Raw genomic sequence first — 57,671 nt, 5'->3', positions numbered from 1 at the left:
TGGGCGCTGATCCCGTTTCTGGTCGTCTTCGGCGTTTTCATGACGATCATGACCGGCTTCGTCCAATTCACCTATTTCAAGCGGATGTTCCGGGTACTGACAGCGGGCAGCGAATCCGATGACCCCAACCAGATCAGCAGCCGCGAGGCCCTTCTGGTATCAGTGGGTGGGCGCGTCGGCGGCGGCAATATTGCCGGTGTCGCCGTGGCCATCACTCTTGGCGGGCCGGGTGCGGTATTCTGGATGTGGATCATTGCGCTGGTCGGGATGTGTACCAGTCTGGTCGAATGTTCGCTGGCCCAGCTTTATAAACGCACCGATCCCGATGGCGGCTACCGGGGCGGCCCGGCGCGGTCGATCATCCATGGTCTGGGCGAGAACTTTCGCTGGCTAGCGGTCCTCTATGCGATCAGCTTGATTGCCTCCTTCGCCATTGGGTTCAACGCATTTCAGGGCAACACCGTGGCGGGCGCCGCGCAAGACAGTCTCGGCATCGACCGGATCTGGACCGGGCTGGTGTTGGCTGGGGTGACGGGCGTCATCGTCTATGGCGGCATTCACCGCATTGCCAAAGTGGCCGATGTGATCATCCCGGTCATGGCAATCGGCTATATTCTGATGGCCCTTTTGGTCATCGTTCTGAACCTGTTTTCCGTGCCCGCCGTGCTGTGGAGCATCGTTTCCAACGGCTTGGGATGGGAGCAGGCCGTCAGCGGCGGCGTCGGCGCGGCGATTGCGCAAGGTTTGCGCCGGGGCTTGTTTTCGAACGAGGCCGGTCTGGGATCGGCCCCGAACGTCGCGGCAACCGCCGGGGTCAAGCACCCGATCAGCCAAGGCATCACCCAATCCCTGTCGGTCTTTATCGACACGATGGTGATCTGTTCCTGCACCGCATTTCTGATCTTGCTCAGCGATGTTTACGTTCCGGGCGCAGAAGGCATCGACGGCATCGCGCTGACACAGCAGTCGCTGGCGTCGGAAGTCGGGGAATGGTCGAAATACTATCTGACCACGGCGATCCTGTTGTTTTCGTTCAGTTCGATCATGTATAATTACTATCTTGGTGAAAATGCGCTGACCGTGATGACCAGCAACCCGGTCACCGTTCACGTGCTTCGGGTCGTGGTCATGGGCGTCGTTCTGTTGGGCGCCATTGCCCCCGGCGCCACCTCGGTCTTCTTCTTCTCGGATCCGATGATGGGCGTGCTGGCGCTGGTGAACCTCTTGGCCCTGATCATGCTGTTCCCGATCGTGCTGCGGTTGCTGAGTGACTTCCGCGCCCAGATTGCGGCCGGGATAGAAACGCCGGTTCTCGACCCGGACAACTACGCCGATCTCGACATCGACACGAAGTCCTGGCCAAAGAACGGCTAACCGCCCTCGCGGCATCCCGATCCCGAACAGGGGGGCGACTGGAAAGCGCCCCCCTGTTCCGATTGGGGCAGAACTGCCCGAGACATACGACCCTTTACGATGAGACTTTGATGAGCACGCCCCCCACTCTTGCGCACCGGATCGCGCTGGCCCTTGGCCCCGTTGTCCCGGCTTTCTCGATCCGTGATGCGTTGCGTTCGGGGCTTGGGGCCTTGATTGGCCTCGGCCTTGTCGGGGTATTCGTGCTGGCGCCAACGGTCGATCTGCGGACCGGGCTGTTTTTGATCGCGCCATTCGGGGCCAGTTCGGTTCTGCTGTTTGCGGTGCCGAACAGCCCGCTGGCTCAGCCGTGGTCGGCAGTCATCGGCAACAGCCTTGCCGCGGTGGTCGGGGTGGCGTGCTGCCTTATGATCCCCGACCCGGCTTTGCGCATCGCGCTGGCAGTGGGGCTGACCATCACCGCAACCAGCTTGCTGCGGGCGGTGCATCCCCCCGCCGGAGCCGTCGCCATGACCGCCGCGATGAGCCCCGATGCCGTTGCTGAGCTGGGTTTCTGGTTCGCCCTCGTCCCGGTCGCGGCGGGCACGGCTCTTCTGGTTCTGATCGCGGCCATCTATGCGCCGCTGACTGGGCGGCGTTATCCGTTTCGACAATTCGACGCCCCCAACGATCAAGGCACCGCAGATCCCCCCGCGATGGAGCGGCTGGGCCTGAGCGAGGCCGAACTAACCGACATTCTTAAACGCTATCGTCAGTCCCTGAACCTTGGGGTCGAGGATCTTGCCCGGCTGGTTGGCGCCGCCGAAATTCAGGCCGCCAGCCACCGCGTTGGGCCGCTGACGGCGGCTGACATTATGTCGACAAATCTGGTGACGGTCGCGCCCGATGCCCCCCTGACAAAGGTGGCCGATCTGTTCCGGCAGCATGACTTTACCGCGTTGCCCGTGATTCAGGCAGAAGACAAGTTTCTCGGGGTGATCTTTCAGATCCATCTGATCCGCCGGGGCCGCGAGGATGCCTTACGGCTGGAACGCAGTTTTGGCGCGGCCATGGCCCGGCTGCTGGATGGCGGGCGCGAAGCGCCAGTGCTGGCCGGTGAAATTATGACCGCCGCTCTGCCCCGCGCAACGCCTGACACCCCGGCTGGGGCCTTGTTGCCCATGCTGGCCGAGGGGGGGCATGACGCGGTGCCGGTGCTGGTCCGGGGCCGGATCGTTGGCATCGTGACGCGCACCGACCTGATCGCTGCGCTGGCGCGCCGAAGCCTCGCGCCAGACACCGGGGCTCTGCCAGCGCGGGACCATTCAGCTTAAACCAGCGAACAATCACGCCTCAGGACTGGGGCTGCGTCTCGTACGCCGATGTATCTGATCGGTCGGGTTTTGCCGGATCGCCCGCCTTGGCCACGGACCCGGGCGGCGCAATGGTGTCGGCCTCAGATGCTGTCACCGGCGGCGGATCAAAATAGTCTGGCGCAACGTCACTGGCAAAACACGGTGGCGACGAAAAACGGGCAGTGTCAGACATCGGCCCCTCCCTCAGTTTCAGGTCAAGCTCTCGCAGCAGCATAGCACATTTCGACCGGTTGGTGGTCGCCGGTTTCCAGCGCGACAATGAAAGGCCGCGCATAGCCGCACCGGCCGCTTGCCGTCAGACCAATCGGGGGGGCGCGCCGGGATCCGTCTGCGCCGACACCACAGCCACATGCAACGAATGGGCGATCCGCTCGGCACGTTCAATCACATGCGCCGCGCCTTCTGGCGTGCAGACCTCGGTCGCGGTGGCACGAAACAAGCCAAGCCAGCGGTCGAAATGGGCAGCATCAATCGGCAGGGGCGTATGCGCAGGCACCGGGCGACCATGATACTGTCCAGTCATCAGCGCGACCGAGGACCAGAACGCCACCATTCGGTCCAAATGTGGGCCCCAGTCCGCAATCCGGGCCGCAAAGATCGGCCCCAGAACGGGATCGGCACGGACCCGCGTGTAAAAGCGGTGCACCAGATCGCGCAACACGGCCTGATCCAGACCGGTTTTGGCCATCACCGCGGCGGTCACATCGGGACGGGCCGAGACGATTGGGGGTTTGGTCAAGGCTGCGTCCATGCTGCTCTCCATCTTGCACCTTTGCATAAAACTTATAATAGGTATTGTAAATACCCATTCAAGGATTCCGTCGCACATGCGCCTCACCGCTTTTACCGATTATGGCCTGCGCATTCTGATGCGGATGGCTGGCGACCCGTCCCGTGGGTTTTCAAGTGCGGACTTGGCCGATGAGTTGGGTCTGTCGCGCAACCATTTGGCTAAGATCATTCAACATCTGGCCCGCGCCGGGCTGGTCCAGACCCGGCGTGGCGCTGGCGGTGGCGCGATATTGGCGCGCCCTGCCGCCGACATCCGGCTGGGTCAAACCGTTGGCTTGCTTGAGGAAGGTCAACCATTGGTCGACTGCTTTTCCCCCGACGGCGGCACCTGTTCTCTCGGGGCTGACTGCCGTCTAAAAGGCCGCCTGCGGGCGGCAGAGGCCGCGTTTCTGGCCGAGCTGGACCGTACGACACTGGCCGATATCGCATTAAGCCCGCTCACCGCGGCAACAGACAATTGGATGGAACCCCAATGACCCAGATTGACCGGGATGGCGCAGGGTTTGTGGTGCCCGCACCGCTGCTTGCGAAAGCCTTCGGTTTGACCGAAGATCAGGTTCGCAGCGCCATGCGCGACCGCAGCATGACCTCACAGTGCGAGGCAGGCGTTGATGCCGACATCGGGCGTTGGCGGCTGACCTTCCGCCACTCTGGCCGCGCCTGTCGGTTTACCGTCGACGACGCCGGCACGATCTTGTCGCGGTCAAGCTTTCCGGTCCGGTCGCCCTCACCCTAAGTTCCAGACCACACCGGTCAGCGCGCCGCAAGGGAACGGTCCCCGGCAACGGGCGCTGCAACTGCGGGACCAGATCAGACAGTCCGGTCCCGACCGGGTGGTGCCCGCCACCCTGCGCAGCACCGTCGAAAACTGGCCATAGGGCCGGGCCGCGCGTCCGGCTTACCGAAGCAGTCCCGTTGCAGCGATCTCTTGTCCAAGTCGGGCAACGCTGCGGCTCATCGCGGCGGCGATATCGGCGTAGTCCGGCCCGGCAACGCCGTTCGGCGTGGCGCCAATCGGCTCGCGCAACAGGGTCCGGCCCATCTTCAGCACATCCTGCGTCCTGCCGCTGAGCACCGTCCAGCGGGCATCCAGCACGACGTTTCCATCTTCCCGGGCCTCAAATGCGTTGATCTGGACCAAAACCTGATAGGTCATCTGCCCCGAGGTCGACCAAGGGTACAGGAACAACCGATCTGTGTTCATCCCGTCCGACAGCACTTCGGCCAGAACGCTTTGGACATTCTCGGTCAGGTTGCCGCCCCATTGGTTCATTTCATGAACCTCCAGCGTCGTTTCGCTGTTGCGGGTGACAATCTCGCTCCGGTCCAGATATTCCGGCAGGGTAATTGGACCAATGCCAATCGAAGGGCCCGCCATGCGGGTTGTCTGCACCGCCTGTGCTGTCTCAGCCCCGGGGGCAGACAGGATGTAGAAATTCGACGGCTTGCTGGCACAGCCCGCCAACGTCCCACATATGAGAAGCAGCGCGGTGCCGAAAAAAGCTCGTGACATCATGGGTCTCCGTTTCTATCGTCTGCCCGTCAAGAGCGCGTTCGGGTTACGTTGAAGAAAGTCGGCAAACTCGCGGAGCGAGGTCGCCGCGCGCCGCACCTCGCGCAGCGCTGTGTCGACTTGCGCAATGGTCGGTGCATCGGGGCTGATCACCGTTCTAACGCCAGCAATCGCACTCCGGGCGTCCCGCATGGCCACATCGGCGTTGTCCAAGATCGCTTCTGCTTTGGTGATAATCGGCTGCACCCCGCCGTCCACATTCGCAATCAAGGTCCGAAGATCCGCAATCGCCCGGCCACCATCATCAAGCGCGGATCGGGCGGCGGCCATCGTCAGCTTCGCCTCGGATGACAGCGGTTCGACTTCCGTCGCAAAGACAGCGGCCAGATCCCCGACCTTCCCAATGGGTTCGCGGACGCTGTCCAGCACTTGGGTTGCAGTTGTCAAAGCCGTCTGCGCCTCGGCGATTAAAAGTCCGGACTTGGTATCGAGCGATTGCATGACCGTGCGCGCATCACCCATGGTCACTGTCGCGGTTGACAACACTTGCTTCAACTCAGCCGAAATCGGCGAAATTTCCTGCTCCAAACTGTCAAACAGCGTCTGCCCGTCCTTTGCCGTCAGTGCGAGCGCTTGCAGCGTCAAGACCGCCTGATCCGACAGCGGCTTGATCTGCGCCTGTATGCCAGTCGCGACGGCTTGCACATGTTCCAAGTTCTTCATCGCTGCGTATAACACTTCACCGGGCTGCATTTCCAGCCGGGCGCGTGCCTCAGTCACAGTCGACCGCACATCGGCAATGGTGGCCGTGACCTCGTCGGCCAATGGCCCGATCTTGCTGGCCACCGTATCGACGGCCTTACTGATTTCAACGATGCTGTGTGCTGCGGCGGAAACGGCTGACTCCACCTCTTTGGCGATGTCCTCCAGCGGCAGTTCTTGCAAAATATCGGCCAGTCGGGTCACACTGGCTTTCAGCTTTTCGGTGTCCGAGGGCAAGGTTGGAATTTCGACCGTGTCGGGTTCAAGTCCCAATAATCTGGCGCGGGTGGACGGCCTGAAATCAAGCTCGACGCTCAGTTGGCCGGTCACGAAGGATTGCATGCCAAGCTCGGCCCTTAGCCCATCATTGATCAGATCCTGAACAGTGACGGTGGTCCCTGATGTGGTGCCACGAATCCGGTCCGGTTCGATCTGAATATAAACGGGAATGACAAATTGCGACGAGACATCATCGGGGAAATAGCTCACGCTGATGTCAGTGACGAACCCCAACGGAACGCCGCGAAAGTTCACTGGTGCGCCCACCTGCAAGCCCGCCACCGAGCCTTGGAAAAACAGGACATAGCTGCGCTTGGCGCTGAAAAGGCTGCCGCTTCCGAAGGCCAATAGGCCTAAGATCGCCAGCGAAAACGCCCCGACCACGAATAGCCCGACCAGCTTTGGATTGGTTTTCTGGCTCACGTCGCGGCCTCCGGTTTATTGCATTGCCCAACCGGTGCTGGTTGGGGGGCGTCGTCATTGTGTGATTTGCCACGATTGAGAAATTCGCGCACGCCGGCATTCGGGCTGTGATCCCGCAATTGCCGTGGATTGCCCTGCGCGATCATCGTCTTGCTGACTGGGTCCAGAAACACCGAATTGTTGCCAATCGCAAAGATACTGGCCAATTCATGGGTTACAATCACAATGGTGGTGCCCAGACTGTCGCGCAATTCCAAGATCAGGTCATCCAGCAGTTTCGAACTGATCGGATCCAGCCCTGCCGAAGGTTCGTCGAAAAACAAGATGTCGGGATCGAGGGCCATCGCCCGGGCGATCCCGGCCCGTTTCTGCATCCCGCCGCTGATCTCGGAAGGATAATAGTCCTCGAACCCGGCAAGACCAACAAGGGCTAGCTTCATCGCGGCAAGTTCGCGGATGTCGGCCGCACTTAGGTCGGTGTATTCGCCCAGTGGCAGACCAACGTTTTCAGCCAGCGTCATCGAGCTCCATAAGGCGCCGCTTTGATACAGCACCCCGAAATTGCGCATCATCGCCTGCCGCTGATCTTCGGCCCCTCCCCAGAAGTCGGTCTCGCCGATCTGAACCCGCCCGGATGCCGGTGACTTGAGGCCGATCAAGCACTTCAACACGGTGCTTTTCCCGCAGCCAGAGCCGCCCATGATGATGAAAATATCGCCCCTGTTGACCGTGAAGGTCAGATCCTTCTGGATCAGGAAGTCGCCGTACTGCAACCGCAGTCCGGTGATGTCGATATGGGGGCGGGGCGGGGCTGTGGGTGTGATCATGTCGGCGCCTCAGATCCCAATTAAGCTGGTGACGACCGCGAACAGACCATCCAGAACGATGATCAAGACAATCGACATAACGACGGCGGCTGTGGCGGCATCGCCCACGGCAGACGCGCTGCGCCCCGATTGAATCCCTTTCAAGCAGCCCGACAGCGCGATGACGACGCCAAACACGACCCCTTTGAACACACCGATGCCAAAATCAACCAGCGTGACACTGTTGACCGTCTGGATGTAATACTCGGTCGGGGTCAGTCCGAGCATGCCAACGCCAACAATCGCGCCGCCAAGAATTCCAAGGATGTTCGCGTAGATGCACAGCAGCGGCATCATGAAAATCAGCGCCAGCATCCGCGGCAACACCAAAAATTCCATCGGCGGGAAGCCAAGCGTTCGAAAGGCGTCGATCTCTTCGTTGACTTGCATCGTGCCAAGTTGCGCAGCAAAGGCCGCGCCGGTGCGACCAGACATTATGATCCCGGTCATGATGGCGGCCATTTCGCGGGCCATGGCAATGGCGACAAGATCGGCCACATACAGTTGCGCCCCGAATTGACGCAACTGGATTGCCCCGACAAAGGCCAGAATAAGCCCAATCAACACGGAGATCAGCGTCACGATGGGCAGCGCTTTGGGGCCGCAGGCTTCCAGCGCAATCATCAAATCGACCCGGCGAAACTTTGCCCGGCCGACACAAAACCGCGCCAAGGCAATCGTGGCTTCCCCCAGAAACGTGACCGTATCCAGCACGCCTTTATAGGTCTGGATCGTCGCATTTCCGACGCGGACGAAAAACCCATCCTGTGACCGGCTACGCCGTGCGCCCTGCCGTTCGGGCACCGCAGTCGCAAGCGCGATAAGACGCTGCGCTCCGGCTGGAAGCCCGCTTTGATCAACCTCGATGTCCTGCGCCTTGCACTGCGCAATCACCTGCAGCGCCGCCGTGACAAAGGTGCTGTCCCAACCGGTCAGGCCGCTGGCCTCAAAGCCAATAGATCGCAGCGTGCCCGCAGCGCCCATCGCAGACAGGATGCCCGCCGCGCCCGGCGCATCTGCCCGCAGCGTCCACGCCCCCGACACGGTCACAATTCCGACCCCGTCTGCGCCCTTTTGAAAGGTGACGTCTGCGTTTGAGCGATTGTCAACATCGCTCATGGCGACACTCATCCTGCAACTCCTAACCGGGATACCGCCGGCTTCGATCGTGGTATTTCTCGTCCACTGTCTTAATTGACTGCGCGCAGCCCGTCACAAATTTCTCGCATGCTCATCGCACCGATTGCGCGGCTCGACCCCATTTGACGCATTTTGGCGAAGCGCAACTTTTTTGCCAAAACAAAGCTTGGGGCAAGTCCTTTTTCCAACGTTCATAACACGCTACCGATAGAAATCCACCCCATCCATCCGCGACAACCTTCTTAAAAGCGCCCCCCCAGCCCTAAGACCGACACAGCACACGGTCCACGTGCTGGCGACACTCGGCTGGTTTACAAGGATTAAGGATTGAGATATCAATTGCACCGTAAGGGATGCGAGTTGTCCAAGGCAGGCCGTTTTACCGCGGGGCGAGGAGTGAATTTTGGGGCACCGTGTGTCACAACCGCCCGATGGGCAAGCAGACGCAGTCACGATCTCCGACCTGCTAGCGACCGTTCAGCTGGACCCGGATGCCAACATGACCTTTCAGGTCTTCGATTTGCTCCGAGACCTGATCGTAGGGGTAAAATTGCAGCCGGGGCAACGGGTGTCCGAGAAAGAAATCGCGGCAGCGCTTTGTGCCAGCAAGACGCCAGTGCGCGAAGCCTTGATCCGCCTTGATGAAATCAACCTCGTCAAGATCGTGCCCCAAAGCGGCACTTATGTCACCGGTATTTCGGTCAGACGCTATACCACCGCCTGTTTTATCCGCCTCCAGCTTGAGATCGGTGCGGTCCGTGGCGCGGCTTCGGCCCCAGACCCTCGGCACCGCGTGGACGAGCTTGAGGCCGTCTTGGCCCGCCAGAGAGACGCGCTTGCGGCCGATGATGCCGCGGACTTTTTCGCGCTCGATGAAGATTTTCACCGGCACCTGTTTGTCCTGTCAGGCTATGGTGACGTCTGGACGACGGCACGGCGCACCCAGTTCGACCTCAATCGGGCGCGCCATATCAGACGGCTGCATCGCATCCTGCGCGGCCCAGAGGTCATTGAAGAACACAGTGCAATCGTTGCGGCGATCCGCGCCCGCGACCCGGATGGCGCCGAAGCGGCCCTGCGGGCACATATCGGTGATTTGGACCGTCAGGTCGGCGTGCTGTTCACCGACGAACGCTTGCACGGATTGATAGAACTGCCGACCGCCCCTCGATAGCGGCGACAGACAGAAAGCGTTGCGATCACTGGGAAGGGGATCGCGGACGAGTTGAACGAAACGATAGGGAGGACACTATGCGTAAACTATCACTGGCTTCAGCCATTCTGGGCAGCACATGCCTGGTCACAACGGCCATGGCCCAAGAAGATCTGCGGATCACGGACGAACCGCTGGAACTGACCATCCACATGCATTGGGACCGGGCGCAGGGATATGGCGTCGGCGGCAATGCCAGCGAAATTTACCCGGTCGAAGAAGCCGCGCGGGAATTGACCAACATCTACCTGATCGACCGGACCTCGGGCAAAAACTCGGTCGATCCCTATGAGGCAATGAACCTACTGTTGGCCAGCGGCAACTTGCCGGACATTGTGGGCAGCCAACTGATCAAACAACCCGTGAACGAATACGGTCCGCAAGGGGCCTTTCTGCCGCTGAACGATCTGATCGACGAGCACGCGCCGCACATCAAAGCCTTCTTCGACGAACGCCCAGAACTGCGGCAGGCGATCTCGGCCTATGACGGCAACATGTACTACATTCCGTATCTGCCCGACGGCAAATACGGGCGGGCCTATTTCATCCGGCAGGATTGGCTGGACAAACTGGGCCTCGAACAACCGCAGAACGTCGATGAATTATACGACGTGCTGGTGGCTTTCCGCGATCAGGATCCCAACGGCAACGGCGTGAAGGATGAAATCCCTTTGTTCGTGCGCGACTGGGAAGAAGTCATCCGGCTGGTGACCCTCTGGGATGGGCGGTCGTCCGGGTCGGACACACCACATGATTTTCTGGTCAGCGATGACGGCAAGGTGGTGCATCCCTACGCGCAGGACACCTATCGTGACGGCTTGGCCAATGTCGCAAAATGGTATGGCGAAGGCCTGATCGACCCCGAAGTCTTCACGCGGGGCACCTCGGCCCGGGATTATCTTCTGTCGGAAAACTTGGGCGGTATGACCCATGACTGGTTCGCCTCAACTTCGGGTTATAACGCCGCGCTTCAGGACAAGGTCGAAGGCTTCAACTTCATCCCCTTCCTGCCGCCGGAATCGGTCAGCGGCAAGCGGATCGAAGAGCACCGCCGCATCCCGATCAAACCGGATGGCTGGGCCATCAGTCACAGCAACGCCCACCCGGTCGAAACGATTAAGTATTTCGACTTCTGGTTCACCGAAACCGGCCGGTTGTTGTCGAACTTCGGCGTCGAAGGTCAAACCTGGGACATGATCGACGGCGAGCCGGTCTTCAAGGACGCGGTTCTGAACAGCGATCGGGCGGTGAACAGCCAGCTTTGGGATATGGGTGCGCAGATCAAGAAAGGCTTCTGGCAGGACTACCGCTATGAGTGGCAGTGGACCGCGCCAGCTGCCCGCGAAGGCATCGAACTCTACGATTCCGAAGACTTGCTGGTAGACCAGTTCCTCGGTGTTGCGTTCAACAAGGATGAACAGGCGGTCTATGACCGGTATTGGCCGTCGATCCAGTCCTATATGCTGGAACGTCAGCAGGCTTGGGTGCTTGGCACCGGCGACATCAATGCCGAGTGGGACGCCTACATCGCCACCTTGAACAAGATGGGATATACGGACGTTCTAGAGGTCATGAACGACGCCTACGCGCGTCAATACGACTGATCCCCTCATCTTAAACACAGATAGGGCGCGGCGGCGGGCTGCCCCGCCCTATTGCACAGGCAGCCATGGCTGACCCACGACAGATCACCGGCCTTCTCAGGCAGAAAATAGGATAGCGATGTTGAAAGTCTTGATTTCGGGAACCGGTTTTGCCGGGCAAGGCCATGCGGATGCGTTTCGGGGGGCCGGGGCCGAGGTAGTCGGCATCGTGGGCCGCACGCCGAAGGTTGTCACCGAGGTGGCCGCACAGATGGGCATCCCTTACGCAGGCACCGACTGGCAAGAGGCGCTGGACACTTGCAAGCCCGACATTGTCTCAATTGCGACCCCGGGCGGCGCCCATTACGTGCCGATCAAGCAAGCCATCGCCGCCGGGTGCCACGTCTTTTGCGACAAGCCGATGACCGAAAGCGCCGACACCGCGATCGAACTGTACCAACTGGCCGAAGCGAAGGGCGTCAAGACGGCCTATGCCGCCAGCTTCCGCTACGCCCCCAGCGTGCAGCACGCCAAGCGGCTGGTTGCCGAGGGCGCAATCGGTGAGCCGGTTGAGATCGAATGCATCTCGCATTTCAATCTCGAACGCGACATTCCCTTTGGCTGGTCGCACCGCAAGAAAGACGGCGGTGGCCGGTTGAACAACAACTTCACCCACACCCTGTCCATCGCGGCGGCTGTGGTCGGCGAGAAGATCCTGAAGATCATCGGCGAGGTTCGCGACGATCTGGGCCGTGCCCCGATTGTCGATGGGGTCCATAATTTCGCCACCCGGCGCAACTTCATCCCCAAGGACCTGAACGATCCAGCGCTGAAATGGGGAGAGAGCGACGTGGAATGGTCCTACACCGTTCTGGCCCAAATTGAGAGCCCGTTTGCCGAAAAGCCGGTCTCGGTGCTGTTCAAGCATGGCGGGCTGGTGCCGCGCTTCCACGACGATCATATCGTGATCTATGGCACCAAGGGCGCGATCTATATCAAGGGTCATTACGGCAGCGGTCAGTTGTCCTATTACGGCGCTGATAAAACCTGGCAGGATCTGCCCTTGCCCCAGGATATCGTTGCGGCGACGCCGGACGTGACCGGCGAGACGGAGCAATGCTGGCACTATCTGGCGCGGGAATTCGTCAAGGACATTTCCGGTGAACCGGTCGATCCTTACCCGACCTTCAAAGATGGCAGCCAGTATCAGCAGATCATCGAGGTGATCCGCAAGAACGACAACTGGACCGACGTCTCGGATCTGAACTGAACCGCGCCTGGGCGGGGAAAGACGCCTGACCTATGCAACAAAGGCCAAAATCCCCGCAGCCCATCGCACGGCAGGATGACCGCAATCGCGTTTAGGCGCGGTTTGTCGGGTCCTGTTTGCGCGCGGCCAGATCAACCACATTGCGCATCAGACAGGCGGTGGTCACCGGGCCGACACCATCCGGCACATGGGTCCGTGCCGCGGCTTTGCCCATGACCGAGGTGATATCCACATCGCCGCAAAGACCGGCATCCGTCCGGGTGAGGCCGACATCGACGATGATCGCCCCCGGACGGATATGCGCCGCAGTGATCAAGCCGGGCACTCCGGCTGCGCTGATCACGATATCGGCCGCGTGGGTCAAAGCGATTAGATCCCCGGTGGCGGCATGGGCGACACTGACCGTCGCTTCTGCCGCAAGCAACAGCAGCGTCAACGGACAGCCAACCACCGCAGAGGCGCCGACCACCGTGACGGTCTTGCCTTTCAACGTCCCGGCCAGTGCTTCAGCCAAATACAGCGCAGCTTGTGCCGTCGGCGGCACCAAAGTTGGCGACGCAAGCACCAGCTGACCCAGATGCGCCGGGTGCAGCCCTTCCACATCGCGGTCGGCCCCGATGGCCTCGGACAGCATGGCCCGGGTCAGTCCGTCTGGCAGCGGCAAAAGCGCCAGAACCGGTTCATCCCCCTGCGCCAGATCCACCAGTGTTCGGTCCGAATAGCCCAAAAGCGTCACCGCGATCCCAAGCCGGTCGCCCGCGCCGGTGATCCGCTGTGCATAGGCGGCGGCCGGGCCGCTGCCGTCGCTAAGGACCGTCAGTCGCGCAGGCTGCGGCAACTGGGCCAAGCGCCGCGCGGTTTGCATGTTGATCCGCGCGGCTAGGTCTGTGCCGGTGACAACCTTGGTCAAAACGACGCCCCCACATCTGCACTGCACTGTCGCAGCCGCGTCACGATGCGGCTACGGTCCTGATCATTGTGTTCACCCTGCGAAAAGATGACCGACACAGCCCCGACGACCGCGCCATCGGGGCGAAAGACCGGCACCGCCAACGAACTGACGCCTTCGACATATTCCGACTGAACATAGGCGTACCCTGCCGCGCGGGTTTCGGCCAACAGCGTGCGGATCACCGGAAGCCGGGTTTCTGTCTGTTCCGTATAAAGCGGGGGCGGAACCGCAGTTTGGATCCGGTCGGCTTCGTCTTCGGGCAAGAACGCCAAAATCGCCCGGCCAACCGCTGTCGGCAACAGCGGCACGCGCGATCCAACGGTGACCCGGTTCAGCGTGAACCGCGACGGCATGAAGGCATGCGCGACATAGACGGCTTCGGTCTCGTCCTGCATCGAGAATGAGACCGCGTCGCCGATGTCATGGGATGCAAGCCGCAGGATCGGTTGGATCACCTGTGCCAATCCGCGCCCACCGGTAAAGCCTTGCGTCAGCCGCAACACCCGCACCGTCATCGCATAGCGCCCCCGGTCTTCGGTCAGATACCCGGCCTGCACCAACGTCCGGATCAATCGACGGGCCACCGACCGGTTCAATCCTGTTCGGGTCGCGATTTCGGAGGACGACAGGGAAACCGATCCATCGAGATAGGCCTCAAGAACGCGCAACCCCTTTTGGAACGTCAATGAAATCTCTGCGCCAACCGTCGCGGTGTCTTCGCTCATCCTTGCCTCACTCTACTACGGCGGCGTGTCTGCCACGTGGTTTCGCAGCGAATGCCAAATTCGGCCGCAAAGACATCATCGTGGCGGCTTGTGCCAAACCGGAATCAGCCAATGCAAAATATTTGTGCGGCAGGTGGAATTCTCGCCTTTAATTGGGGCGAACCTGCGGTGCAGCACCGGCCTTGGTTGCGCCGATCTTGACCGGACCCGGCACGGATCGATCTATATACGAACATCAGTTCGATAATCGAGCAAATTCTGGATTTCTTATGTCTCATGCCTTCTGGTCCGATCTACGGACCACCGAATTCTCTGACTTGCCCCCCGACACGGTCGCCCTCGTCCCGGTCGGCGCGATGGAACAGCATGGGCCGCATTTGCCGGTGTCGACGGATTTGGTCTTGGCGGAAGGCATGGCGCGCAGCGCGGCAGAGGCCACCCAAGACGCCCATGTGCTGGTGCTTCCGGCGATTGCCTATGCCAAATCAGACGAACATTTGTCCTTCCCGGGCACGGTCACAATTGACGCGCAAACCCTGCTGGCGACGCTTTTGGCGGTTGGGCGCGGCGTGGCGCGGGCGGGTCTGCGCCGGGTGGTCTTTTTAAATGCCCATGGCGGCAACGTCCCCGTTCTGCAGATCGCATGTCGCCAGTTGCGGATTGAACTGGGGCTGTTTGCGGTGTCGGCAGGCTGGGTCACGATGGGATTTCCGACCGGGCTGGTCTCAGTGGCCGAGGCCCGGGATGGCGTGCATGGCGGGCTGGTCGAGACCGCCGCAATGCTGCATTTCCGGCCCGAGTTGGTCGAGATGAGCGCGGCGCGGAACTTTGTGCCCACGTCCCGCGAGGTTGCAGAACACAACGAGGTACTGCGTCTGCTCGGCCCTGTTTCGGCAGGATGGGTGGCGCAAGACTTGCATGCTGACGGTGTGGCAGGCGATGCGGCCGCGGCCTCGGCCGAAATTGGGTCGGCCATCGTCAACCATGCGGCGCGGCGCTATGCCCAACTGCTGGCAGAGGTCGCTCGCCACCCGATTGACACATTGCAGCCCCTGACATGACCTCCGCGCTGGATCATCTTCGCCAGAGCCTGCAGCGCCATCCGCAAGGGTGTGTGCTGCGCAACCTGCGGGTGCCGGTTGCCTTGACCGCCGGACTTCGGATGCGGGACGTGGCACAGGGGTTTGGGACGACCGATGTGGCGCTGAGCAACGGCACTCTTATGCCGGAGGCGGCAGATCTGCCTGTGGTCGATATGACAGGGCATGCCGCATTGCCGCCATTCATCGATGCCCATGTCCACTTAGATAAGGCCTATACGGTGCGCCGCACTGGTCTGGCCGATGGCACCTTGTTTGGCGCGATTGAAACGGTGCGCCGGGACCTGCCGAACTGGTCCGCCGACGATCTTCACACCCGGATGGAGCGCGGCCTGTCCCGCGCCGTGGCGCAAGGGACCGGGGCGCTCCGCACCCATCTGGACACCTATGGATTGCCCGACGACACCGTAGCTTGGGATGTGGTTGCCGACCTTGCGGCGCGTTATGCGGGCCAGATAGCGGTCCAACCCGTCGCGCTGTTTGCGCTGTCGCGGGTGGCGGACCCTGATTTTGAAGACCGTTGCGCCCAAGTGGCCCGGCGGGGCGGCGTCCTTGGCGCGTTTATTGCCCCCGGCATGGCGACCGCGTCCGAGCTGAGGGCGTTCCTGCGGGCCGCGGACCGGCATGGATTGGACACAGATTTCCACGTCGATGAAACCCTCGACCCAGGCGCAACTGGCATTGCCTCTTTGGCAGAGGCGGTTCTAGAAACAGGGTTCAGTGGCCGCGTTGTGGCTGGGCATTGCTGCGCCCTGTCGACGCAATCAACGGATGGCCTGTCGGCGCAATTGGATCAGATTGCCCAAGCGGGCATTCACGTGATCGCCCTGCCCCGCACCAACCTTTACTTGCAAGCGCGGCAACCGGGCGTATCCCCGCGACTACGCGGCATCGCGCCGATCACCGAAATGCGGGCAAGGGGAATTCCCGTCAGTTTGGCGTCTGACAACGTTCAGGATGCTTTTCTGCCATTTGGCGACTTCGACATGCTTGACCTGATGCGCACCGCCGCCCAGACCGCGCATCTTGACCAAGACCTTTCGGCCCTTGCCGATATGGTGATGGGTGTACCGGCGCAGGCCATAGGCTCGGACCTGACCGGGCGGTTGACGGCGGGGCACGCAGCGGATCTGACGATCTTCGCAGGCACCGACTGGGTGGACCTGTTGTCCGGCAGCGGGCAAACACGGCTTGTCCTGCGCCGGGGTCAGCCGCTTACCCCGCAACCGGGCCGCGCCCTAACAGCAAAGGCCATGCTATGACCACCACAGATATCGCAGGCTGCAAGGTTGCCCTCGCCCGGTTTGATCTGGAAGACAGCCCCGCCACCGTCCGGCAGAAAAGCCGGGATTTCTTTTGGTACAGTCCGATCTTGAAGCGGCAATTGGCGGATGTGACCGGAGATTTCGTAGTCTCCCCCCGCACCGAGGCCGAGGTCAGCCACATTCTGGCAACCTGCTGGCAGCACAATGTTCCGGTGACAGTGCGCGGCAGCGGCACTGGCAATTATGGGCAGGCGATGCCGCTGGCCGGGGGCTGCATCCTGCATCTGCGCCACCTGACTGCCGTGACCGACCTGAGCCACGGGCACATCACCGCGCAATCTGGCGCGATCATTGCCGATCTGGAAAAAGCGGCCCGGGCCACCGGACAGGAAATCCGCCTTTTCCCCTCAACAGTCCAGACCGCCACCATCGGCGGCTTCATCGCGGGAGGCTCCAGCGGTGTTGGCGCCATTCGCTGGGGCGGATTGCGCAACCCGGCCAATATCCGCCGCCTGCGTCTGACCACGATGGAAGAGACGCCGCGCCAAATCGACCTGACCGGCGCAGATATTCCTAAAGCCTCACATGCCTATGGCGTGAATGGCGTCATCACCGAGGTCGAGATCCCGTTGGATCCGGCGACAGACTGGGTGGACGTTCTGATCGGCGCTGAGCGGCTTGAGCCTCTGACGGAACTGGCCATGGCGATTGGCGACAGCCCCGCCATCGACAAACGCATGCTGTCGGTATTTGAGGCCGCGATCTGCCAGACCTATTTCTTGCGTCATCGCGATTTTGTTCCCGCCACCGAGGCGGTTCTGGCGGCGATGATCTCGGCCGATACCTTGCCCGCGCTAGAGGCTATGATCGCAGGAACCGGCGCCAGCATCCGCTTTCGTGCCGACCAAAATCCCAGCACACGCCGCCTGCCCCACGCCTATGAACTGGGCTGGAACCACACAACGCTGCGCGCCTTGCGGGTGGATCCGGCGATGACCTATCTTCAGATGATGTTCCCACGCGCCACCTGTTTGGACGATCTTGATCGCGTCAAAGCGCGTTTTGGCGACGAAGTGCTGATCCATTTGGAACTCACCCGCTTTGATGGGGTGGTCACTCCGGTCGGCATCCCGCTGATCCGCTTTACCAGCGAAGAGCGGCTGGAAGAGATCGTGACCATTTTGGAAGGCACGCTTGGCCTGCCCGTGTTTAACCCCCACCGCGTCACATTGGAGGAAGGCGGCATGAAGCGCCCAGATCTGACCCAGCTTGCCTTTAAACGAGAAACGGACCCGAAAGGCCTGATGAACCCGGGAAAAATGATCGCTTGGACCGATCCGGGCTGGACGCCAACACCCGGAAAAACATTCCTCTTCAATGAGTAACCTGCAAAGAAGCGCCCGATGAAAGTCCATGTGATCTATGCTCATCCGCTGGCCAACAGCCTTGCTGCGCGCCTGCACGAGGTGGTGGTCGACAGTCTGACCGAAGCTGGCCACGAGGTTGATGACCTTGACCTCTATGCCGACGGCTTTGATCCGGTGCTCAGCGCGCAGGGCCGGGAAGACTATCACGACACCGCCATCAATCAGGCGCCGGTCGCGTCTTACGTCGAACGATTGAAAGCGGCCGATGCGCTGGTTTTGTGCCATCCGGTATGGAATTTCGGTTGGCCTGCGATCTTGAAGGGCTATTTTGATCGGGTGTTCCTGCCTGATGTGTCGTTTCGATTCGAGGACAATAAAATCGGCCCGGGCCTGACCAATATTCGGAAGCTGGCCACCGTGACGACCTATGGCGCGAAACACTGGCGCGCCATGGTTCTGGGTGATCCGCCGCGCAAAAATGCAACGCGGTTCCTGCGCGTCATCTGTCATCCAAAGGTGCAAGTGCAGTACAATGCCCTCTACGCCATCGACACGGCCACGCCGCAGAAAATTGACCGCTATCTGGCGCAGGTACGCCGCAAAATGTTGGCTTTTTGAGGTGGACCACAGATGACTGATCACCCCCAAGACCAAATCGCGTTGGAATTCGATGATGTCTCGATGCGGTTTCCGGACGGCACGCAGGCGTTGGCAGACATTGCGCTGCGCATCCGCGCTGGCGAATTTGTGTCGATCGTCGGGCCATCAGGCTGCGGCAAGTCCACCTTGACCCGGATCGCATCCGGCTTGCTGCCCCATACTGGCGGCACCGTCCGGGTGGACCGCAATAATGTCGGCTTCACCTTTCAGGATGCCACCCTGCTGCCGTGGCGCAAAATTCAGGGCAATGTCGAATTGCTGATGGAATTGCGCGGGGTCCCTGCCAGCACGCGGGCGGCCATCGCCCGGGAACAGATCGAACTGGTCGGGTTGAAGGGCTTTGAGAACCATTATCCCAAACGACTGTCTGGCGGCATGCGGATGCGGGCGTCGCTGGCGCGGTCCTTGGCGCTGGACCCCAGCGTCTTCATGTTCGACGAACCCTTTGGCGCACTGGATGAAATCACCCGTGAGCGTCTGATTGACGAATTGGTCGATCTGTATATGCGCAAGGGCTTTACCGGCTTGTTTATCACCCACTCCATCCCCGAGGCGGTGTATCTTTCCACCCGTGTCGCCGTCATGTCGGCCCGGCCCGGTCGGATCACCGAAACCTTCGAGATCGACTTCCCCTATCCCCGCCGCCCAGAGTTGCGCTTTGATCCGCGTTTCGTTGAGACATGCAATACAATCTCAAGCGCCCTGCGCGCAACGCTTGAAACCGCAGGACCGGCCCAATGACACAGACCATCACAGCCTATCCCCCCACCCCGCCAAAACCGCCCATGCCCGTCGGAAAACGTTTGGCGCTGACCTTGCTGCCGCCCCTGCTTATGGGGCTGGCATTGGTGCTGCTGTATGCCGGGACCCGGGCGCAGTTGCCCGAGCATCGCCAGTTTCTGATGCCCGGCGCGAGCGATCTGTGGGTGCAGGCCTTCTCCCGGCCCGACGTTCTGGCCGAACTGGGCGCGCGTGCCGCCGTGACCCTATCCATCGCGGTGGTGGGCTTGGCCATTTCGATCCCACTTGGGATGGGCATCGGCATCTTGATGTTCCGCCTCAAGGTGATGGAGCGTGCGGCCTTTCCATATCTTGTCGCCCTGCAATCCATCCCGGTTCTGGCCATCATCCCCCTGATCCAAAGTGCGTTCGGGTTCGGCTTTTTGCCCAAGGTGTTGATCGTGGCGCTGTTCACCTTCTTTTCGATCCCGACCACGCTGTTGTTGGGTCTGAAAAGCGTTGATCGCGGCATCATCGATTTGTTCCGCCTGCAAGGCGCGGGCTGGCAGGTCATCTTGTGGAAAGCCGGCCTGCCCTCGGCGGCCCCGGCCTTGTTTGCCGGATTGCGGATCTCGGCCGGTCTTGCCGTGATCGGTGCCATCGTCTCCGAGCTGTTTTTTCTGGCAGGGCGCGGCGGCCTTGGCCAGATGCTGATCAATTCCAAAATCGACTTCAAATATGAGCAGATGTATGCGGCCTTGATCGCCTCATCGGCGCTATCAATCGGCGTCTATCTGTTCTTTGCGTGGCTCGGGAACCGGCTGTTCTCGGACTGGCATGAATCCGGTGGGAAATCTTCGTGATGCCCCGTTTACCCCTGCAGGAAATTGACCCATGACCGCTAAAACCTCTGCCCTTGCCCTTCTGTCTGCAGTCTTGATTGCGCCCTCGGCTCAGGCGGGCGCGTTTGCAGAACAGGCCTATACTACGCCGCTGGCCGATATTTGCCCGAACCCGCTGATCTTGCAAAAGGACTGGCTGGCGCAGGCGGAACATGGCGGCTTCGTCCAACTGATCGGCAGCGGCGGCGACATGTCCCCCGGTGTCTATCGCGGCCCGCTGGGGTCGACCGGCATCGACCTGATGATCCTTGAAGGCGGCAGTGGCATCGGCCTTGGCGACGGCGAGACCTCGTATTCGGCGCTGTTCATGGGCAATTCCAAAGCCGGGGTGCTGCCGCATCTGGGCTATCAGGAACTCGACAACTCGGTCATCTTTTCAAAACGCTTCCCCACCGTGGGCGTCTTTGCGCCGCTGGATATCTCGCCCAGTGCGCTGCTGTGGGACGCGGCAACCTATCCCGAGGGCTTCCACTCTATTGACGATCTCAAGGCCTTTGCTGCGTCCGATGCAGGGAAAATCTATGTCTCCACGATCAAACGCACCTTCGGCAAATTTCTGGTGGATCAAGGCATCGATGCCGATGTCTTTGTCGAAGGCTATCGCGGCGACGGCGAAAACTTCGTGGTGAACAACGGCACATGGCTGAACCAAGGGTTCGTCACCTCCGAGGTCTACAAATTCGAGAATGGCAATAATTGGGCCAAACCGATCGGCTTCGTCAAAATCAACGATTTGGGCTATGTGAACTATACGGGGATTGTGTCGGTCGCCGCGGATAAACTGGACGACCTCGCCCCCTGCCTCAGCGCCGTCGTACCGCTGATGCAACAGGCCGCAGTCGACTACGCCACGGACCCGGACGAGGCCAACGCCGTCATCACCGCGTTCAACGACGCCGGCAACGGCACATCGTGGTGGAAGACCGAAGCCGCGCTGATGGACTATGCCACAAAGACCATGGTCGACGAGGCCATCGTCGGCAACGGATCAAACGACACGATTGGCGATTTCGACATGGACCGGGTGCAGATCATCTTCGATTTCCTTGCCGGGTCCTTGGACGAGCGGGCCAATCCCGACGCGACGCCGGAGATGGTCATCACCAACCGGTTCATCGATCCCACAATCGGGCTGAAGTGACACCTGTGACCAAAGCACTCCTTCTGGACGGCGATGCGCTCGCCGTCCGTCTTCGCGCCGATCTGGCATCCCGGGTCACCGCGTTGCGGCAGCGCGGACACAGCCCCTGCCTTGCCACCCTTCTGATCGGCGATCATTCGGCCAGCGATGCCTATGTCGCCCGCAAACATGCGGATTGCGCAGAAATCGGCATCACATCAAAAGACATCCGCTTGCCGCATGACATTGACCCGCAGGCTGCGCTGGCTGAAATCGCCGCTTTGAACGCCGACCCTTCAGTGCACGGCTTTCTGGTCCAGCTTCCGCTGCCAGATCATTTGGACGCCCAGACCCTAATTGAAGCGGTGGATCCAGCCAAGGATATCGATGGGCTGCATCCGGTCAATCTTGGCCGGCTCGTTGCAGCCGCGCCGGGGCTGCGACCTTGCACCCCGCAAGCGATCCTTGCGCTCCTGCGGGCCTATAACATCCCGCTGGCAGGCCGTTCGGTCGTGATCGTAGGGCGCGGGGCGCTTGTTGGCCGCCCGCTGGCGATGTTGCTGTCTTTGCCGGGCACCGATGCAACAGTCACCCTATTGCACCGTCAGTCGGCAAATAGCGCCGCTGCCATTGCTGCCGCCGATGTGGTCATCTCGGCGGCGGGCGTTCCCGATCTGATCCGTGGCGCCATGATCAAACCGGGTGCGGCCGTGGTCGGGGTTGGCATCAGCTATGACGCGGCTGGCCAGATGGTGTCCGACATCGCCGCAGATGTCGGCCAGATTGCGAGATGGGTTACCCCCCGGCATGGGTCGGTCGGCGCGCTGACACGCGCTTTCCTGCTATCGAATTTGGTCACGGCCATGGAACAGCCGTGACCGGTCGCGCTTAGGTCGGCGGACAGGTGTTAATCGGCGCGGATTTGGCAATCGGGAAGCACGCCTCCCACGCCTCGGTGCGCGGCGGCCATGGTGTCAGGAACTCGGGGCTTTCTTCCAGTTGCAGCACGCCCTGCGCTTGCAGGTCTTTCACCCGACCATCCAAATATTCCTTGATCACAGTAATCTTGTCGTCTGCGATCGTCGCGACCCATACATCGTTGACCACTTGGCGATTGCCCCGTTGAAAGGTCCGAAACTGCAACTCAGCCGCGATCCGGCCACTATCGACATCGATGTAGAAGGCATCGGCAGGAAAGAAGATGCTGGTATCGGTGGCCTGACCGCAGAAGGTTTCAAGATCCTTCAGCATGGTCGCCTTCCCTTCATAGGCCGTGGTCGGATAGGAAAACTTGACCGTATCCGCGACAGCCGATGTCATGGCCTCGACGTTGCAATCGGCCCACGCCGTTGCCAGATCAAAGATCAGATCCTGCATGGCCGCCCGTTTGCTGCCAACGGGTTCCACCACTCCGGCGAAGTCCACATTGGGCCGGACAGCCTCGGCGCGTCCCAGCGCAGGCACCAGCGCCGCCACGAGGACGATTGCAGACAAGACGGGTTTGACCATGACAACACCTTTTCAATGCGTTCGATTACCGAACTTCTGATCGGTAATCGTGTCGCCACAGACTGGCCATGGTCAAGCCTGGCATGTGGGCGGGACGCGACATTCAGTAAAATCCCTCTGCACTGCGTCACAAACAGGCACTGGAACCTAAAAACATACCGAAAGGTGACCCGGCGCCCGCGCCGTTGCAAGATCACCGGACTGGGTTCAGACCCACGAAGGGCATCTGAAACCGCAGTCACGCATGGCCAACACTCCCCCCTGCGACGCTGCGCCGCCGGATCGTGCTGCGGGTTTGGACATTGGCGGTTTTCGCGGTATGCAGCAACTTACGAGGACGGTTCATCAGTCGCCACCAAAGATTTTACCTAACGGACAATTTCAAGACGAGTGTCCAAAGCCAGAACGACAAGGGACATTTTTTGAAAACCCAAACGTTTCTTTTTGTTGCAGTCCTGCAGGCCAGCCCGGGATTTGCAGAAAGCCCATTGCTTAGCCTACCCAGCTTTCCTGATTTCGTGATGGTCGGGGTCGGGGCAGGACCACAATATATTGGCTCGGATGATCAGGTCTGGGCGGCGGCCCCGGCGGGGCAATGGGGTTTTGGGCATCGGTATGTGAGCCTGCAGGCCAATTATCTCAACGTGAACCTGATCAATGATCCAAACTGGTCGGCGGGTCCCGCTGGGATTTTGCGGTTTGGTCGAACAGACGTTGAAGACGACGCGGTAGATGCGCTTCCAGAGATCCCCATGTCAATTGGGTTGGGCGCCTTTGTCGGGTATTCGTTCGCTGGCGGCGAGGACCCGCGGAACCGATGGCGGATTGGGGCCGGCGTCTTGCAAGACGCAACCAGCCCCGATCAGGGCTTCGTTGCCGACGTGAATGTTCGGCGGTGGTTGCCGGTGGGGGAACACGCCGCGATGGGGATCGGGCTGGCCTCAAGCTGGGCCTCCGAAGATTATATGGACACCTATTTCTCCATCGATTCCAGCGGGGCCGCCGCCAGCGGTTTGCCCGTCTACTCTGCGGGAGAGGGCTGGCGCGACGTACGGTTGACGGCGCTTTTTGTCCAACCGGTCAGCCGGAAATGGGCGATTGGCACCGGATTTATGTATTCGTATCTTCTGGATGACGCCGCAGGCAGCGGCGTGGTCCGGACACGGGACCAAGTTTATGCCGGAGTAGGATTGGCGCGGCTTTGGTAACAGCCCCGCCTCATTAGGGGCTGATCGACCGCAATGGGCATACCAATGTGGATCGCCACCGTCCAATGAATAGCTTAATCAACTCCCCCGTCATGACCTGCTCGGGCGCAACGGGCGCCCCCAGTCCTGTGCCTGAAGGCTCAGAAGCCGGAGACGCGCGGCAACCAGGTCGAGATCGCCGGAACGAAGCTCAGGATCATCAGCAGCACCATGTTGCCGACCAAAAAGATCGGCATCTGCTTCAGGATCTCAGGCACCGGGATCCGCCCGACCGAGGAAATCACAAATAACAAGCTGCCGACCGGGGGCGTGACCAACCCCATGGTCAGGTTGACGATCACCACAATGGCAAAATGGGTCGGATCGATCCCCATGGAAAAAGCAATCGGTGCCAAGATCGGCACGATAATCATGACGCCGGGCAGCGGGTCCATGAAACAGCCGAAGATCAGCAGCGCCACGTTCACGACCAGCAGGAACACCACCGGCGACAGATTCAAGTCGATGATATACTGCGCTGCGTCTTGGGGAATACGCTCAATGATCAAAACCCACGCAAAGGCCCGCGCCGCCGCAAGGATCATCAGGATTGCGCTTGATGTCAGGCCGGCGGTCAAAAGGATCCCCGGCAATGCCGACAGTTTAAGGGACCGGTAGACAAACATCCCGCAAAGCAAGGCATAGAACACCGCCACCACGGACGCTTCGGTTGGGGTGAAGATACCGCCCCGGATGCCGCCGATCACGAAGACGATCAGAAACAGCGCGGGCAAAGCCTGCCACGTGTTGCGCAGGATCACCCGCAATGGCGGCACCGGCGACTGCGAACGATAGCCGTGGCGCGAGCTTTGGATAAAGTTGATCCCGGCCATGACAAACGCAATTAGGATGCCCGGCAGAATGCCCGCCATGAACAGCCCGCCAACCGACACCCGTTCGTCCTGCATGGCATAGATGATCATGGTGATCGACGGCGGCACGATCGGCCCGACCACCGCGGCCGACGCGGTCAGGGCAGCCGCATAGGATCTGGGGTACCCCTCTTTCTCCATCATCTTCATCATCATCGCGCCGGGACCGGCAGCATCAGCCAACGCCGAGCCGGAAATGCCGGCGAACAAGGTCGACGACAGCACATTGGCATAACCAAGCCCGCCCCGGGCCCGTCCGAAGAACTGGGCGGCAAACCGCAATAGGACCGTGGTCATCGCCCCGCCCGTCATCAACTCAGCCGCCAAAACGAAGAACGGCACCGCCATCAGGGGAAAGCTGTCCAATCCGGTGAACATCTCTTTCACCACCACGATCACCGGATACCGACCTTCGATCAGTACGGCACCGAAGGCGGAAATCGCCAGTGCGAAGACGACGGGAAATCCGACGATCAGGAAGATCGTGAACAGCAGAACAAGGGTCAGGGTCATCGGGGTCTCGTTATCCGCTGGCGCCGCTAACGCCGCCATGGGCGTCGGGCAGGTTGGCGTCGAAGCGGCCTTCGGTCAGAAAGCGCCGCGCGATCAGCAAGGTGTGAATCAGCAGCAACCCAAAGCCAATCGGCATCGCCTGATAAATATAGGCAAAGGAAATGCGGGTGGCCGGGGTCAGTTGCCGCCCCATCCGCGTGACATAGGTTTCACCGGCAAGGATCATCCAGCCGAAAAAGACGATCAGCACCGTCAGAATTGTTAGACGCAGCATGAACCTCAGCTTGGGGGCGAAGCGGCTGTGCACCTGACTGATCGCCACCAGAAGCCCCTCACGCAAGGCAAGGCCCGCCCCCAGAAAGGTCATGTAGATCATCAAATAGCGCGACACTTCCTCGGCCCAGATGATCGAATTATTGGTCAGGTAGCGCAGCATCACATTGGCGAAGATGATACACGACATCGCCGCTAGCGTGCCAATGACGGCCCAGCGGTTCAGGGCAAGAAACAGTTTTTCGAGGATCATCATCTCTCTCCGGTGCGCGCGATCACGGCAAAGGGCGGCCCTGTGCGAGCCGCCCTAAGATCATCTATGGCGCCGATTTACTGAACGTCTGCGATCTGTTGCAGCAGCTCGGGGCCAAAGGTCACGGCGTAATCGGCATAGGCCGGAGCCAGCGCCGTCTTGATCGCGTCTTTTTGCTCGGCGGTCAGGGCATTGATCTGCATCCCGGCTGCGGTCATCGCTTCGACGCCGTTGGTTTCGGCAGCATCGACAAAGGCGCGCATGGCCAGACCGCCCTCGACGGCACCAGCGCGGAAAGCTTCCTTGTCGGCGTCATCGAGACCGTCCCAGAAGATCGACGAGACGAACAGAATGTTGGGCGCATAGACGTGCCCCGACAGCGTCAGATAGGTTTGCACTTCGTTCAGCTTTGCCGACACGATCACCGACAGCGGGTTTTCCTGCCCGTCGATGGTGCCCTGTTGCAGCGCCGAGATCACCTCGGGCCACGCCATCGGGGTCGGTGCGGCACCCAGCGTCTGGAACGCTTCGATATGCACCGGGTTTTCCATGGTGCGCAGTTTCAGGCCGGCAAGATCCTCGGGCGTGTTGATGGCTTGGCGGTTGTTGGTGATGTGGCGGAAGCCCTGTTCACCCCAAGCCAGTGCGACCAGACCCTGATCTTCGAACGTGGCCAGCATGTCTTGACCGATCGGGCCATCCAGAACGGCGCGGGCATGATCGAAATCACGGAACAGGAACGGAACGTCGAACACGCCGACTTCGGGAACGAAGTTCGACAGGACGCCAGAGGACACGATGGTGGCCTCGACAGTGCCCAGTTGCAATCCTTCCAGAACGTCCCGTTCGCCACCAAGTGCCGACGAGGGGAATTCGACGAATTCATAGCGCCCATCAGTTGCCGCCTCGGTGGCGTCTGCCCAAGCGTGCGCGCCGGCGCCATAATGTGAATTCTCAGCCAGAGCATAGCCGATTTTAACGTCGGTCACGTCAGCGCAGGCCGCACCTGCGATCAGAGAAAGTGTTGCGGCACAAGCAGGTAGGTTCATCACGATATTCAATCCGCTTCGTTTGGCCAAAAATAAGGCTGAGTTTATGTTAACTGGTGTCTTTTTCCCCATTGGCTGATGATTGTAAAGGCAAGCACGCGGGCGTCCGGGTCTTCCACAGCGGGCGGCCCTTGGTTTCTGCCCCAAGGGCGCTCGGCCGCCGAGACCTTTTAGTCCGCCACAAGATGATCCCCTGCCCCGCCCCACGTTCACCGCACTGCCCCAAAGCACACGGCCCCCGTCGTCGGTTATCCGTGCGTCGGTAGCTGCGATTGCGAAACTGAGGCGAGACGTCGTGCCAACCGCGATCCTCTCCGAGCGCAACGTTTTGCAGGGCGATTTCCATGTCGAACCAAGAATGGCCAGATCGGCCACGTCAGCCCCCCGCCGCCATACCATCCCACATGTCCGGCTGTGTGACCCCCACGCCCGGCGTGCGCTTTACCGGCAGACCAACGGCTCCGCCCCACGATCACGCTGCGATCTTTGAGAAAAATGATCCGGTAGTTACCAAGATGTCACCAAATTTTCGCCCTGCCGTTAACTACATCAGGCAGGAACACCTTCATCCAACCGCTCTGAGTTGTGACAAGTGATTAAAGGAATTCCACTGATGATGTCCAAATTGACGCTGGTGTCAGCGACGTTGATGGCCACTGCATTTTCCGCACCTATGGCCGGCGCTGCTTCACTGTATAATACGCTGTCTGGCGAAGCGCCGGTTGTTGTTGCCCACCGTGGTGCCAGCGGCTATCTGCCCGAAGAAACCTTGGGCGGTTATGAGCTCGCGATGCAAATGGGCGCGGACTACATTGAGCCTGACATCCAGATGACCGCCGATGGCGCGCTGGTCGCAATGCACGACAGCACCCTGAGCCGCACCACCAATGTGGCCGCCATCTTTGAGGCCCGCAACGGCGGCTACAAAGTGTCTGACTTCACACTGGCAGAGATTAAATCCCTGACCGTGGTTCCGACCGGCGCACTGTCCTCGCCCGATTCCACCTACCCGGGCTTCACCCCCAGCATGACCGATGCCTACAAGGTCCCGACGCTGGGCGAAGTGCTTGACCTGCTCACCGAATATAATACCACCAATGGCACCGAGATTGGGATCTACCCGGAATCCAAGACGCCCTATAATTCGGCACAGAACCAGGCGATCGTCGCCACGCTGAAAGACAAGGGCTATGATGAGCCCTCCGACAAGGTCATCCTGCAATCCTTCGTGTTCAACTCCATCATCGAGATGGCCGAAGCAAGTGACGAACAGGGCGTAAGCGCAAGCTTCGCACAACTGGGCTCTGTGTACACGGTCGACGGTGAGTATGGCGTCTATGGGTCGGACGGCTTCAACACCCTGACCGATATTGCGGGCGTCGCTGATGGCGTCGGTGTCAGCTCTGGCGGCATTACTGAAGCTTTCATCACCGCCGCCCATGATCTGGGTCTGATTGTACACGCCTATACGTTCCGCCCGCTGAGCGAAGCGGCCGCGTTCGATATGATCCAGCCGATGCTCGACTGGGGGCTGGACGGGTTCTTTACCGACTATACCGATTTTGGTCGCCTTGTTGTCGACGCAAATGCCCCTGCCCCCGTGCCGCTTCCGGCAGCTCTGCCGTTGCTGATGGCCGGTTTGGGTGGTCTCGTCATGGTGCGCCGCCGCAAAGCCGCCTGATCATCTGAGCAGGAACCGTTGGGAGCAACTGGATGGTGCCCCCAACACCCAATTTCACCGTCCCGCGTCTTGGCTTCCGCGCTTGACGCAATGTTAAAAGCGCAGAAGGCTCGCCGTAACGATCGCCGTTATCGGTGCATGCCGCTCCGCCCAGCGGAGCGGCATGCACCGCTGGGCGGCCTCGTCCGACAGACCTATGCCTCCGGGCCATAATGAGCCCTCCCCCACGATTATGGAGCATTTTTGATGAATCACGTCGTCTTTTCAACCATTTTGATTGCAGCGGCGGCCGCAACACCCCTTGCGGCCCAAAACAGAATTGACGGGCAGTCGGCTGATGCACCCGAGTTGGCGGCCTATGGTGGCATGCCGGTGGGGGTACGCACTTTCGAGTTCGTGAATAAAGATCAGATCGACATGCTGGCCATTGATCCGTCAGCGCCGAAACCGGACGACTATCCGACCTATGATCGGTCCTTAGCGGTGGAAATGTGGTATCCTGCGGCCGAAGGCGCGACAGGCGACACGTCGTTCAACGCGTACCTGCGCGATGGCATCACCGAGGTCACCCTAGAGGGCCGGGCGATGCGCGATGCCGCTGCCGCCGAGACCTCGGCGCCGCTGCCGCTTGTTCTGTTGAGCCACGGATATCCCGGCAACCGGTTCTTAATGTCCCACTTGGCAGAAAACCTTGCCTCTAAGGGTTATGTGGTTGCCTCAATCGACCATACCGATTCCACCTACCGGACCCAAGGCAACTTCGCCTCGACCTTGGTCAACCGGTCGCTGGATCAACTGTTTGTTCTGGATGAGATGGCCCGGCTCAACAGTGACCATACCTCCGGCGTTGCCGGGATGATCGACACCAACAACACCGGCCTGATCGGCTATTCCATGGGCGGCTATGGCACGATCGTGACCGCAGGTGGCGGCGTGACTGAGGCGTCCACCGCTTATGCGCCGCATGATACGCTGGCGATCCATCAGCAGGGAAGCGACACCCACAACGCCCTTCCCGACGAGCGCATCAAGACGGCCATCGCCATCGGACCTTGGGGCATGAACGCGGGGTTCTGGGACGCCGACGGCTTGGCCGGGATCGACATTCCCATGCTGTTCATGGCCGGCTCTGCCGACCGCACGTCCGGCTATGAGAATGGCGTGCGTGCGATCTGGGAAGGGGCCACAAGCGTCGACCGCGCCTTGCTGACCTTTGACGGCGGCGGCCACAACACTGTTGCGCCGATCCCTGCACCGCTGGAAAGCTATACGGCGGGCGTATCGGGTCATTACACCGACGCTGTGTGGGATACGGTATTCATGAACAACGTCGGGCAACATTTCGCGACGGCATGGTTGGACGCCGAGTTGAAGGGCGACAACAGCAAGCAAGCTTACCTTGATTTGCTGGGCATCGGCAGCGATGGTGTCTGGTCGAAGAACCCAGACGGGTCGTTCAACGACGACCACACCTATTGGACCGGGTTCCAGCAAGGAACGGCGAATGGCCTGCGTTACGAGGTCCTGTCGGCCGCGCCAGCACCGGTTCCCCTGCCCGCCTCACTTTGGCTGCTGGGCATGGCTGTGGGAGGTCTGGGCGTCATGCGCCGCCGCCGCGCCTAACGCACCTATCCGCCGCCGCACTCTTGCGGGGCGATCCGCCCGACAACGCCTCTAGGATGTCGCGCGGATCGCCGAATGTAAACGACCCGCCCCGCTGCTCTGGCCGTCCAGTTTCGGACATCTGGCCATTTGTTGCCAAGGGGCGGGTCGTTTTTTGCTACATAATTCGGTGTCTATTGGTAACATTCCCTTGCCGGAAAACCGTGCAATGATCAAGAATGCACGCGGGCGTCCCACCGGGTAGCCCGCAATTCTGGGAGGAAGAAGATGATCAATATGAAAACCGCGTTGCGCGGGTGTGTCGTGGCATCGACGCTGATTGCGGCACCCTTTACCGCGTCAGCGCAGGAATTCATCAACGTGCTGACGGGTGGCACGTCCGGCGTGTATTACCCGCTGGGTGCAGGTCTTGCCAATATTTATGGCGAACAGATCGACGGCGTTCGGACCCAGGTGCAGTCGACCAAGGCCAGTGTTGAAAACCTGAACTTACTGCAAGACGGTCGCGGCGAGTTGGGCTTTGCCCTTGGGGATTCGGTGGCGGCGGCTTGGGCTGGTGATGCCGATGCGGGCTTTCCACAAAAGCTGGACAAGTTGCGCGGCATCGCGGCGATTTATCCCAACTATATTCAGATCGTTGCCAGTGGCGAAAGCGGCATCACGGACTTTGCCGGTCTCGCAGACAAAAGCCTGTCTGTCGGCGCTCCGGCCTCGGGCACAGAGTTGAACGCCCGCGCCATTTTCGGTGCGCTCGACATGAGCTATGACGATCTGGGCAAAGTGGAATACCTGCCCTTCGCTGAATCGGTCGAGTTGATCAAAAACCGTCAGCTGGATGCCACCTTGCAATCCTCGGGCCTTGGGGTCGCATCGATCCGCGATCTGGCGTCTTCGCTGCCGATCACCGTCGTCGCCGTGCCCGCATCGGTCGCTGAAACACTGGGCGCACCTTACGTCGCGGCCACGATTCCAGCCGGAACCTATGACGGTCAAACCGAAGATGTGGCGACGGTTTCGATTTCAAACTTCTTGGTCACCAACGAAGATGTCAGTGACGACATCGCCTATGCAATGACCAAGCAACTGTTTGAGAACCTCGACACGCTGGCCGCATCCCATCAGGCTGCCAAGCAGATCGACATCGCCAATGCGATTGCCGGCATGCCGATCCCGCTGCACCCCGGTGCCGAGCGTTATTACCGCGAACAAGGTCTGATCAAGTAGGCCTAGGCCCACTTGTCGATAACGGCGCGCCCCGGTGGTGCGCCGTTCATTTCTATCAGCCCTCTTAAAGGTAAGTCCGATGTCCAATACCGTTTCGCCCCCAGATCCGCTGGAGGGGCATGAGGTGTCCTTTGGCCTCGACGCGATGGGTCGCCTGCTCTTCTGGATCGCCATCGTTTTCTCGATTTTTCAGATCGTCACAGCAGCCCATATCGTCGATCTACCCAGCCAAATCACCCGCGCCTTTCACGTCGGCTTTCTGACATTGCTGGCATTTCCGCTGATCGCTTATGGGCGCGGAGTGTCGTTGCCGCTGCGGACATTGGCTTGGGGGTTTGCCGCCGCAGGTGTGGCGGTGGCGTTCTATCAATGGTGGGAATACCAGCCGCTGATCTTGCGGGCCGGTCGGCCGCTGACCCAAGACATCATCATGGGCGTGATTGCACTGATCGTCGTGTTCTCGGCCGCGTGGACGATGATGGGCTTTGCCTTGCCGCTGATTGCGGGGCTGTTTTTGGGTTATTGCCTGTTTGGCGAGTACCTGCCGTCGCCGCTGAACCATCGCGGCTACAGCTTTAGCCAAGTCATCGACCACATGGCCTATGGCACCGAGGGCATCTACGGCATTCCGACTTACGTCTCATCGACTTACATCTTCCTGTTCATCCTGTTCGGGTCGTTCTTGGAACGCGCCGGCATGATCCGCCTGTTCACCGATGTCGCCATGGGCATGTTCGGCCATAAACAAGGCGGGGCGGCCAAGGTCGCGGTGGTCTCTTCAGGCTTGATGGGCACCATTTCTGGGTCTGGCGTGGCCAATGTTGTCACCACCGGTCAATTCACCATCCCGCTGATGAAGAAATTCGGCTACCGGCCCGCCTTTGCTGGCGGCGTCGAGGCGACGGCATCCATGGGCGGGCAGATCATGCCGCCGGTGATGGGCGCTGTGGCCTTCATCATGGCCGAGACATTGGACGTTCCTTACGTTGAAGTTGTCAAAGCCGCACTGATCCCGGCGATCTTGTATTTCGCATCCGCCTTCTGGATGGTCCATCTTGAGGCCGGGCGCTATGGCCTGCGCGGCCTGAACAAGGCGGATTTGCCGTCAGCGCGCGACGCGATCAAAAAGAACTGGATGTTGCTGGTGCCACTTGGGGTGCTGGTCTACCTGCTGTTCGGTGGCTACACGCCGCTGTTTGCTGGCACCATCGGTCTTGGACTGACGGTCCTGCTGATCCTTGGCGGATCGGTGGTCCTGAACCTGCCTGCGGGGACAATGCGCGTCATCTTCTGGATGTGTCTTGGTCTTGTGGCGGCCGGATTCTTGCAATTTGGCATCAACGTGCTGATTGCGGCGCTGGCGGCACTGATCCTGTGGTGCGCCATCTCGAAAGGGGGCCGGGAGACCCTACTCCTGTGCCGGGATTCGCTAGCAGAAGGCGCGAAAACGGCGCTGCCGGTGGGTGTTGCCTGTGCGCTGGTCGGCATCATTATCGGCACTATGACCCTCACTGGTGCGGCCAACACGTTCGGCCAGTTCATCGTTGCGGTCGGTCAGAATAGCCTGCTGCTTAGCCTGATCCTGACGATGTTCACCTGTATCCTGCTGGGCATGGGGATCCCGACGATTCCGAACTACATCATCACGTCGTCGATCGCCGGTCCGGCGCTGCTGGCGCTTGGGGTGCCGTTGATCGTCAGCCACATGTTCGTGTTCTATTTTGGGATCCTCGCGGATCTCACGCCCCCGGTCGCGCTGGCCTGCTTTGCCGCCGCGCCCATTGCCAAGGAAAGCGGGCTGAAGATCAGTCTCGAGGCCATCAAAGTCGCCGCAGCGGGGTTCGTTATTCCGTTCATGGCGGTGTATACCCCGGCGTTGATGCTGCAAGCGGGCGGTCCCTTGGCCGAGGCGATCGGCTATTGGCCTGCGGTCGCCTATATCGTGTTCAAGACCTTGGTCTGTATCGGCATGTGGGGCGCGGCCGTGATCGGCTGGTTGGGTCACCCGCTGGGCTGGCCGTTGCGGGTCCTTGGGGTCATTGCTGCAATCACCTTGATCGCCGCCCTGCCATGGACCGATGAGATCGGCTTCGCACTGGCCGCGGTGTTTGTTGGGGCAGTGTTCTTGACCCGGCCCCGCGTCACGGCATGAGTGCCTGCCTCGCGGTCGGTGCAGTGGTACTGCAACTGGCCGCGGGCGGGTTCACTTTACACTGGACCCACTCGGTCGAACGGGTCGTGTGGGAAGAAGACTGGCGCGTCACACCCACCGCGTTGACACTGCTTCGATCCCGGATCAAAGGCTCTGGCGCCGGAATGGAGCCGGGGCCAGACGCCATCTGGCAAGACGGCTGGTGGGTGTCGCCAGGGCACCTCAGCGTGCCCGCACTGACCCTTGCGGCCTCAGGGGCGACCGGCCAGGGCTGGACGCTCTGCGCCGATGGGGTTTGCCGGGATATCGGCACGGACGCGGGAAAGCCGATCACATTGGCCCCTGCCCCCTGTGACATGGCGCCTGTCCACCGGGACGAGATCATGCAAAACTGACCGCCATGATCCGTGCCCTTCAGACCCGCACCTCCCCTGTCGTGTTGTGCTTCGCAGTGTTGGTTGCTGCGGGCGCGGGCTTCGGGGCGTATGGCGTTGCAATCGGCCGCATTGCCGACCGTTTAGACCAATCCCTGACCCTGACGCGTCGGTCCATCGAGACCGAAATCGACCGCTTTCGCTATCTGCCGGAAGTGGCCGAACAGGACATCCGGATCCGGCAGGCAATCATGGACCCGCAAAGCGCCCCATTGATCGCCGCAGCCAATCGCTATCTTGAAGGGGTCGCCGGAGCATCAGCCGCAGATCAACTCTATCTTCTGGATCAGTCCGGCATCGCCATTGCCGCAAGCAACTGGAACACCCCGGACAGTTTTGTCGGCAGCGACTATAGTTTCAGGCCCTATTTCACAGATGCGGTGGCCACAGGAATGGGTCGGTTTTATGCGATCGGCGTCACCACCGGCAGGCCGGGGTATTTTCTGTCGAGCCGCGTGGATTTCGCCGACGGCACCATGGCGGTGCTTGTCGTCAAAATCGATCTGGCACCGTTGCAGGCCGCATGGCGTCAGGCCGCTGTCGATACGGCCATCGCCGACGCAGATGGGATCGTGTTCCTGTCTGGCCAGCCGGACTGGCTCTATCAGCCGCTATTTAAGCTTGGGCCTGCAGCACGCGCACGGATCGCCGAGACCCGCCGCTACGATGGCGCCGATCTTGACGCCGCAATGCCGTTGGTAACGGTCGATCCGGCAAAACTGGACGACGGCCGTCCGGTGGACGTCATGGGTCGCCCGCTTCTGGTCCGGCGCGTCGCAATGGCCCCGGAAGATTGGCAAGTGATTTTGGCCAGCCCGGTAGCGGGGGCGTGGCGCACAGCGCTGGCCGTGGCGGCGATCTTCGGGCTGACGACCATTGTTTCTGCGCTGTTCATGCAGACGCTGTTTCAGCGGCGACGGCTGGTCGACATGCGATTGCGGCAAGGCCAGTTGCTAGAGCAGCGGGTCGCACAGCGCACGCGCGAGCTTGCCGCCGAGATTGAAACCCGGATCGCCGCCGAGACCGAGTTGAAAGGCGCACAGGACGCGCTGATCCATGCCGAGAAAATGGCCGCCCTTGGCCGCATGTCCGCCGCCATTGTCCACGAGATCAGCCAACCCTTAGCGGCAATGGAGGCAACATTGGCCGCGGCCACCATTGGCGCCACCAAGCCCGACCCTGCCACCTTGAAACGCATCGACGCGGCACGCGGTCATATCCGGCGGATGTTGCGGACCATCAAGCACCTGAAAAGCTTTAGCCGTAAAGACACCGGCACGCTCTCCCCCGTTGACATGGATCGGGCAATCGAAAACGCCGTTGACCTTGTCCGCCACCGCGCCGAGGCCATTGGGGTTGCGTTGACCCAGCAATCTGACGGCACCGCGCCCCCGGTGATGGGCGGTCTGGTGCGTCTCGAACAGGTTCTGGTCAACCTGTTGCTCAACGCGCTTGATGCCGTCGTGGCCAAACCCGATGGCCGGGTCACAATTTCCCGCAAAGTGACGCCTGACGCTGTGATCGTCTGCGTCACCGATAATGGTGTCGGGCTCGATCCTGTGGCGCTCGCCAAAATCGGCGAACCCTTCTTCAGCCACAAGCAACAAGGCGAGGGCCTAGGTCTCGGCGTGTCGATCAGCCAGTCCATCGTCGAGGATTTTCACGGCAGCCTGACCTATGCATCGACACCCGGCGCAGGGACATGCGCAATCCTGTCGATGCCCCATGCCAGCCACAGCAACAGGGCCACCGCAGCATGACCTCCGCCAACATCTGGATCGTCGATGATGACGCCGATCATCGCGACAGCCTGTGCGATCTCATTTCCGCCGCCGGGCACACGGCCACCGGTCTGCCCGGCGGCATCGCGGCCCGGGATGCCATCGCCACAGATGTTCCGGACTTGATCCTGTCAGACCTGCGGATGCCCGGTCTTGACGGAATGGGCTTACTTGAAGCGGTCCGCGCCGCAGGCATCGATGTGCCTGTTGTCCTGCTAACCGGTCATGGCGACGTTGGTCAGGCGGTTCGGGCCATCCAGCAAGGCGCGCAGGATTTCCTCGAAAAGCCCTATGATGCCGATCACCTGTTGACCGTCGTAGATCGCACCCTTGCCGCCGGGCGCCTGCATGCCGAGAATAAGAGGCTGCGGCAGCGCCTGAAGGACAAAGAGGCGCAACTGGTCGGTGACACGAAGGTAATGGCGGCCATTCGCCTGCAACTTTCCGAGATCGCAGCGCTTCCGGTTGATGTGATCCTGCTGGGCGAAACCGGAACTGGCAAAGATCTGGCCGCGCGCAGTTTGCATGCACTGTCAGGCCGCGCCGGGCCGATTAGCACGATCAATTGCGCCGCACTTCCCGACAGCGGGTTCGGTGCCGACCTGTTTGGGCGTGTCGATGGGTCGGGTCAGTTGCACCAAGGGCGTGTCGGTATGGCCGAGGGTGGCACCTTGTTCCTTGATCAGATCGACGAGATGCCTTTGGATCTGCAACCCTTGTTGTTGCGGCTCCTGCAGTCCCGGCAGATCGAACCGCTTGGCGCGCAGCACCCACTGGAGGTCGATTTACGGATCGTCGCCTCTGCCAGCGAAGACCTGCGCGGCTTGATCGCGAAAGGCACGTTTCGGCAGGATCTATATTATCGTCTGGCCGGGGTCGAGATTTCGCTGCCTCCACTGCGCCAGATCGCCCCGGACATTCCGGTATTATATGCGCATTTCCTGACCGAAGCGGCCGCCCGCCATGGCGTGCCTGTGCCGCGTGTGGACTTTGCCGATCGCAAGGCGCTGCAAAATCATCACTGGCCCGGCAATGCCCACGAATTGCGGCAAACCGCATGGCGGAAGGTTCTCGGTCTGGCTGGTGCACTCACCGAAACGAATGCGCCGCAGGGCAATTTGAAGGACAGAGTCGCGCGGTTCGAGGCTATGGAAATTGAACGGGTCCTCGAACAATGCCGCGGGAACACCGCCCGGGCCGCCGCGCAGCTTGGCATCCCGCGCCGGACGCTCAGCGCAAAGATCAACCGGCAAGGCATCAAGTCGTAATTTCGGACTCGCGTCCGCTTGGATCAAGGCAGCGAGCGACGAATGTCCTGCAATGCCCGGATGGGAAAGCCGAGCGCACACCTTGAGTGTCTAAGGTTATCCCTCAGCGCCAGATGGTGACAGCACAACAACGCGCTGAACTTTTGGCGACACTTTTGACACGGCTCGGGACAACCGGTCCAACGCGTGGATCGTTAGATATTGGGCGTGAAAAGCGGTCGGTGCCTGCAACAGTAAAACATCCATCCGCAACTCACGTCGGCGCAGCGCTGTTAGCCAACTGGCGTGAAAAGCCGGATCTTCGCGCGCCAGTATGCCTTGCGCCTGGTCCCATTCCGTCTCGCCGTCAATTGACAGGGTCGGCCCCGGAAAAGCAATCACTGTAGGGCGTGGCTCTGGCAGAACCTGACCGGTCAGACGCTGTGTGAAATCCGGTCCGACATTGTCCCAGCTTTCCCGGGTGTCACGCAGTATTATGGCCCAGTCGATGCTATAGGTTGTTACCCTGCCCCGTGCGGCTGGCCGCTTGACGGTGACCCAGTCCAGGTCCTTCAGCTTCGCCAGTTCACGCTTGACGGTCCGTTCGTTGACTTGCCACAGCCGCGCGATTTCTGTTCTGCCAATCGACAGTTCATCGCGTTGCCAGTTATAACGGGCGGTGACGAGGGTAATAAACCGCAGAACCAGTTTATGTTGGAACTTGCTACCAGCACAGGCATAGGCACCCAGAGCGGTGAGCATATCATACTTCTTAGAGGCAGCCCCCTGCCCTAAGGGTCGTGTAGCTAACATCGGCCCGCTCCTGTGACTGCCTGTGGGCTTTTGCCCTTATTCGTCCGACTCAGTTGCAGGACGCTTTTGGTAGTGTGCTTGGATTTAACGTCCGTTCCCCTGATCTGTCAACTGCGTTGGCATCGCGTTCGGATCTATCGCCCTAATTCGTAATTGATTTTGGTATCTAAGGTAATGGGGGCCTGCTTGGCTGTCCCCCTATTTGACGTTTTTGTCCCCCTATTCAGGGAGGAAGACTGGATCCCGCCCCCCCTTTTGGCACGGTACTGCTTCGTATGGCGTCGCGACCGGCGCTGCCTACGATTCGCGTAAAGGTCCTTGTTTACGATTGAAAATGGCACCGAGACGATTTTCGCTTGTTCCAGCATATTCCCTTTTGATTAATTTTTCTAATAGGCGTATTTCATGAACAGAGCAGAAATAGCGTCTTGTGAGGCCCCATGTATACCTATGAAGATCTCCACGTTCTTCAGTCGCAATCCCTGAAGATGCAGGGCTGGATTCGGAAGCAGACATTTTCTCCCGAGTTAGAGAAGACCCTGCGCCGCTTTTCGTCTTGGGAAGTGTCCGAGCTGATCTTTCAAGTGAACCAGTCGACGTTCCGCGGCAGGCTTGCCGCGGATCCGTCTCTGCCAGCCGGTGAGGTCGAAGAGGATGGGCGGCAGCGTTGGTTCTCTCTCGAAGAGATCAATGAGTTGCGCCGGCGGATGAAAATCAACCGGAAGACCCTTCTGCCCCGGCGTCCAGCGGGCAAGCGCGCAATCCGGGCGGCGATTGCGAATTTCAAAGGCGGAGCGGGCAAGTCTACGGTGGCGTTGCACTTTGCCCATGCGGCGGCGTTGGACGGGTATCGGGTACTGTGTGTCGACTTCGATCCGCAAGCCACTCTCAGTCACTCTATGGGATTGTCGGACGTGTCCGAGGACCACACGGTTTGGGGCATCATGGCGAGAGACCTGATCCGTGAGACTGATAGAATGAACGCCATGCCCAGCGGAGCGGCGTCCGGCGCATCGGTGCCGCAACGCCGCCTGCCCGCTTCGGTGCGCGATATGGGCCTCGAAGAGTTGCGGGTGTCGGACTTCATTCAAAATACCTCGTGGCCGACCATCGATCTGATCCCGTCCTGTGCAAACGCTGCCTTCGTTGAGTTTGCCTCGGCGCAGTACCGCCACCTCAATCCAGACTGGTCGTTCTTCGCGGCGGTCGCCCGCTATCTCGATGCCATTCCCGATGACAGCTACGACATGATCATTTTCGATTGTCCACCGGCCATTGGCTATCAGTCCATGAACGCCGTGTTCGCGGCCGATGTCCTCTATATCCCGTCCGGGCCTGGCTACTGGGAGTATGACAGCACCACCAGCTTCATCGGCCAGTTGAGCGAAGCCTTAGAGGATCTCAATGCTGGGTTCCGGGATGTGGCGTTCCCCGCGGGGAACCACGGGCGGCCGAAGGCGTTTCTTGACGTGCGGTTTCTGCTGACGCGATTTGAGCCGGGCAATGACCTTCATCGGGCGATGTATGATGCCTTTGGTAAGGTCTTCGGCGAGCGGCTTGCCGAGCATCCGATTGAACTGACCCGGGCGGTTGAGCAGTCTGGCCGCTTCCTGAGTTCGGTCTATGAAATTGATTACCGTAATATGACCCGGGAAACATGGCGGCGTGCTCGGGCCACCTTTGACAGGGCTTACGGTGAATTTCGCGACAACCTGATCGCCGCATGGGATGATATGGAGGACAAGGCATGAGCCGTAAGCGCAGAATGTTCGACATCGACATGCCAGAAGAAACGCCGGTGTCCGGCGATGACGCGCCGCGCATTTCCAGTGTTGGGGATCGGCGGGGGCCGATGGCCAGCGCGGTGCGCGAGAATGTCGACTCCTTGCGGGATCGGGCAGAGCGCGAGCAGGCCATACGGGCCGAGAACGACGCCCTCGCCCATGAATTTGTCGCGCTTAAAGCGCAGGGCTTGGTTCTTCAGCGCCTGCCGTTGGCAGAGGTGCATGCTGCAAAGTTGACCCGTGACCGCCGTGAGGTTGATATTGATGACCTGCAAGAGCTGAAAGACAGCATCAACGAAATCGGCTTGTCCAATCCAATTCAAGTAGAGGTGGCAGGCGATGGGTATGAATTGGTGCAAGGTGCGCGGCGTTTGTCGGCGTTCCGGGCCTTGTTTCAAGAGACCGGTGATGAGCGCTTTGCCTCTATTCCCGCAGTGGTTTTGGAAGCTGGAGAAACTCTTGATGCCCTCTACCGGCGGATGGTGGACGAGAACCTGATCCGGACGGATATTTCCTTTGCTGAAATGGCCGCGCTGGCCAGATCATATGCGGACGATCCAGCGACCACGGTGGCGACGGTGGATGAGGCGGTTCAGGTCTTGTATCGTTCTGCTGCAAAACAGAAACGCAGTTATATCCGGGCTTTCGCGCAGTTGTTGCAAGTCCTCGAGCCGCATCTGAGTTTTCCCCAAGCGATTCCACGCGCGTTGGGGTTGGCCGTCCGCAAGCGAATTGAAGATGAGCCGGACAGCGTCGCACTGTTGTTGCGCCGGCTTCGTTCCGCCACGATTCGAACCGCAGAGGATGAGCTGGTTCTGCTGCGTGCATTTACGGGTGAGGGGCCAGCGGCGTCGGCGGGGTCGAAAAATAGCGTGCCGGTCGGTTCCGCTAAGCCAGCACGAAGGGCACGGACAACCTTTCAAATCCGCAGTGCGCAGGGTGACGTGCGGTGTACCGCGTCGCAGGGGCGGATCGAGTTGAAGCTCGACACGGATTTCACCGCAATGGATCGCCGGAAACTGGAAGAAGCAGTGCGTCAGTTCTTGGGATCTTTGGAAGGGCAGGGGGGCGGGTGAGCCGTGCGTTCCCCGCGGGGAACGCACGCGCAGAGAGTTCAAATTTTTGTCGTTACGTCCGGTGAGCGGTTCAAATTGTATCGTGGTTGGCCTCGTGAGGCGGCCGCCATCCGGTTGCTTAAAAGGCGGGTTACGTGACCTGCAGTATCGCGCGGCCAGATGAACGGGATGAAGGCAGCCGCAGGCGGTCTGGAAGCCAAAGGTATGGTGTCGTCATGCTTGTCCGAAATGGTCAGGCATACTCAACTGAGGCCGTAAGTGCCTCTGTTCTTCCGTCAACTCCGGCGGCTCTACTGGTGACAAGTGCGGCTGACCCTGCACTCTCGAATTTGCCGTTGAGCTGGTCGGCGCCTGAAAGTTTCTGAAGCACGGTTGGAGGTTTGGCAATCCGGCCGACTGAATTTTGAAGGTAATCGGGCCCTTAAGCGCCAATTGGCGCTACCGTGTACGTGGGGTTCGATTCAATAAAGTTGGGGACATGGGCGGACTAGCTAAGTGATGGTCATAAGTGGGATGAAATGATTATTGAGATGATTTTATGTTGTACTATAATGGTTAATGTTTCAGTTTGCCTAGGCTACACACGGGACTCGGTTGCAACGTATTCGCAGTACTTGTTGCATTTCCTAAGGACTTCACAGAAGTGCCTCGGGCTCTAGATACGCTTTGACTGGTTGACCGAGACGCCTTGGAAGCCCCTCTGTCGGTCTTTGTCAGGCACACAGGCGTCTCTCACTTATTCACTCAGAGGCCACGGCCCTTTCGAGGAGATCCCGATCTCTGACCAACGGTGCAGATTGACCGATTGCGGGCTCTGTGTGTCCTTGACGGCAATCAGCGTTCTGTCCAAGTCATGCAGCGACGACTTCCCGAATGTCTGCTTTATCCGACGCAAGGGGACACCAAGTGAAAAGTTTGCAACACAACGACCCCTGAATTTCCTATGCGTTGTTAAACATAGGAACATCGAAACCTGCCTTAGGGCGATCTGAGGGACACACTCCAATGGCGAAGATTGCGACATCCCGCGTCGATAAACTGTTGTCGTCCATGGGCTATGGCTCACGCAACGACGTGGCGCGATTGGCCAGGGCTGGCGGTATCACTCTGGACGATGTCGATCTTCTGGATGTGACCAAACGCATTTCTGTAACGCCGGATTTGCCGACCCGAATGGAGATCGACGGCGAGGCGCTTGATCCCGTCGCGGGAATGGTTGTTCTTTTGAACAAGCCTTTGGGGATGACCTGTTCACATAAAGAGCATGGCGCGGTGGTGTATGATATTCTGCCCGCACGTTGGAAGCGGCGCAACCCGGCGCTGTCGACCATTGGTCGATTGGACAAGCAGACGTCCGGATTGCTGTTACTGACCGATGATGGCGACCTGCTGCATCGGGTCATCAGCCCCAAGCGCCATGTCAAAAAGGTCTATCGCGCCAAGCTGGCCCGCCCGCTTCAGGGCACCGAAGGCGACTTGTTTGCCTCGGGCCATTTGATGCTGGAGGGCGAAGATAAGCCGCTGGCGCCTGCCGAGTTGCAGGTCATCTCGGGAACCGAAGCTCGGCTGAGTGTCACCGAGGGCCGATACCATCAGGTGCGGCGCATGTTTGCGGCCATTGGCAACCACGTCTTGGAACTGCACCGGGAACGTCTGGGCGGACTGTGCCTGCCTGATGCCATGGCACCCGGCGCGTGGAAGCTGTTGGGTGAAAAGGAGATCGCGTCTATTTTTCAATAGTTTGGGGTCGCGATCTTAACAGATGCGAAAGTTTGAGGGCCACTTGCCTTGGCCGATTTCCTCGGGCGGACCGCCCCCGGCGTGACCTAATTGTTGCGGACTTTCAGGCATTGCGGCACAACAAAATGTCCATGCTTGGAATAGGGCAGGGCCGCATCGACCCCTTTATCCAAACCGTCAGCGCCCCAAAAGGCTGGCGTCCGCGACAGGATAGACTGAATCGGTCGGTTCCCGAATAAACGGTTCTGGGTGGATGGGCATGCTTGGTGTGACGATGTCGTCGACATGGGGCGCGCGCGTTCGCAGCCTTGGTTTCGCTTGGCCCGATGTGGTCTGACACGCTCGATCCGGGCTATGCATTCCATTCGGCTGAAGTCTTCCGCCGCCGAGTGTCGGCATCCCTCAAAGCGACCGTCGTGGTGGTTGTCGAGATGGCGGTTTCAGGTGTTTAAGGCTGGCCATGTCGACCTGACTGTGAACTGCTGGAAAGACGGCTCGCTTTAAAACTGGTAGAGCCTTGGCAGACAAGATGACCAGCACGAGGTGTCCCAAGTGACCACAACATTCGGCAATACAGATCTGAAGACCAGCCCGCTCGTCTATGGCTGCATGGGCGGCGCTGGTGCGTTCGGTAAGCAGGAAGAACAGGATTCCATCGAGGCCCTGCGAGAGGCCTTCAATTGTGGCATCAACTTCTTCGATACCGCCGAAGCGTATGGCAGCGGCTATTCAGAGCAACTGTTGAAGCGCGCCTTGGGGAACAAACGGTCCGAGATGGTCATTTCGTCGAAAGTGGCCAGAGACAATCTTGCGCCGGCAGACATCATCACGGCCTGCGACCGTAGCCTTCGGAATCTAGGCACTGATGTCATCGACATCTACATGCTGCATTGGCCGAACCGCGATGTGCCCTTGGCCGAAAGCATCGGCGCACTAAAGACGCTGAAGGACGCGGGCAAGATCCGGTGGTACGGCGTGTCGAACTTTGGCCGTCATGACATCGACGAAGCGACCGACCTTGGCGAAATATCGGTCAACCAGCTTCCCTACCATCTGTTCTTCCGCGCCATCGAATTCGAGGTGCTGCCGAAATGCGAAGCGGCGGGCGTGCCGATCATGTGCTACTCGTCGTTGATGCAGGGGCTGCTGGCCGGGAAATACAAATCTCTTGCCGAGTTTCCGGTCAACCGCGCCCGGACGAGGATGTTCGACCACCGAAAATGGGCCGAGGCGACCCATACCGAAGAAGGGGCCGAAGCAGCGGGTCAAACCCTGCTGGATGAGTTGTGGGCGCTGGTTGATCAAACCGGACTGAGCATGGAAGACTTGGCAATCGGCTGGTTGAAGTCGCGCCCGGCGGTTGGGGGCGTAATCGTCGGCACCCGTAATGGTGCGCAAAGCCGGGCCCTGAAAAAGCTAATGGATGTGTCGCTTGACCCCTCGGTGCTTGAGGCGCTGACGGCGGCGTCGGAACTGCTTAAAGTGGAACTTGGCTGTGATATCGATATGTGGGGTAAGAACAGAACCCGCTAATCGATCAGGCTAAGGGGCAGGTCGTCGGCAGACCCACGCAAGGTCAGGGAACGCCAACGGCCCCTCTGCATCGGTCAGGCCGAAGGAAAGCAGGAACTGTGAAACCTTGGCGATTCCGCCGCCATTGGCCAGACACTTAGCCAGTGGCGGCATGAGCAGCGCTTAAGACGGCGCACCCGTCCTTGCCGATCAACTTTCCCGCCTGTGGCCGGTTCAGCCACGGGCGGGGATGGCTGCGCCTTATGTGTCGGATCGCGCGCGGATCGCGGTCAGCCAGCCGAGGGTCGCGTCGGTATCGCCTCCGGGCTTGTATTCGGCCCCAAGCGGTGTGGGCCAACCCATGTCCCGGACGATGTCGAAGATGTGGGTATAGTTGACCTCACCATGGTCAGGGGCGGCGCGATCGGGGACACTTGCGAACTGGATGTGGCCGATGATCGGTTGCAAGTCCAACAGACGGTGGGTGAGGTCGCCCTCCATCAGTTGCACATGGTAGCAGTCGAACATCAGCTTCAGGTTCTGCGTGCCCACTTCGGCAATGATTTGGCGGGCTTGCGCCGTGGTGGTCAAGAAGTAGCCCGGCGCGTCGTAACGGTTGAGAGGTTCGATCAGGATGGTGATGCCGTGCGGTGCCGCCGCTGCGCAGGCATAGGCGAGGTTCGACAGGAAGGTGGCGTGCGCGTCGTCACCAGTGGCGAAACCGGCCATGACATGGATATTTGGCGCCCCGATGGCCACGGCATAGGCGATCGACTGGTCGATGGCTGCACGGGCGTCGGCGTCGCGGCCCGGCAGCGCCGAGAGGCCGTTCTCACCCGCCCGAAGGATGCCGCGACTGGTGTTGAGGCCCAGCATGGTCAAACCGGTCTCTGCCAGCGCGGCCTGGACGTCGGCGGCAGGGACATCATAGGGCCAATGGCATTCGACCGCGTCAAATCCCGCAGCCTTTGCCGCGCGGATCGCGTCGGGTAGCGGCCGGTCGGCCCAAAGAAAGCCGAGGTTGGCTGAGAATTTCATGCGCTCCACTCCACGTTGAATTTGGTGACCAGCGCCTGCACCTGCGTGTCGCTCAGACCGCGCGGATGGCGGCCTTGGGTGAGCAGGGTCAGCCGCGCCGTATCTTCTAACTCTTCGATGGCATTACAGGCAGCTTCGATATCCTTGCCCGCCACGACGGGCCCGTGATTGGCCAGCATGACCGCGCTGCGCTTGCCAGCCAGACCGCGTACCGCCTCCCCCATGGCCGGATCCCCGGGCATGAAATAGGGCAGCAGCTTGACGCGCCCCAGCTTCATGATGCCGTAAGGGGTCAGCGGCGGCAGGAAATTGTCTGGGTCGATGTCCGGCAGCATCGACAGTGCCACCGAATGGCACGAATGCAAGTGAACCACCGCCCCAGCCGTCGACCGCGTGTCGTAGAAGGCGGAATGCAGCGGCATCTCTTTGGTCGGTTTATCGCCGCTGATCAGGATGCCAGCGGAGTCAAACCGGCTTAACCGGCCGGGGTCGAGGCGGCCGAAACTGGTGCCAGTGGGGCTGACCAGTAATCCGCCATCGGCGGTCCGGGCCGAGATGTTGCCAGTCGACCCGCCGGTCAGGCCGCGGTCGAACATGGATTTGGCCAGCAGACAGATCTGCTCGCGCAGGGCGCTGTCAGTCATGCGGTCTCCAGTGCCGCCAAGGCCCCGGCAAAGAAGTTTTTCGCGCCGAAATTGCCGGATTTCAGTGTGATCGCGATGCGTTGGCCTGCGCTGTCCGCAAAGCACCACGGCACGCCGGGGGCGATTTCCTTGCCGACGTCGAGGCGGGTCACGGCCAGCGCTTGGGTAACGGAACCAGAGGTTTCGCCCCCGGCCACAACAAAGCGGCGGGCGCCTTGGTCGCGGGCGGCGACGGCCAGTTTGGCAAGGGCCTGCTCGACGATCTCGCCAGCGCGCGCTGTGCCCAACTGGTCCTGCGCCGCCCGCACTGCTGCGGGTTCGGCTGTGGCATAGAGCAGGGGCGCGTTGGCCAGATCTTGGGCCGCCAGCCAGTCGAGCGCGGCCTGAACGCCGCCACGATCCAACGTGAGCGGGTCAAGCTGGTAGGCTGGCTTGCCGCGGTCCGTGTAATCGGCCACTTGCGCCCGCGTCATCGCCGAGCAACTGCCGGACAGCACGACCGCCGTCGCATCAAGCGTCGGGATTTCCGTGCCGGTGGCTTCTGGGCTGAGGGTGCCATCGGCCAGCCACAATGCCGGAAGCGGCGCAGCGACGGCACTGCCGCCGGTCATCAGCGTCATGTCGCGGCACGCTTGCGCGATTGTCGTCAGATCCTCGTCGGCCACTGCGTCAACGATGACATGGACGATGCCCTCAGCTGCCAGCCGGTCCAACTCGGTTTTCAGCGCGTCCGGGCCCTTGGCCACGGTCAACCGGTCGGCAAGGCCCACCGGATGGGTCACCTGCGGTTCCAGCAGCCGCATGAGGTTCGAGTCGCGCATCGGGGTCAGCGGATGGTCCTGCATCGGGCTTTCCGCCAATGGCTGACGTCCGACAAAGAGATTGCCCATAAAGATGGCGCGGCCATTTTCGGGGAAGGCTGGGCAGTAGATCGTCTGGGTCGTGCCAAGTGCGGCCATCAGCGCTTCTGAGACCGGGCCAATATTGCCGTCGGCCGTCGAATCGAAGGTCGAGCAATACTTCCAGAAGAACCGCTGTGCGCCGGCAGCCTGCAACCATGCAAGCGCCGCTTGGGTTTCCGCAACCGCGTCCACCACCGGGGCTGTCCGGCATTTAAGGGCGATGACCTCGACCGCCGCGGTGTCTGAGGGGGGGCTGTCCGGCACCCCCATTCGCAGGCTCACTTTCACGCCCGATCGTGCCAGCATTCCAGCAAGATCGGTGGCGCCGGTGAAATCATCCGCAATGCAACCCAGTACTGTCGTCATGTCTCTTCCCTCGTCCCTTGTCCGTGTCGTCAAAGCCACATCTGAAGCCGCTCGGTTCATCGCCAGCGGCGTGCCCCGTGATAGGGCCGCGCCCAATCTCCGCCTCCGCCTGTCTGGCGGTAGCGGCGATGGGCGCGGCTGGCAATCAATCTTCCCCCGGCAACGCAAGCCCGGCATTGCGGGCATAGACCTTGGCAACTGCCGCGTCATCCTCGCCACCCAGCCCCATGCCCGCAGCGGCCAGAAACTGTTGCATCGCTGCGGCAGTGATCGGCGCCGAAAACTTTGCATCGCGGGCAATGTCCAGCACGATGCCCAGATCTTTGGGCCAGATGTTCACCTGGCTCAGCGGCGTGTAGTCACCGGCGACGATGTGCGGCGCGCGGTTTTCAAGCATCCAGCTGGTGCCGGCGCATTTCGAGATCACCTCGACGAATTTGTCCGGCGCGACGCCTTGGGTCATGCCGAAGGTCAACGCCTCGGCCATAGCGGCGATGTGGACCCCTGCGAGTAACTGGTTCACCGCTTTCATCGCGCTGCCCGCCCCGGCGGCGTCGCCCAGTTCGAACACTGTCGCTGCGGTGGCATCCAGCACCGGCTGCGCTGCGGCAAACGCCTCTGCCGTGCCAGAGGCCATGATGGACAGCTCGCCCGAGGCGGCCTTTGCGGCCCCGCCGGAAATCGGTGCGTCAAGGTAATGCACGCCCACAGCAGCGCAACGCGCCGCCATATCCCGCGCGAACGCCGGTGGCACCGTTGCATGGCCCAGCACCACCGCGCCGGGCGTCAGTTTGGCGACCACACCATCGTCGCCAAACAGCACCGCTTCAGTCTGAGGCGCGTTCAGCACCACGACCGAAACCGCGTGCAGATCGCCGGGCAGGGCCGCCGATTGGCCGCCCGCGCTGACGAACCGGTCCACCGCTGCGGTGTTCAGGTCGACACCCCACACTTGGTGCCCAGCCCGAAGGCAGGACGATGCCATCCCGTACCCCATCGAGCCAAGCCCGATCACTGCGATATTGGTCATGATCTTTTCCTTCTTACTGATCTGTCGGCGCGGCAATCCCGAGGCGGGTGAAGGCTTCGGGCGGTGTTTCGTTTGCGGCCCTTACCGCGCTCGTGCTCTGGACAAGTCTTGCAATGACGGCACGGTCCTCAATCGGGTTGTTCTGCGCCGGGTCGCTTTCAAGATCGAACAGGCGCCGGGTGGTGTCGGCATAGGGTCCTTGGCTGGCATGGCCGCAGGGTTGACCGGCCGCGTTCTTAAGCGCCGGAATTTTAAGAACCGGGTATCCTGCCGTGTGCGTGAAGTCACGGATCAACTCGGCCCCGTCGAACTCTTCGCGGGTGAATAGTTTTTCCCGCCGCATCGGCATCAGCGTGTATTCATAAAGACCCACTGCACGCATGTCTTCGGGAGAGTTGAAGTAAACGTACCGGCCATCAGTCACGTTGGCAGGGGATCCGAACATGCCGAAGATGGCGACCTCGCGCTGATGCGTGTCGCTTTGCAGTACCGGGATCAGATTTTTTCCGTCAAGCCGACAATGTTGCGTAGATCGGCGAGAGGGATTCACCTAGCGAAGCCTGACGGTTAGGTCGGGCGCATGAGTAAGCCCTCTCCGACCCGCTATCGCCCGAAGAACTGGTCATCCTACAACGCCGCACTGCGCAAGCGGGGCTCTGTGTTGGTATGGCATGATCCGGGCATGGTCTGGCACGCTTAGAAGGCGGGGACGGCCGGAGACCTTTGCCGATGCCGCGATCCAGACCCCGTATCGCGCCTCCGGGTAGCCGCTGACCCCGCTCATTGACAGCACCGGCACCAAGTTTCGCGGCAACGGCGAATGGGTGGCCTGCAAGCATGGCGTGTCGCGTCGCAGGTATTGGAGAAAGGTCCATACCTGTCCCCCTCGCACATTCCATAGCGATTTCTTCTCGCTCAGGGAAAGTCCGTTTTCGGCTCGTCAGGGAAATCGCCGAAGGTGCAAGGTGTGTGGGAGGCATTCCGCCAGAACGCCGAAACCACCGGAGTCCGACAGGTCCGGAAACACCCGCTTTGATGGCGGACAGCTCACTGGAATGACCTGCGGCCACACCCCGCCAGAACCGGCACAGATTCTCACGTTGCCAGACTTCCCGGAGAATTTAATTTGCCCCGTGTCGAACGTTTCGACTTTCGTCAGCCTGATTGTGTCATCTACACCTCCTAAAAAGGGGGGGCGACGACCGGTTGAATCCGCCTTGGGCGCCGCGATCTGAATGGTGCGCCAGCTCGGATTCGGGTCGCGTGAAATGAAGTCAAAGATCCCGATTGAAACCGGGGCGATTCATTCGTCCCCACGCTTCTGTCCCATAGACAGACGCGGTTGTCACAGTAAGTGTCGTTAAAGGAGCGGCATCACACCGCGACATGCCCGTTCGGAACAGCCCCCACAGCGTCGTCGGCTTACTTCTCTCTCAGCCAACTCAAGTAGTTGTCGAGCGTGCTTTCAGCCTCTGCTGAAAACAGGTCTTTCTGCTCAGAAACCAGCGTCCGAATAGATTCAAAGACGCGGTCGAGGTGACCCTCCATCGCAACGCCTGCGCGATCGGGATCATGCAGTTTCAATCCGGTTAGGATAGCGTCGTGTTCGGATAGGATAATGTCCAAGTGACTTGGCATCGGAAAGGCCAACCGCCGCACCCGATCAAGTTGCGCTTTTGCTGAATGTACGATCCGCCAAACCCGGGGAGAAGAGCCCACTTCAGCAATCAGGGCATGGAACGCTTCGTCCAACTCATAAAACTGCTCATAGTCGCAATCCTGCGCGAGCCGCCTTTGTTGATACATGTTAAAGTCAAACTGCCGTTCGGCATCGGCAGTCATTCGGATGGCGGCAAGCCGGACCAGCTTCATCTCAAGCGCATGCCGTACGAGTTGGCCTTCGAACACGGTCTCGAGCACGATCCGCGACACGAAAGTGCCGCTGTTCGGCACGATTTTGACCAGCGCTTCATCGTTTAGTTTGATCAGAGCTTCCCGAAGCGGGGTGCGGGACACACCTAACTCTTCGCAGATGGCCCTCTCGTTAATGATGCTGCCGGGGGGCAAGATCATTTCGATGATCGCGCGCCGCATGATCGTATACACCTGAGAGGCGCGGGGAGCCGAGGCATCAACTGCGGTCATGAATGACGCTGGAAATACCGATGCACTGGTATTTTTTAGGGCAGTTTCTTTTGCCTCCTTCCTTGGTCTTGCCATGCTGTCCGCTGCTCCAGTTGATCTATATTCGCCGATAAAAAGCAATTTTCACTCGGTATTATGACAGTGTTTGGCCATTTGGGAAAGGTGCATTCCCGCCTTGCATTAACCGATATATCGGTATATCGGTTGCGGAATACAAGGAGGGGCACCGCGATGTTGTCGCGCAGCCCCGTCCGCATTGGAGGATGCGCGCCGCATGACAATTACCGAACGAACGATTGAGGCCGACCAGACCGCACTGGTATCGCGCTTGGTCTCAAGCAGACAATTTTGGTTGATACTCATCAATTTGGCAGTGATCTGTACGTTGGGGGCGCTGCGCCCGGACAGCTTCCTGAGCTGGATCAATTTCAAAGCCGTCTTGTCGCTGATGTCGTATGACGTCCTTTTGGCGGTCGCGATGACGACGGTCCTGATTGTTCGCGGCCTTGATTTGTCGGTCGGATCGGTGCTGGCGCTGAGTTCGGTGGTCATGGCGATGCTGCTCCGCGACGGTTATCCGGTGTTTCCGTCGCTCTTGGCGGGGCTTGCCATTGCGCTGCTCTGTGGGTTCATCAACGGGCTTTTGGTCGTCAAGGCGGGAATTCTGCCCTTCCTCGTAACTTTGGGGATGATGTCAGCAGCGCGCGGCTTTGCGACGGTGCTGACGACCGGGCAATATGTCTCGTTCCCGCAAGCGCCGCGTTGGTTCTCCCGCTTTGCCCGTCAAGAGTTCGGATTTCACATTGGTGATATGTTCTACGGCATCCCGGCCCTGTTGCTGATCACGTTAGGGGTGACGCTCGTCTACGGGCTGTTATTGGCCAACTGGGTTCCCTTGCGCCGGATGTTCTATTTGGGCGAAAGCCCCGAGGCGGCGAAGCTGTCTGGCATGCGGACCGCGCGGCTGGGCATCTCGGCCTACCTGATTTCCGCCATCTTCGTCTGGATCGCGGCGGTTTTGATGACCTCCGCCAACAAGATCGGCTACGCCAACTACGGCATCAGCGCAGAGCTTCGCGCATTGGCAGCGGCCGTCATTGGCGGGGCAAGCTTGGCCGGTGGCAGCGGCAGCATCTTAGGCACGTTCTTGGGCGTCCTACTGCTCGCATTGATCGGCAACGGGTTCGTGCTGCTGAACGGGAACCCGAATTGGCAACAGGCCACCATTGGTGCGGTCTTGATCATCGCCGTCGGTGTTGATGCGCTGCGTACATTCCGGGCAAGGAGCTGACCGATGCTAAAAGCGACCGGAATTACCAAATCATTTCACACCAACATGGTCCTTCACGGCGTTGATTTCGACGTCCTGCCCGGTGAGGTGCACGCCCTGATCGGTGAAAATGGCGCCGGAAAATCAACACTGGTGAACATTCTATCCGGCAACTTGTCACGCGACACAGGCACGGTGCTGTTTGACGGCCAAGAGGTCGACTTTGCGCACCCGCTCGATGCGATGCGTGCGGGGGTAAGTGTGGTTCACCAAGAGTTAAGTTTGGTTCCCAATGCATCGGTTGCCGAGAACATCTATCTGCGGCGCGAAAAGACCAACGCGTTCGGCCTGAACGACTGGCCCGCAATGTTCAAAGCGGCGACCGAAATCTTCCAGCGGATGGGTGTGGATATCGATCCGCGTGCTCTGGCCGGAAGCCTGAGCGTCGGGATGCAGCAATTGGTTGAGGTGGCCAAAGCCATCGCCTTGAACGCCAAGCTGATCTTCATGGATGAACCGACTTCGTCTTTGTCGGAGAAGGAAATCCAAGAACTCTACGGCGTGGTAAATGATCTGAAGGCGCAAGGCCTGTCGATTGTCTTCATTTCCCACAAGTTGACGGAGCTGTTCGCGATCTCGGATCGCATCACCGTTTTGCGCGATGGCAAATTGGTTGGAACGCGCCCCACGAAACAGGCCAGTCCTGAGGAAATCATTTCGATGATGGTTGGCCGTCACCTGAATGATCTTTATCCGCCTCGGGCCAAGTCCATTGGCGAGGTGATTTTCAAGTGCCGCGACCTATCACTGTTTGGCGCAGTTAAGGATGTGTCCTTTGATTTGCGGCGCGGTGAGATCCTTGGGATTGCCGGTCTGATCGGATCGGGCCGCACGGAAGCAATGCGCGCGCTCATCAACGCCGACCGGCGTTTGTCCGGGACTTTCGAATTGAACGGTCAAGCGGTCACGCTGGACGATCCGGCTGATGCGATGGAAAAGGGCGTGATCTACGTCTCGGAAGATCGCAAAAGCCAAGGTGTCTTCCTAGACTATGACATGGTGCGCAACATTGGTGCGTCGACCCTTGACCGGCAATCTCGGGCTGGAATGGAAAACCGCAAATCCATGCGCCAGTCTGCGCTGAAGTTCATTCGCGAGATGGATATCCGTCCGGCACGACCCGGCACCCGCGTCGTTGATTTGTCTGGGGGTAACCAACAAAAGGTTTTGTTGGCCAAAGCGCTGAATGCCCGCCCGAAGGTCCTGATCGTGGACGAGCCGACACGCGGCGTCGATGTCGGCGCAAAATCACTGATTCACAAGCAGTTACGACGTCTGGCAGACGAGGGGATCGGGGTGATCGTGGTGTCGTCTGAGCTTCCCGAGGTGCTTGGGATGAGCGACCGCCTTTTGGTCTTCCGAAATGGCACCGTGGCTTCGCAACTTGACAATAATGATGGCAGCCTGACGCCCGAAAGCGTCATGGCCTCGGCCGTGGACTGAAGGATGGCACAGATGAAAACCGGCTTTCGCAAGGCGCGTCTTAATATCAATACCATCCAATATGTCGGCCTAGCCTTGGTGATCCTGGCGATTGCCTTTGGATTTCAGGCGGCCTTCGGCAATGTGATGACCACGGCGAACCTGCGCGTCATGGCGATGAACATGGTGTTCGAGGGCATCATGGCCCTTGGGATGACCTTCGTCATCATTATGGGCGGGATTGACCTGTCGGTCGCGTCGGTCTTTGCATTCGGCGAAATTCTGGTCGCAAAGCTGATGGTGCAAGCGGGTCTTCCGGTTCCGGTGGCAGTGGTCCTGACGCTGATCACCTGTGCGGGCATTGGCGCGCTCAACGGCGTGATGATCGTAATGCTTCGCGTGCATCCGCTGATCATTACCCTTGGCACCCTTCTGACGTTGCGGGGAATTAACCTTGCCATCACCGACGGGAAATCGATCTCTGGATTTTCCGAAGGATTTCTATGGTTGGGACAAGGCCGGATATTCGGGGTCGATTTTCCGATCATCTTCTTTTCGGTCACGGCGCTGATCCTCGGGTTGTTGCTGGCACATCACCGGTACTTTCGGCAGCTCTATTTCATCGGCGGTTCGGAACGGGCGGCACGGTTTTCAGGTGTCAACGTCTCGCGGGTCAAGATCAGCATCTATGTCCTGTCATCGACGCTTGCGGGCTGCGCCGGGATCATGGCCGCCGCCAAATACGGCGCGGCCCATTGGGGCCACGGCAATGCGTCCGAACTGAAGGCGATCGCCTCGGTTGCCATTGGCGGCGCGGATATCATGGGCGGCAGCGGCACCATCTTCGGCACTGTTCTGGGCGTGATCTTTTTGGCGGTGGTTCACAACGCGTTCGTGACATCCGCAGTCAACACATTTTGGTACGACGTGGTGAACGGCGTGATGTTGCTTTTGGCGGTTCTGATCAGCCGGTTCATCGCACGCCAAAACACCCAAAAGCTCAAGGCCTTGCGCCAGAGCAAGCTCGACCAATCACAGCACTATCAAACATCAAAGGGAGGTAAACCATGATGAAACTAGGAACTCGTTTGGCGGCCGTTACCGTTGCCGTAAGCACGCTACTCGGCAGCGCAAGCTATGCGCAGGATACTCAGGAACATTACGGCATGGTCGTATTCCTGAAAGGGTCAGAATTCTTCAACTGGTCCTATGCCGGTTTCCAAGACGCCGCCGCGACTGTGGGCGCCACCACCGAACTTCAAGGCCCCGCTGATTGGGATGCCTCTGCCGAAGCGCGTGCGGTTGACCAATTGGTTGCCAAAGGCGTGAAGGGGATCGCGGTCACCGCCGGTGATGCGGACACACTGGCCGGTTCGATCAACGCCGCCATGGCTGCCGGTGTGCCGACGCTGACGTTTGACAGTGACTCACCCAATTCCGACCGTTTGCTGTTCGTTGGCACCAACAACTACAACGCCGGCTTCGCAGCGGGCAAAGCCATCGGCGAAGAGCACGGCGACGAAGCGCGCGTCGGGGTTTCCTTGATCCCGGGCCTCGACTCGATCACGAGCCGTCTTGAAGGGTTCAAAGCAGGTCTGGCGTCGGTCGCACCGGGGGCCCAAATCGTTGCCACGGTCAACGATGAAGGGGATCTGCAAAAGGCAGAAACGGTGAATACCGCGATGCTGCAAGCCAACCCTGAAATCAACGTGATCTTCTGCGCTCACGGTAACCCTGCCACCGGCGCGCTGTCGGCAACCCGCAATGTCGGACGTATGGAGGGTGCCAACAAGATCAGCGTCTTGGCTTGGTCCTTGGATGTGCCGATCCTGCAGGGCATCGAAGACGGTGAATACGGCGCAACCGTCGCGCAAAACCCCTACATGATGGGCGTGATGTCGTTCTGGATGCTGTGGTCCGCCGCGCATCCGACCCAGTTCGATAGCCTGACATCCCCCGGCATGGGCCAAGTCCCAACCGCCGACCTTGATACCGGCGTCAAAATTCTGCGTCAGGGCGATCCTGCCGTGCAGGCTTTGATGAGCCCGCCGAAGATCTAATCGATCCGAGGGCGGGGCCATGCTCCGCCCTCATCTTCCCCCTTTAAGTATTTTAACTGAGGTTTCGAATGACCCAATCCGGAAAAATAGCTGTCGTCACCGGAGCAGCTGGCGCGATCGGCAAGTCGATTGTTTCGGCCTTAGTGTCGTCCGGCGCGCATGTCGTGATGATGGATCTCGATGCCGCAAAACTTGAACAATTATCCGCCAAATACGGCGACGCCGTGTCGGGCGTCCAAGTCGACCTTGCGAATACCGACCAATTGCTAGGCGCCATGGCATCGATCCTTGAGAAATTTAACCGCGTGGATATCCTCGTCAACAATGCGGGGATCCTGTCCAATAATAAGATGGCGGAAACGACGCTTGAAGAGTGGCGCAAGGTGCATGCAATCAACCTTGATGCTGCCTTTCTGCTGTCGAAAGCAGTCCTGCCTGGCATGGCGGTGGTCAAATGGGGCCGGATTGTGAATGTCGCATCCTATGCGGCGAAGTCCGGCGGATTGACTGCTGGCACAGCTTATTCGGTGTCTAAAAGCGGGATGATCGGCCTGACGTTTTCGACCGCCCGCGAGACGACAGCGAAAGGCATCACAGTCAATGCAATCGCCCCCGCCTATGTCATGTCTCCGATGGTGTCGGAACAGTTGACGGATGCGCAACGTGCCAAACAACTGTCAGAAATTCCCGTCGGTCGCTTCTGCGAGCCCGAAGAAGTCGCCCATGCCGTGACATTCTTGGCCTCGCCCTTGGCCGGATTCATCACCGGCGAAGTCATCGACATGAACGGCGGATTGTATTTCGACTGATGCGCTATGGTATGATCATCGGCCTGCACGCCGACAAAATTGACGAATACAAAGCCTTGCATGCAAAGGTCTGGCCAGACGTGCTGGCGGCGATCAGCCGGAACGGGGTGCGCAACTTCACCATATTCCTGCGCGAACCCGAGAACCTGTTGTTCGGGGTGTTTGACTATGACGGTGACGATTATGCAGAAGCCGCACGTCGGATCGATGCCGACCCCGTCACGCAGCAATGGTACAAGGTCACCGAACCGTGCCAGAAACCTTTGCCAAGCCGGTCTGACGGCGAATGGTGGAGCTTTATGGAAAACGTCTTTCATTTGGATTGAGCCATGATTGAAGCACTCGACGCCCACCACCACTTTTGGGACCCGTCCAAGGGGGATTACTCTTGGATGACTGACCATCACCAGCCGATCCGAAAAGTCTTTGCACCGCAGGATCTGGAACCCGCGTTGGCAGCGAACGGCGTGAACGGGACCATCCTTGTTCAAACATGGTCAAGTCTGGATGAAACGGTTGCGTTCCTTGAGCTTGCCACCCAAACGGCGTTCGTGCTTGGGGTCGTGGGGTGGGTCGACCTGACGTCGCCCGATGTTGGTGCACAGTTGGACCAACTGTTGGCCGGTGTTGGCGGCAAGTACCTCGTCAGCATTCGCCATCAGGTCCATGACGAACCCGACGCTAACTGGCTTTGCCGCACCGATGTCCGGCATGGCTTGGCACAAGTCGTAAAGCGCGGGCTGAGCTATGATCTTTTGCTGCGCCCCCGCGAAATCCCTGCCGCACTAGAGACGGTGGCGGCATTTCCAGATCTGCGGTTTGTCATTGACCATATCGCCAAGCCTGAGATTGCACAGAATGGGTTTGTCCCATGGGCAAACGCGATGGCGGGCTTCGCAGCCCACCGCGACCATGTCTGGTGCAAGCTATCCGGAATGACCACTGAAGCCGCGTGGGAGTCGTCCGACGACACGCAATTTACGCCGTATATCGATGAGGTTCTGAACATATTTGGGCCAGAGCGCTGTATGTACGGCTCTGATTGGCCGGTTTGTAATTTAGCAGGCGGGTATCGGCGCAGCCTATCGATTGTGCGTGATGCACTCCGCAATTTGCCTCTGGATCAACAGACTGCCATTTTGCGCGGAAATGCGGCGCAAGCCTATCAGCTGCGGCACAGTGCGCCTTAGGGGCCTGCCCCATCACGGCGGAACCGTTCACCAATAGCGGCAGGGCGCACGACCCGCAGCCTTGCACAGAAATTGACACTATCGTCGGTCATCCCGGCGTCCCCCTTTCGGGGCTGGAACAGGCAGAGACATGACCATGAAAACACGGCGACTTGGCAAAACAGACGTGGCGCTGTCCGAAATTGGCTTCGGGTGCGGCGCAATTGGAAACCTGTATCGACCGGTCTCTACCGCCGACGCCAATGACGTCATGCAATGCGCGTGGGACAATGGGTTTCGCTATTTTGATACAGCCCCGTTTTACGGACATGGATTGTCTGAACGGCGGGTTGGCGATTTCTTGCGGGACAAGCCCGAGCAAAGCTATGTTTTGTCGACAAAGGTTGGCAAGTTGCTTGATCCATGTCCCAGCGATGCAGTTCCGGATCATGGTTTCGTCAATCCTTTGCCGTTTGATGTTCGCTTCGATTATAGCGGCGATGCGATCCGCCGATCGCATGAGTTCAGCCTTGCGCGCCTTGGCCTGAACCGAACAGACATTCTGTGGGTCCATGATCTGGAACCCAAAAGT

At 60.0% G+C, this 57,671-nt stretch carries 54 protein-coding genes and 1 pseudogene (2 of these 55 running past the window's edge); 36 read left to right on the top strand and 19 right to left on the bottom strand.

Annotated features, from left to right (window positions below; translation table 11 throughout):
* A protein-coding gene (locus BV911_RS05645) for a sodium:alanine symporter family protein (RefSeq protein WP_086052612.1) crosses the window boundary here: on the top strand, window positions 1–1,374 show its 3' portion. 51 nt of this gene lie to the left of the window's left edge; only the last 1,374 of its 1,425 coding nucleotides appear in the window; its start codon lies beyond the left edge, outside the window; it ends in the stop codon at window positions 1,372–1,374.
* Window positions 1,375–1,484: 110 nt separating this feature from the next.
* Window positions 1,485–2,687 (top strand): HPP family protein, encoded by a 1,203-nt coding sequence (locus BV911_RS05640; RefSeq protein WP_086052611.1) that lies wholly within the window; start codon window positions 1,485–1,487, stop codon window positions 2,685–2,687.
* Window positions 2,688–2,706: 19 nt separating this feature from the next.
* Here BV911_RS05640 and BV911_RS05635 read toward each other — a convergent pair whose 3' ends face one another.
* Entirely contained in the window at window positions 2,707–3,003 is a 297-nt protein-coding gene (locus BV911_RS05635) for a hypothetical protein (RefSeq protein ID WP_086052610.1), read from the bottom strand.
* A gap of 21 nt (window positions 3,004–3,024) precedes the next feature.
* On the bottom strand, window positions 3,025–3,480 hold the full coding sequence (locus BV911_RS05630; protein ID WP_086052609.1) for a group III truncated hemoglobin: 456 nt from the start codon (window positions 3,478–3,480) through the stop codon (window positions 3,025–3,027).
* A 76-nt stretch (window positions 3,481–3,556) separates the two neighbouring features.
* Between BV911_RS05630 and BV911_RS05625 the strand changes: the two genes are divergently transcribed.
* Together BV911_RS05625 and BV911_RS05620 are read left to right on the top strand one after the other, a co-directional pair.
* Window positions 3,557–3,997 carry an Rrf2 family transcriptional regulator gene (locus tag BV911_RS05625; RefSeq protein ID WP_086052608.1) on the top strand — a complete coding sequence of 147 codons (441 nt, stop codon included), beginning with the start codon at window positions 3,557–3,559 and terminating at the stop codon, window positions 3,995–3,997.
* Window positions 3,994–4,257 (top strand): DUF6522 family protein, encoded by a 264-nt coding sequence (locus tag BV911_RS05620; protein ID WP_086052607.1) that lies wholly within the window; start codon window positions 3,994–3,996, stop codon window positions 4,255–4,257. The genes BV911_RS05625 and BV911_RS05620 overlap by 4 nt, the downstream gene beginning before the upstream one ends.
* Before the next feature lie 162 nt (window positions 4,258–4,419).
* Here BV911_RS05620 and BV911_RS05615 read toward each other — a convergent pair whose 3' ends face one another.
* Genes BV911_RS05615 through BV911_RS05600 form a run of 4 tightly spaced genes read right to left on the bottom strand, consistent with a single transcriptional unit; the run spans window position 4,420 to window position 8,483 of the window.
* A complete protein-coding gene (locus BV911_RS05615; RefSeq protein WP_168183990.1) occupies window positions 4,420–5,034 on the bottom strand; it encodes a membrane integrity-associated transporter subunit PqiC in 615 nt (204 codons plus the stop codon).
* Window positions 5,035–5,049: 15 nt separating this feature from the next.
* Window positions 5,050–6,498, bottom strand: coding sequence for an MlaD family protein (locus BV911_RS05610; RefSeq protein ID WP_086052605.1), 1,449 nt, complete (start codon window positions 6,496–6,498; stop codon window positions 5,050–5,052).
* Window positions 6,495–7,325 (bottom strand): ABC transporter ATP-binding protein, encoded by an 831-nt coding sequence (locus BV911_RS05605; protein WP_086052604.1) that lies wholly within the window; start codon window positions 7,323–7,325, stop codon window positions 6,495–6,497. The genes BV911_RS05610 and BV911_RS05605 overlap by 4 nt, the downstream gene beginning before the upstream one ends.
* 9 nt (window positions 7,326–7,334) lie before the next feature.
* Window positions 7,335–8,483, bottom strand: coding sequence for an ABC transporter permease (locus tag BV911_RS05600; RefSeq protein WP_086052603.1), 1,149 nt, complete (start codon window positions 8,481–8,483; stop codon window positions 7,335–7,337).
* A 436-nt stretch (window positions 8,484–8,919) separates the two neighbouring features.
* Between BV911_RS05600 and BV911_RS05595 the strand changes: the two genes are divergently transcribed.
* From BV911_RS05595 to BV911_RS05585, 3 genes are all read left to right on the top strand, one after another.
* Window positions 8,920–9,678: a GntR family transcriptional regulator gene (locus BV911_RS05595; protein ID WP_139840038.1), complete on the top strand. Its 759-nt coding sequence runs from the start codon at window positions 8,920–8,922 to the stop codon at window positions 9,676–9,678.
* Between the two features lie 77 nt (window positions 9,679–9,755).
* On the top strand, window positions 9,756–11,321 hold the full coding sequence (locus tag BV911_RS05590; RefSeq protein WP_139840037.1) for an extracellular solute-binding protein: 1,566 nt from the start codon (window positions 9,756–9,758) through the stop codon (window positions 11,319–11,321).
* Window positions 11,322–11,439: 118 nt separating this feature from the next.
* Window positions 11,440–12,570, top strand: a complete 1,131-nt coding sequence (locus BV911_RS05585) for a Gfo/Idh/MocA family protein (protein ID WP_086052601.1) — start codon at window positions 11,440–11,442, stop codon at window positions 12,568–12,570.
* Between the two features lie 91 nt (window positions 12,571–12,661).
* Here BV911_RS05585 and BV911_RS05580 read toward each other — a convergent pair whose 3' ends face one another.
* Together BV911_RS05580 and BV911_RS05575 are read right to left on the bottom strand one after the other, a co-directional pair.
* Window positions 12,662–13,480, bottom strand: a complete 819-nt coding sequence (locus BV911_RS05580; RefSeq protein WP_086052600.1) for a hypothetical protein — start codon at window positions 13,478–13,480, stop codon at window positions 12,662–12,664.
* A complete protein-coding gene (locus BV911_RS05575) occupies window positions 13,477–14,247 on the bottom strand; it encodes an IclR family transcriptional regulator (protein WP_086052599.1) in 771 nt (256 codons plus the stop codon). Before BV911_RS05575 ends, BV911_RS05580 begins: the two co-directional genes overlap by 4 nt.
* A gap of 269 nt (window positions 14,248–14,516) precedes the next feature.
* On the opposite strand from BV911_RS05575, the gene BV911_RS05570 reads away from it, so the two are divergent.
* The 8 genes from BV911_RS05570 to BV911_RS05535 are packed head-to-tail and all read left to right on the top strand — an operon-like array spanning window position 14,517 to window position 22,259.
* On the top strand, window positions 14,517–15,308 hold the full coding sequence (locus tag BV911_RS05570) for a creatininase family protein (RefSeq protein ID WP_086052598.1): 792 nt from the start codon (window positions 14,517–14,519) through the stop codon (window positions 15,306–15,308).
* Complete coding sequence (locus BV911_RS05565) at window positions 15,305–16,609, top strand: amidohydrolase family protein (RefSeq protein ID WP_086052597.1); 1,305 nt, start codon at window positions 15,305–15,307, stop codon at window positions 16,607–16,609. Before BV911_RS05570 ends, BV911_RS05565 begins: the two co-directional genes overlap by 4 nt.
* Window positions 16,606–17,997, top strand: a complete 1,392-nt coding sequence (locus BV911_RS05560) for an FAD-binding oxidoreductase (RefSeq protein ID WP_086052596.1) — start codon at window positions 16,606–16,608, stop codon at window positions 17,995–17,997. The genes BV911_RS05565 and BV911_RS05560 overlap by 4 nt, the downstream gene beginning before the upstream one ends.
* 18 nt (window positions 17,998–18,015) lie before the next feature.
* Window positions 18,016–18,597, top strand: coding sequence for an NAD(P)H-dependent oxidoreductase (locus BV911_RS05555; protein WP_086052595.1), 582 nt, complete (start codon window positions 18,016–18,018; stop codon window positions 18,595–18,597).
* A gap of 12 nt (window positions 18,598–18,609) precedes the next feature.
* Window positions 18,610–19,380, top strand: coding sequence for an ABC transporter ATP-binding protein (locus BV911_RS05550; RefSeq protein ID WP_240512157.1), 771 nt, complete (start codon window positions 18,610–18,612; stop codon window positions 19,378–19,380).
* A complete protein-coding gene (locus BV911_RS05545) occupies window positions 19,377–20,222 on the top strand; it encodes an ABC transporter permease (protein ID WP_086052594.1) in 846 nt (281 codons plus the stop codon). Before BV911_RS05550 ends, BV911_RS05545 begins: the two co-directional genes overlap by 4 nt.
* Window positions 20,223–20,253: 31 nt before the next feature.
* The gene (locus BV911_RS05540; RefSeq protein WP_086052593.1) at window positions 20,254–21,402 is read left to right on the top strand and encodes a hypothetical protein; all 1,149 of its coding nucleotides are present in this window, start codon (window positions 20,254–20,256) and stop codon (window positions 21,400–21,402) included.
* Window positions 21,403–21,407: 5 nt separating this feature from the next.
* Complete coding sequence (locus BV911_RS05535; protein ID WP_205963805.1) at window positions 21,408–22,259, top strand: bifunctional 5,10-methylenetetrahydrofolate dehydrogenase/5,10-methenyltetrahydrofolate cyclohydrolase; 852 nt, start codon at window positions 21,408–21,410, stop codon at window positions 22,257–22,259.
* A 10-nt stretch (window positions 22,260–22,269) separates the two neighbouring features.
* Here the strand turns inward: BV911_RS05535 and BV911_RS05530 are convergent, their stop codons facing one another.
* Entirely contained in the window at window positions 22,270–22,890 is a 621-nt protein-coding gene (locus BV911_RS05530; protein ID WP_139840036.1) for a nuclear transport factor 2 family protein, read from the bottom strand.
* A gap of 422 nt (window positions 22,891–23,312) precedes the next feature.
* On the opposite strand from BV911_RS05530, the gene BV911_RS05525 reads away from it, so the two are divergent.
* The gene (locus BV911_RS05525) at window positions 23,313–24,098 is read left to right on the top strand and encodes a MipA/OmpV family protein (protein WP_086052591.1); all 786 of its coding nucleotides are present in this window, start codon (window positions 23,313–23,315) and stop codon (window positions 24,096–24,098) included.
* A 140-nt stretch (window positions 24,099–24,238) separates the two neighbouring features.
* Here the strand turns inward: BV911_RS05525 and BV911_RS05520 are convergent, their stop codons facing one another.
* The 3 genes from BV911_RS05520 to BV911_RS05510 all read right to left on the bottom strand — a co-directional run bounded on the left by BV911_RS05520 (window position 24,239) and on the right by BV911_RS05510 (window position 27,097).
* Complete coding sequence (locus tag BV911_RS05520; protein ID WP_086052650.1) at window positions 24,239–25,522, bottom strand: TRAP transporter large permease; 1,284 nt, start codon at window positions 25,520–25,522, stop codon at window positions 24,239–24,241.
* 10 nt (window positions 25,523–25,532) lie between these two features.
* Entirely contained in the window at window positions 25,533–26,051 is a 519-nt protein-coding gene (locus tag BV911_RS05515; RefSeq protein WP_086052590.1) for a TRAP transporter small permease, read from the bottom strand.
* Window positions 26,052–26,125: 74 nt separating this feature from the next.
* Complete coding sequence (locus BV911_RS05510; protein WP_086052649.1) at window positions 26,126–27,097, bottom strand: TRAP transporter substrate-binding protein; 972 nt, start codon at window positions 27,095–27,097, stop codon at window positions 26,126–26,128.
* A 613-nt stretch (window positions 27,098–27,710) separates the two neighbouring features.
* Here BV911_RS05510 and BV911_RS19960 point away from each other — a divergent pair.
* From BV911_RS19960 to BV911_RS05475, 7 genes are all read left to right on the top strand, one after another.
* Complete coding sequence (locus tag BV911_RS19960) at window positions 27,711–28,778, top strand: glycerophosphodiester phosphodiesterase family protein (RefSeq protein ID WP_086052648.1); 1,068 nt, start codon at window positions 27,711–27,713, stop codon at window positions 28,776–28,778.
* 246 nt (window positions 28,779–29,024) lie between these two features.
* Window positions 29,025–30,401, top strand: coding sequence for a VPLPA-CTERM sorting domain-containing protein (locus tag BV911_RS05500; protein ID WP_086052589.1), 1,377 nt, complete (start codon window positions 29,025–29,027; stop codon window positions 30,399–30,401).
* Window positions 30,402–30,677: 276 nt separating this feature from the next.
* Complete coding sequence (locus BV911_RS05495) at window positions 30,678–31,625, top strand: TAXI family TRAP transporter solute-binding subunit (protein ID WP_240512159.1); 948 nt, start codon at window positions 30,678–30,680, stop codon at window positions 31,623–31,625.
* A gap of 79 nt (window positions 31,626–31,704) precedes the next feature.
* Window positions 31,705–33,777, top strand: coding sequence for a TRAP transporter permease (locus BV911_RS05490; protein WP_086052587.1), 2,073 nt, complete (start codon window positions 31,705–31,707; stop codon window positions 33,775–33,777).
* Complete coding sequence (locus BV911_RS05485; protein ID WP_086052586.1) at window positions 33,774–34,172, top strand: DUF1850 domain-containing protein; 399 nt, start codon at window positions 33,774–33,776, stop codon at window positions 34,170–34,172. Before BV911_RS05490 ends, BV911_RS05485 begins: the two co-directional genes overlap by 4 nt.
* Window positions 34,173–34,177: 5 nt before the next feature.
* Complete coding sequence (locus BV911_RS05480; RefSeq protein ID WP_086052585.1) at window positions 34,178–35,971, top strand: ATP-binding protein; 1,794 nt, start codon at window positions 34,178–34,180, stop codon at window positions 35,969–35,971.
* A complete protein-coding gene (locus BV911_RS05475) occupies window positions 35,968–37,260 on the top strand; it encodes a sigma-54 dependent transcriptional regulator (RefSeq protein ID WP_086052584.1) in 1,293 nt (430 codons plus the stop codon). The genes BV911_RS05480 and BV911_RS05475 overlap by 4 nt, the downstream gene beginning before the upstream one ends.
* A 96-nt stretch (window positions 37,261–37,356) precedes the next feature.
* Here BV911_RS05475 and BV911_RS05470 read toward each other — a convergent pair whose 3' ends face one another.
* Window positions 37,357–38,052 (bottom strand): hypothetical protein, encoded by a 696-nt coding sequence (locus BV911_RS05470; RefSeq protein ID WP_205963804.1) that lies wholly within the window; start codon window positions 38,050–38,052, stop codon window positions 37,357–37,359.
* A 440-nt stretch (window positions 38,053–38,492) separates the two neighbouring features.
* On the opposite strand from BV911_RS05470, the gene BV911_RS05465 reads away from it, so the two are divergent.
* The 4 genes from BV911_RS05465 (at window position 38,493) to BV911_RS05450 (ending at window position 44,185) form a co-directional block, all read left to right on the top strand.
* Complete coding sequence (locus BV911_RS05465; RefSeq protein ID WP_086052583.1) at window positions 38,493–39,803, top strand: AAA family ATPase; 1,311 nt, start codon at window positions 38,493–38,495, stop codon at window positions 39,801–39,803.
* Window positions 39,800–40,912: a ParB N-terminal domain-containing protein gene (locus BV911_RS05460; protein WP_086052582.1), complete on the top strand. Its 1,113-nt coding sequence runs from the start codon at window positions 39,800–39,802 to the stop codon at window positions 40,910–40,912. Before BV911_RS05465 ends, BV911_RS05460 begins: the two co-directional genes overlap by 4 nt.
* Before the next feature lie 1,005 nt (window positions 40,913–41,917).
* Entirely contained in the window at window positions 41,918–42,652 is a 735-nt protein-coding gene (locus BV911_RS05455; RefSeq protein WP_086052581.1) for a pseudouridine synthase, read from the top strand.
* Between the two features lie 552 nt (window positions 42,653–43,204).
* Complete coding sequence (locus tag BV911_RS05450) at window positions 43,205–44,185, top strand: aldo/keto reductase (protein ID WP_086052580.1); 981 nt, start codon at window positions 43,205–43,207, stop codon at window positions 44,183–44,185.
* A 240-nt stretch (window positions 44,186–44,425) separates the two neighbouring features.
* Here BV911_RS05450 and BV911_RS05445 read toward each other — a convergent pair whose 3' ends face one another.
* From BV911_RS05445 to BV911_RS05425, 5 genes are all read right to left on the bottom strand, one after another.
* Window positions 44,426–45,202: a hydroxypyruvate isomerase family protein gene (locus BV911_RS05445; protein ID WP_086052579.1), complete on the bottom strand. Its 777-nt coding sequence runs from the start codon at window positions 45,200–45,202 to the stop codon at window positions 44,426–44,428.
* A complete protein-coding gene (locus BV911_RS05440; RefSeq protein ID WP_086052578.1) occupies window positions 45,199–45,846 on the bottom strand; it encodes an aldolase in 648 nt (215 codons plus the stop codon). The genes BV911_RS05445 and BV911_RS05440 overlap by 4 nt, the downstream gene beginning before the upstream one ends.
* Window positions 45,843–47,114: a 3-oxo-tetronate kinase gene (gene otnK / locus BV911_RS05435; protein ID WP_086052577.1), complete on the bottom strand. Its 1,272-nt coding sequence runs from the start codon at window positions 47,112–47,114 to the stop codon at window positions 45,843–45,845. Before otnK ends, BV911_RS05440 begins: the two co-directional genes overlap by 4 nt.
* Before the next feature lie 145 nt (window positions 47,115–47,259).
* On the bottom strand, window positions 47,260–48,144 hold the full coding sequence (ltnD, locus tag BV911_RS05430; protein ID WP_086052576.1) for an L-threonate dehydrogenase: 885 nt from the start codon (window positions 48,142–48,144) through the stop codon (window positions 47,260–47,262).
* A gap of 13 nt (window positions 48,145–48,157) precedes the next feature.
* The gene (locus BV911_RS05425) at window positions 48,158–48,589 is read right to left on the bottom strand and encodes a hypothetical protein (RefSeq protein ID WP_139840035.1); all 432 of its coding nucleotides are present in this window, start codon (window positions 48,587–48,589) and stop codon (window positions 48,158–48,160) included.
* 135 nt (window positions 48,590–48,724) lie between these two features.
* On the opposite strand from BV911_RS05425, the pseudogene BV911_RS05420 reads away from it, so the two are divergent.
* Window positions 48,725–49,019: pseudogene (locus tag BV911_RS05420) on the top strand (IS5/IS1182 family transposase); the annotation flags it as partial.
* A gap of 547 nt (window positions 49,020–49,566) precedes the next feature.
* Here BV911_RS05420 and BV911_RS05415 read toward each other — a convergent pair.
* The gene (locus tag BV911_RS05415) at window positions 49,567–50,409 is read right to left on the bottom strand and encodes a GntR family transcriptional regulator (protein WP_205963803.1); all 843 of its coding nucleotides are present in this window, start codon (window positions 50,407–50,409) and stop codon (window positions 49,567–49,569) included.
* 154 nt (window positions 50,410–50,563) lie between these two features.
* Here BV911_RS05415 and BV911_RS05410 point away from each other — a divergent pair, with 154 nt between their 5' ends.
* The 8 genes from BV911_RS05410 to BV911_RS05375 form a co-directional block, all read left to right on the top strand.
* Window positions 50,564–51,580 carry an ABC transporter permease gene (locus tag BV911_RS05410; RefSeq protein WP_086052573.1) on the top strand — a complete coding sequence of 339 codons (1,017 nt, stop codon included), beginning with the start codon at window positions 50,564–50,566 and terminating at the stop codon, window positions 51,578–51,580.
* 3 nt (window positions 51,581–51,583) lie between these two features.
* Window positions 51,584–53,062 (top strand): sugar ABC transporter ATP-binding protein, encoded by a 1,479-nt coding sequence (locus tag BV911_RS05405; RefSeq protein ID WP_086052572.1) that lies wholly within the window; start codon window positions 51,584–51,586, stop codon window positions 53,060–53,062.
* A gap of 12 nt (window positions 53,063–53,074) precedes the next feature.
* On the top strand, window positions 53,075–54,112 hold the full coding sequence (locus BV911_RS05400) for an ABC transporter permease (RefSeq protein ID WP_168183989.1): 1,038 nt from the start codon (window positions 53,075–53,077) through the stop codon (window positions 54,110–54,112).
* Window positions 54,109–55,101, top strand: coding sequence for a substrate-binding domain-containing protein (locus BV911_RS05395; protein WP_086052570.1), 993 nt, complete (start codon window positions 54,109–54,111; stop codon window positions 55,099–55,101). The genes BV911_RS05400 and BV911_RS05395 overlap by 4 nt, the downstream gene beginning before the upstream one ends.
* Window positions 55,102–55,169: 68 nt before the next feature.
* Window positions 55,170–55,910, top strand: coding sequence for an SDR family NAD(P)-dependent oxidoreductase (locus tag BV911_RS05390; RefSeq protein WP_086052569.1), 741 nt, complete (start codon window positions 55,170–55,172; stop codon window positions 55,908–55,910).
* On the top strand, window positions 55,910–56,236 hold the full coding sequence (locus BV911_RS05385) for an L-rhamnose mutarotase (protein WP_240512156.1): 327 nt from the start codon (window positions 55,910–55,912) through the stop codon (window positions 56,234–56,236). The genes BV911_RS05390 and BV911_RS05385 overlap by 1 nt, the downstream gene beginning before the upstream one ends.
* A gap of 3 nt (window positions 56,237–56,239) precedes the next feature.
* A complete protein-coding gene (locus BV911_RS05380) occupies window positions 56,240–57,100 on the top strand; it encodes an amidohydrolase (protein WP_086052567.1) in 861 nt (286 codons plus the stop codon).
* Window positions 57,101–57,230: 130 nt separating this feature from the next.
* Window positions 57,231–57,671, top strand: the 5' portion of a protein-coding gene (locus BV911_RS05375; RefSeq protein ID WP_240512155.1) for an aldo/keto reductase. It continues 552 nt past the right edge of the window; only the first 441 of its 993 coding nucleotides appear in the window; the start codon lies at window positions 57,231–57,233; the stop codon falls past the right edge of the window.

The organism is Pseudoruegeria sp. SK021 (genome assembly GCF_002119405.1).
In the GTDB taxonomy this organism is placed as follows: domain Bacteria; phylum Pseudomonadota; class Alphaproteobacteria; order Rhodobacterales; family Rhodobacteraceae; genus Meridianimarinicoccus.
The sequence above is the reverse complement of the archived record's forward strand: the minus strand, read 5'-3'. Positions and strand labels throughout refer to the sequence as shown.

Coding starts and splice junctions, on each gene's coding strand:
- BV911_RS05640 (WP_086052611.1), top strand. CDS start 1,485: ATGAGCACGCCCCCCACTCTTGCGCACCGGATCGCGCTGGCCCTTGGC.
- BV911_RS05635 (WP_086052610.1), bottom strand. CDS start 3,003: ATGCGCGGCCTTTCATTGTCGCGCTGGAAACCGGCGACCACCAACCGG.
- BV911_RS05630 (WP_086052609.1), bottom strand. CDS start 3,480: ATGGACGCAGCCTTGACCAAACCCCCAATCGTCTCGGCCCGTCCCGAT.
- BV911_RS05625 (WP_086052608.1), top strand. CDS start 3,557: ATGCGCCTCACCGCTTTTACCGATTATGGCCTGCGCATTCTGATGCGG.
- BV911_RS05620 (WP_086052607.1), top strand. CDS start 3,994: ATGACCCAGATTGACCGGGATGGCGCAGGGTTTGTGGTGCCCGCACCG.
- BV911_RS05615 (WP_168183990.1), bottom strand. CDS start 5,034: ATGTCACGAGCTTTTTTCGGCACCGCGCTGCTTCTCATATGTGGGACG.
- BV911_RS05605 (WP_086052604.1), bottom strand. CDS start 7,325: ATGATCACACCCACAGCCCCGCCCCGCCCCCATATCGACATCACCGGA.
- BV911_RS05600 (WP_086052603.1), bottom strand. CDS start 8,483: ATGAGCGATGTTGACAATCGCTCAAACGCAGACGTCACCTTTCAAAAG.
- BV911_RS05590 (WP_139840037.1), top strand. CDS start 9,756: ATGCGTAAACTATCACTGGCTTCAGCCATTCTGGGCAGCACATGCCTG.
- BV911_RS05585 (WP_086052601.1), top strand. CDS start 11,440: ATGTTGAAAGTCTTGATTTCGGGAACCGGTTTTGCCGGGCAAGGCCAT.
- BV911_RS05575 (WP_086052599.1), bottom strand. CDS start 14,247: ATGAGCGAAGACACCGCGACGGTTGGCGCAGAGATTTCATTGACGTTC.
- BV911_RS05570 (WP_086052598.1), top strand. CDS start 14,517: ATGTCTCATGCCTTCTGGTCCGATCTACGGACCACCGAATTCTCTGAC.
- BV911_RS05565 (WP_086052597.1), top strand. CDS start 15,305: ATGACCTCCGCGCTGGATCATCTTCGCCAGAGCCTGCAGCGCCATCCG.
- BV911_RS05560 (WP_086052596.1), top strand. CDS start 16,606: ATGACCACCACAGATATCGCAGGCTGCAAGGTTGCCCTCGCCCGGTTT.
- BV911_RS05555 (WP_086052595.1), top strand. CDS start 18,016: ATGAAAGTCCATGTGATCTATGCTCATCCGCTGGCCAACAGCCTTGCT.
- BV911_RS05550 (WP_240512157.1), top strand. CDS start 18,610: ATGACTGATCACCCCCAAGACCAAATCGCGTTGGAATTCGATGATGTC.
- BV911_RS05545 (WP_086052594.1), top strand. CDS start 19,377: ATGACACAGACCATCACAGCCTATCCCCCCACCCCGCCAAAACCGCCC.
- BV911_RS05540 (WP_086052593.1), top strand. CDS start 20,254: ATGACCGCTAAAACCTCTGCCCTTGCCCTTCTGTCTGCAGTCTTGATT.
- BV911_RS05530 (WP_139840036.1), bottom strand. CDS start 22,890: ATGGTCAAACCCGTCTTGTCTGCAATCGTCCTCGTGGCGGCGCTGGTG.
- BV911_RS05520 (WP_086052650.1), bottom strand. CDS start 25,522: ATGACCCTGACCCTTGTTCTGCTGTTCACGATCTTCCTGATCGTCGGA.
- BV911_RS05515 (WP_086052590.1), bottom strand. CDS start 26,051: ATGATGATCCTCGAAAAACTGTTTCTTGCCCTGAACCGCTGGGCCGTC.
- BV911_RS05510 (WP_086052649.1), bottom strand. CDS start 27,097: ATGAACCTACCTGCTTGTGCCGCAACACTTTCTCTGATCGCAGGTGCG.
- BV911_RS19960 (WP_086052648.1), top strand. CDS start 27,711: ATGATGTCCAAATTGACGCTGGTGTCAGCGACGTTGATGGCCACTGCA.
- BV911_RS05500 (WP_086052589.1), top strand. CDS start 29,025: ATGAATCACGTCGTCTTTTCAACCATTTTGATTGCAGCGGCGGCCGCA.
- BV911_RS05495 (WP_240512159.1), top strand. CDS start 30,678: ATGAAAACCGCGTTGCGCGGGTGTGTCGTGGCATCGACGCTGATTGCG.
- BV911_RS05490 (WP_086052587.1), top strand. CDS start 31,705: ATGTCCAATACCGTTTCGCCCCCAGATCCGCTGGAGGGGCATGAGGTG.
- BV911_RS05485 (WP_086052586.1), top strand. CDS start 33,774: ATGAGTGCCTGCCTCGCGGTCGGTGCAGTGGTACTGCAACTGGCCGCG.
- BV911_RS05480 (WP_086052585.1), top strand. CDS start 34,178: ATGATCCGTGCCCTTCAGACCCGCACCTCCCCTGTCGTGTTGTGCTTC.
- BV911_RS05475 (WP_086052584.1), top strand. CDS start 35,968: ATGACCTCCGCCAACATCTGGATCGTCGATGATGACGCCGATCATCGC.
- BV911_RS05470 (WP_205963804.1), bottom strand. CDS start 38,052: ATGTTAGCTACACGACCCTTAGGGCAGGGGGCTGCCTCTAAGAAGTAT.
- BV911_RS05465 (WP_086052583.1), top strand. CDS start 38,493: ATGTATACCTATGAAGATCTCCACGTTCTTCAGTCGCAATCCCTGAAG.
- BV911_RS05460 (WP_086052582.1), top strand. CDS start 39,800: ATGAGCCGTAAGCGCAGAATGTTCGACATCGACATGCCAGAAGAAACG.
- BV911_RS05455 (WP_086052581.1), top strand. CDS start 41,918: ATGGCGAAGATTGCGACATCCCGCGTCGATAAACTGTTGTCGTCCATG.
- BV911_RS05445 (WP_086052579.1), bottom strand. CDS start 45,202: ATGAAATTCTCAGCCAACCTCGGCTTTCTTTGGGCCGACCGGCCGCTA.
- BV911_RS05440 (WP_086052578.1), bottom strand. CDS start 45,846: ATGACTGACAGCGCCCTGCGCGAGCAGATCTGTCTGCTGGCCAAATCC.
- otnK (WP_086052577.1), bottom strand. CDS start 47,114: ATGACGACAGTACTGGGTTGCATTGCGGATGATTTCACCGGCGCCACC.
- ltnD (WP_086052576.1), bottom strand. CDS start 48,144: ATGACCAATATCGCAGTGATCGGGCTTGGCTCGATGGGGTACGGGATG.
- BV911_RS05425 (WP_139840035.1), bottom strand. CDS start 48,589: ATGTTCGGATCCCCTGCCAACGTGACTGATGGCCGGTACGTTTACTTC.
- BV911_RS05410 (WP_086052573.1), top strand. CDS start 50,564: ATGACAATTACCGAACGAACGATTGAGGCCGACCAGACCGCACTGGTA.
- BV911_RS05405 (WP_086052572.1), top strand. CDS start 51,584: ATGCTAAAAGCGACCGGAATTACCAAATCATTTCACACCAACATGGTC.
- BV911_RS05400 (WP_168183989.1), top strand. CDS start 53,075: ATGAAAACCGGCTTTCGCAAGGCGCGTCTTAATATCAATACCATCCAA.
- BV911_RS05395 (WP_086052570.1), top strand. CDS start 54,109: ATGATGAAACTAGGAACTCGTTTGGCGGCCGTTACCGTTGCCGTAAGC.
- BV911_RS05390 (WP_086052569.1), top strand. CDS start 55,170: ATGACCCAATCCGGAAAAATAGCTGTCGTCACCGGAGCAGCTGGCGCG.
- BV911_RS05385 (WP_240512156.1), top strand. CDS start 55,910: ATGCGCTATGGTATGATCATCGGCCTGCACGCCGACAAAATTGACGAA.
- BV911_RS05380 (WP_086052567.1), top strand. CDS start 56,240: ATGATTGAAGCACTCGACGCCCACCACCACTTTTGGGACCCGTCCAAG.